Below are 57194 nucleotides of genomic sequence, written 5' to 3' on the forward strand. Positions count from 1 at the left end.
TTTTTTGTCCGGCGTGGTCCTGCTGTTCTCTGGCGCCACGCCCGAAATCGACTCACGCCTGGAAAACATCGGCTTCCTGATTCCCCACCGCCTGATTGATGCTTCGCACTTTGGCGCCAGCCTGATCGGTGTGCTGTGCCTGTTGCTGGCCCAGGGTCTGCGCCGACGCTTGTCGGCTGCCTGGATGCTGACCATGGTGTTGCTGCTGGTGGGCGCCCTGCTCTCGCTGCTCAAGGGTTTCGACTGGGAAGAAGCCAGCCTGATGACCATGACCGCGATCCTGCTGGCCATCTTCCGGCGCTCTTTCTATCGTGCCAGCCGCCTCACCGAACTGCCCTTCTCGCCGCTGTACCTGGTGGCCAGTGTCTGTGTGCTGGGGGCATCGATCTGGTTGCTGCTGTTCGCTTATCAAGACGTGCCTTACAGCCATCAGCTGTGGTGGCAGTTCACCCTGGACGCCAACGCCCCACGCGGCCTGCGTTCGCTGCTGGGCGCCGCCGTGGTGCTGGTGATCGTGTCGCTGACCTGGCTGCTGCGTACCGCGCGGCCGGTGATCCACTTGCCGACACCGGACGAACTGGAGCGCGCCAGCAAGATCCTGATGGCCTCGTCCCAGCCCGACGGCGGCCTGGCGCTCACCGGCGACAAAGCGCTGCTGTTCCATCCCAATGATGAAGCTTTCCTCATGTACGCCCGTCGCGGCCGTAGCCTGGTAGCCTTGTACGACCCGATCGGCCCGACCCAGCAACGGGCGGAGATGATCTGGCAGTTCCGCGACCTGTGCGACATCCACCACGCGCGCCCGGTGTTCTATCAGGTACGAGCGGAAAACCTGCCCTACTATATGGACATCGGCCTCACCGCGATCAAGCTGGGCGAAGAAGCCCGCGTCGACCTGAAACGCTTTGACCTGGAAGCCAAGGGCAAAGAGATGAAGGACCTGCGTTACACCTGGAACCGTGGCTCGCGGGACGGCCTGTCCCTGGAGATCTGCGAACCGGGCACCGCGCCAATGGACGAGCTGAAGGTGATCTCCGACGCTTGGCTGACCGGCAAGAATGTACGAGAAAAGGGCTTTTCCCTGGGCCGCTTCAGCGACGACTACCTCAAGCACTTTCGTATCGCGATCATTCGCTTCGAAGGGCGCCCGGTGGCCTTCGCCAACCTGCTCGAGACCTACAACCACGACCTGGCCAGTCTCGATCTGATGCGCGCTCACCCGGACGCGCCCAAGCTGACCATGGAATTCATGATGGTCGGCCTGATTCAACACTATAAGAGTCACGGCTACGCCCGCTTCAGCCTCGGCATGGTGCCGTTGTCGGGCCTGCAACCACGACGCGGCGCCCCACTGACCCAGCGCCTGGGTTCGATGGTGTTCCGTCGTGGCGAGCAACTGTATAACTTCCAAGGTTTGCGCCGCTTCAAAGACAAGTTCCAGCCTGACTGGGAACCCCGTTACATGGCCGTGCCCGCAGGACTTGATCCGCTGGTGGCACTGGCCGATACCGCCGCCCTGATCGCGGGCGGCTTGACTGGATTGGTGAAACGCTGATGATTCGACGCTCCTGGCGGTATGTATTGGCCTTCGTAGTGCTGCTCGCCCTGGTCCTGGGTGGCGGCTATTGGTACTGGAACCGTCCTGCCCCGCAGCCGACCCTGGAGCAACTGCCCCAGGCCGACGGTTCGGTGATGACCCGCGTCACCCCGTACGGCACGCCGAAAGCACGCGTCGCGGTGGCCGTGATGCCTGATGAAATGCTGACCGACAGCCAACTGATTGCCTTGAGCCAAGGCGGCAAGGCGCAGATTGTCCAGGTGATCCTGCCCAAGGACGACTGCAAGCTGCAGGAACAAGCGCTGCAAGGCGCCCTGAGCCAACTCAAGGGCCCTGCCACCCTGGTCAGCGGCATCGGCCCTGGCGCCGCTCTCGCTTGGCGCTGGCTGGCCACCCAGAACGACGATAAGGCCAACGCCATCTCCGTTGGTTTCGCCCTGGTCCAGGAAGGCTGCAAAGACCCACTGCCAAAGACAGCCGCACACGGCAATTGGCTGGTGGCCTGGAACGACAACCCTGACGATGAAAGCGCCAGTTTCGTACGCGACACGCCGCGCGCCACCACCAGCATCAGCGACTACGACATTCACTACCCGCAAGTGCTGAACAACGAGCTGCGCAAGCAATTGGTAGGTTCGGACAACGGCGGCCTGGCGATTCCGGTGGTGGAAGTCCCGGCCGGCCAAGCGAAAGATACCGTCACCCTGTTCCTCTCCGGCGATGGCGGTTGGCGCGACCTGGACCGCGACGTGGCCGGCGAAATGGCCAAGATCGGCTACCCAGTGGTGGGTATCGATACCCTGCGCTACTACTGGCAGCACAAGACGCCGGAACAAAGCGCCAAGGACCTCACCGAACTGATGCAGCACTACCGTCAGAAATGGGGCACCAAGCGCTTCGTGCTGACCGGTTATTCGTTCGGTGCCGATGTGTTGCCAGCCATCTACAACCGTCTGCCGGAAAACGAGCAGCAGCGTGTCGATGCGATTATCTTGCTGGCCTTCGCGCGCACGGGCAGCTTCGAAATTGAAGTAGAAGGTTGGCTGGGTAACGCCGGCAAAGAAGCCGCCACGGGCCCGGAAATGGCCAAGCTGCCCCCCGAGAAAGTGGTGTGCATCTACGGGGCGGAAGAAGTCGACGAGAGCGGCTGCACGGACAAGACTGCGGTGGGTGAAGCGTTGAAGTTACCCGGTGGGCATCACTTTGATGAGAACTATCCGGCGCTGGCCAAGCGCTTGGTGGATATCATCGTGAAGCACCAAGCCAAGTAGTTTAAGACCGTACGCAGATAAAAATGTGGGAGCGGGCTTGCCCGCGAAAGCGGTGGATCAGTCACAGGAACATTGACTGACACGCCGTATTCGCGGGCAAGCCCGCTCCCACAGTTGTCTGGTGGTGCCGCTGAACGCTAGCGCGGTTCGATGTGGGCAATCATCAGTTGCACGGTTTCATTCCCACGAAACTCGTTCACATCCAGCTTGTACGCCAACTCCACCCACCGCACGGTCGGATTCGGCCAGACCTCTCGGTCCACCCCAAACGCAATGCCATCGAGCTTTACGGACCCGCATTCGCTCTTGAGCACCACCTTCAGGTGCCGCTCCCCCACCACGCGCTGTTCGACCAGTTGAAACACGCCGTGAAACAATGGCTCGGGGAAGTGCTGCCCCCACGGTCCGGCATGCCGCAACGCGCGGGCCAGCTCCAGATGAAACTCTTCCACCGCCAGGGTGCCGTCGGACAACAAGCGTCCGGTCAGGTCTTCTTCACGCAGTTGGCGACGCACTTCAGCATCAAAAGCTTCGGCAAAGAGTGGGAAGTTTTCCTCAGGCAACGTCAGCCCCGCCGCCATGGCGTGGCCGCCGTATTTGGTGATCAGGTTGGGATGCTGACTCGCGACCACCGCCAGGGCATCGCGGATATGAAACCCCTGCACAGAGCGCCCTGAGCCCTTGAGCAAGCCATCACCGGCGTCGGCGAAGGCGATGGTCGGGCGGAAGTAACGTTCTTTCATACGCGACGCGAGAATCCCGATCACGCCTTGATGCCATTCCGGATCGAACAGGCACAAGCCGTAAGGCATGGACTCCACCGGCAAGTCCTTGAGCTGGGCCAGGGCCTCGCGCTGCATACCCTGCTCGATCGACTTGCGGTCCTGGTTCATGCCGTCCAGTTGCGCGGCCATTTCCCGCGCCGCGGCGAAGTCGGTGGTGAGCAGGCATTCGATGCCCAGGCTCATGTCATCCAGGCGCCCGGCGGCGTTCAAGCGCGGGCCAAGGATAAAACCCAGGTCGGTGGAGGTGATACGCGCAGCATCACGCTTGGCCACTTCCAAAATCGCCTTGATCCCCGGCCGCGCGCGACCGGCGCGGATACGCTCCAGGCCTTGATGCACCAGGATGCGGTTGTTGGCGTCCAGGGGCACTACGTCGGCGACGCTGCCCAGGGCAACCAGGTCGAGCAATTCACCGATGTTGGGTTGTGGCGTGTTGTCGTACCAGCCCAAGCTGCGCAGGCGCGCACGCAGCGCCATCAGCACATAGAAAATCACGCCCACGCCGGCCAAGGCTTTGCTCGGGAATTCACAGCCAGGCTGGTTCGGGTTGACGATGGCATCCGCCGCTGGCAACTCATCGCCGGGCAAATGGTGGTCCGTCACCAGCACCTGCAACCCCGCCGCCTTCGCCGCCGCCACGCCTTCGACGCTGGAGATGCCGTTGTCCACCGTGATCAGCAACTGCGGCGCACGCTGCAGCGCCACGGCGACGATTTCCGGGGTGAGGCCGTAGCCGTACTCGAAACGGTTGGGCACCAGGTAGTCGACATGGGCCGCACCGAGCAAACGCAAGCCCAAGGTGCCCACGGTGCTGGCGGTGGCGCCATCGGCGTCAAAGTCGCCGACGATAAGGATGCGCTGGCGCTGCTCCAACGCCGTCACCAGCAGGTCCACCGCCGCGTCGATGCCCTTGAGCTGCTGGTAGGGGATCAACCGCGCCAGGCTTTTGTCCAGCTCGGCTTCGGACTGCACTCCGCGTGCGGCGTAGAGACGGGTCAGCAGTGGCGGCAATTCACCGAGAAACGGCAGGACGGCGGGCAACGGGCGAGGATCGATACGCATGGGGTGACGGAGACTTCTCTTCTGAAACGGAAATAAAACAGGTGACCGGCGGCGATCCAATCAACCGCGTTCGCCGACCAACCACTGCAACTGCACTTCATGCTGGCCACGATCGTCAGTAACGAACAGGGTGCCTTCGCTGATCATTACGTCCCACTTGATGACGCGGGGCATGTCCTTGGCCAGGGTCTCCAAGACCTCCTGGGGCACGGCGGCGATGTGTACGTTTTTCAGGTTATTCGCCACCGGCACCACCTTGCCTTCCCACACGCGCAAGCTACCGTAGGCCAGCAGGCTGGTACGTTCGGTGCGACGCGAGCACCAGGTGAGGCGGTCGGCATCAGGCTGGCCGACTTCGATCCAGTGCAGAACCCGGTCATCCAGGCTTTTTTCCCACAGGGCTGGCTCGTCTACATCTGACAGGCCACGGCCAAACGACAATTGCTCGTTGTACCAGAGGGCGTAGGCCAGCAGACGCACGGTCATGCGCTCTTCGGTTTCCGACGGGTGGCGGGCGATGGTCTGTTTGACACTCTCGTACACCGAGCGATCAAGGTCGGTGAGGTTGAGTTCGAATTTGTAGGTCGTGGACGGCTGGGCCATGAACGGGCTTCTAGAGACAGGGAAAGGCGGTCAGTCTAACCGATGGCGAGGCGATTCAACGAATCCTGCGCTGCCCTGGTCTACTCGCCTATGTTAAAAGGCATCACACCAACACCCTGCGCAGACAAGGATCCTCATGTCGTTCAACGCCAAACCGCTTGCCGGCCTCAAAGTCATCGAACTCGGTACCCTGATCGCCGGCCCGTTTGCCTCACGCATCTGTGCGGAATTCGGCGCCGAGGTGATCAAGGTCGAATCGCCTGACGGCGGCGACCCGCTGCGCAAATGGCGCAAGCTGTATGAAGGCACCTCGCTGTGGTGGTTCGTGCAGGCGCGCAACAAAAAGTCGCTGACCCTCAACCTCAAGCACCCGGACGGCCTGGCGATCCTCAAGCAGTTACTGGCGGACGCCGACATCCTCATCGAAAACTTCCGCCCTGGCGTACTGGAAAAGCTCGGCCTGAGCTGGGAGACCCTGCATGCCCTTAACCCCAAGCTGGTGATGGTACGTCTCTCTGGCTTTGGCCAAACCGGACCGATGAAAGATCAGCCGGGGTTCGGTGCGGTGGGTGAGTCCATGGGCGGGCTGCGCTATATCACCGGTTTTGAAGACCGCCCGCCAGTGCGTACCGGGATTTCCATCGGCGACTCGATTGCCGCGTTGTGGGCGGTGATCGGCGCACTGATGGCGCTGCGTCATCGCGAAGTCAACGGAGGCCAGGGCCAGGTGGTGGATGTGGCGCTGTATGAAGCCATATTCGCCATGATGGAAAGCATGATCCCGGAGTTTGACGTGTTCGGCTTTATTCGCGAACGCACCGGCAACATCATGCCCGGCATCACACCGTCATCGATCCACACCAGCGCCGACGGCAAGCATGTGCAGATCGGCGCCAATGGCGATGCGATCTTCAAGCGCTTCATGCTTGCCATCGGTCGTGAGGATTTGGCCAATGATCCAGAGCTTGCCAGCAATGACGGGCGTGATGGTCGCCGCGATGAGCTGTACGGGGTGATTGATCGATGGGTCAACTCGCTGTCGCTGGATCAGGTGGTCGAGCAGCTGAACCAGGCCGAGGTCCCCGCCAGCCGCATCTACAGCGCCGAGGACATGCTGGGAGACCCGCAATTTCTTGCGCGGGAGATGCTCCTCAAGGCCAAGCTGCCCGGTGGAAAGGATTTCAAGATGCCGGGCATCGTGCCCAAGCTGTCGGACACACCGGGCAGCTGCGAGTGGGTCGGGCCGCAACTGGGTGAGCACAACAAGGTGCTGCTCAATGAGTTGGGCTACGACGAAGCAGCGATCACGCGCCTGCGTGAACAAGGCGCGATCTGATGGCGTGTCCACGCTAATGCTGCGTCGCTGGCTCCTGGGCCTGTGCGGCCCTTGGCTGGTGTGTTTGCCGCTGGCATCCCAGGCGGCCGAAACCTTGACCTGGCTGATCCGCGACCTGCCGCCGCTGACCATCTTCGACGGCCCGCAAAAAGGCCAGGGCGCCATCGACGAATTGCTGCCGATGCTGATGGAACGCCTGCCCGAGTACCGGCACAAGGTGCTGCACGTCAACCGCGCACGCGGCTTGCAGATGCTCCAGACGCCCGCCTTCACCTGCGACCCCACCATGCTGTGGACCGCAGAGCGGGCCAAGTGGGTGGTGTATTCGCGCCCGGCGTTTTCCATCGTCAGCAACGGCGTGGTGGTGCGCCAGGATCGCCGTGAGGTGCTGGCGCCGCTGGTCGCTCAGGAACGGGTCGACCTGACGGCGATCCTGCAGGATGACCACACCCGGCTGGGCGTTGTCGCCGAGCGCAGCTACGGTGCGTTCATCGATGGCGTGCTGGAACACACCGACGCCCACAAACGCGTGATGCACTACGGCAACGATGCGTTGGGCAGCCTGCTGCAAATGCAACGCCTGGGGCGGTTGGAGGCAGTGCTGGGCTATTGGACCGAAATCCGCTATCACGCCCTGCACCAGGGTATCGACCCGCAGGCCTTGGCGTTCTATCCGATTGCCGGTGCCACGCCCTATCAGCGTATCCATATCGGTTGCTCGGACACGCCCCAGGGTCACCAGGCGATCCAGCGCATCAACCAGGTAGTGGGTGAACTACCGCAGGCTCAGCTACTGCACGCCTACGCCGCCTGGCTGGATCCGGCACTGCGTGCGCAGTATTTGCACGACCATCCGCTGTTCTACCAGGACGCGCCTTGACAAATCCCGGGCAAAAAGAAACCCCGGAGCGTGGGGAGACACTTCGGGGTTAAACGTGATCAGTAAAGACCAGTACAACAAGCCACAAACACCGGAGCACAATGCTTGCTCTTGCTGTTACGAAATCTGACCGACCACAGTGTAGGAAGTTTCCACAGCTAAACAATTCTTCATGCGGCAGTGGCGCTGCGGGTCTGGGCTGCGTTGCGCAAGGCTGCAATGACCGAGGGTTCCAGACGCCCTTCAGCAATTTTGATGTCGCGCAGCAGGCAATCCACGACATCCACCAGCATGCGTTTGTCCATCAATTGGGCGCGGTCGACTTCACGCTCGACCACGATGGCGCCGCCAGGATTCTTCACGGATACCAGGCACTCGTCCTGCACACCAGAGGTGGTCAGCGTAACCTGATAGGGGCTCAGTGCTTCTTCGAGCAATAGGCTGATACTTTCCATCTCGATCACCACTCAATAGTTCGGGAACAATCGTTTCAACGGGAGCTGCATCTATCCTAAGTGACTGTTTGTGACGTAGGAAAGTTCGCTTTATCGTCTTTATGGGGCCGTCAGGGGGTGACGGATTCCAGCATGCACTTGCAACATGACAGGGAAAAAACGGCTGCCCATAAACAAAAAACGCCGCGGCCCAAAGGAAGGGCAAGCGGCGTTTTTGTTTGCGCGATTCGCCTTACAAAGGCTTACCACGGTTGCCGTGCTGGCTCACAAACGCCTGCACCGCCTTCAAGTCGTTCGGCAACACTGTGCAACGCTCTTCACGCTCGAACAGGTCAGCCAGGTGCACCGGCAACTCCAGCGCCTTGCCAACGCCGGCCTTCTCCACCGCTTCCGGGAATTTGACCGGGTGTGCAGTACCGAGGATCACCATCGGGATGTCCAGGCTGCGACGGCACTCACGGGCAGCCTTCACGCCGATGGCGGTGTGTGGGTCAAGCAGCTCGCCGGTCTGGGCGTAGACTTCTGCGATGGTTTCGCAGGTCTGGGCGTCATCCACGGCCAGGGAGTCGAACAGCTTGCGGGTTTCGGTCCAGCGCTCTTCGTCAACGCTGAAACCGCCGCCGCGCTTGAAGTTATCCATCAGGCCGGCAATGGCCGCGCCGTTGCGACCGTGCATGTCGAACAGCAGGCGTTCGAAGTTCGACGAGACCATGATGTCCATGGACGGCGACAGGGTCGCGTGCAGGGTTTCCTTGACGTACTGGTTGCCACTCATGAAGCGGTGCAGGATGTCGTTGCGGTTGGTAGCAACGATCAACTGGTTGATCGGCAGGCCCATGTTGCGCGCCAGGTAACCGGCGAAGATGTCGCCGAAGTTGCCGGTCGGCACCGAGAACGATACCGAACGCGCCGGACCGCCCAACTGCAGGGACGCGTGGAAGTAGTAAACGATCTGGGCCATGATCCGCGCCCAGTTGATCGAGTTCACCGCCACCAGGCGCGTCCCCTTCAGGAAGCTCTGGTCAGCGAAGCTGTTCTTGACCATTTCCTGGCAGTCATCGAAGTTGCCTTCGATCGCGATGTTGTGGATGTTTTCACCAAAGATGGTGGTCATCTGGCGACGCTGCACTTCCGACACGCGCTTGTGCGGGTGCAGGATGAAGATGTCGACGTTTTCGCAGTGCTTGCACCCTTCGATGGCCGCCGAGCCGGTGTCACCGGAGGTGGCGCCGATGATCACCACGCGCTCGCCCCGCTTCTCCAGCACGTAGTCGAGCAGGCGCCCCAGCAGTTGCAGGGCAAAATCCTTGAACGCCAGGGTCGGGCCGTGGAACAGCTCCAGGACCCACTCATTGCCATTCAGTTGGCGCAGCGGTGCGATGGCGTTGTGGGAAAACACGCCATAGGTTTCTTCCAGAATCTTTTTAAAGTCCGCATCCGGAATGCTACCGGTGACGAACGGGCGCATCACCCGGAACGCCAGTTCGTGGTACGGCAGGCCGGCCCACGAAGCGATTTCTTCCTGGGTGAAGCGTGGCAGGTTTTCCGGCACGTACAGGCCGCCGTCAGTGGCAAGGCCTGCCAGCAGAACGTCTTCGAAATTCAGGGCCGGTGCCTGGCCGCGGGTGCTGATATAACGCATGACTGGCTCCTCTAGAGCATTCTTGAACAAGGGCCGCCGAACCTGCGGGGCCCTTGCAGCAAAACCATTAGTTCAGGTGTTCGACGCGGATCCGCACCACCGGGCCGACCACGCCTTGCAGGGCTTCCAGGGCGGCGATGGCATCGTTGATGTGTTGCTCGAGCACGCGGTGGGTCAGCAGGATCATCGGCACCTGGCCGTTTTGCTCCTCGACTTCCTTCTGCATGATCGACTCGATGTTGATACCGCGCTCCGACAGGATGCTCGCCACTTGGGCCAACACGCCCGGGTGATCCTGGGCCTGGATGCGCAGGTAGTAAGCGCTTTCGCAGGCTTCGATCGGCAGGATCGGGTGGGCCGACAACGAATCCGGCTGGAAGGCCAGATGCGGCACGCGGTTTTCCGGGTCGCTGGTCATGGCGCGAACCACGTCGACCAGGTCGGCGATCACCGACGAAGCGGTGGGCTCCATGCCGGCGCCGGCGCCGTAGAACAACGTCGAACCTGCCGCATCACCGTTGACCATCACGGCGTTCATCACGCCATTGACGTTGGCGATCAGGCGGTCGGCCGGGATCAGGGTCGGGTGCACACGCAGCTCGATACCCGCCGGGGTACTACGCGCCACGCCCAGGTGCTTGATGCGGTAGCCCAGGGCTTCGGCGTAGTTCACGTCGGCGGTGGTCAGCTTGGTGATGCCTTCGGTGTAGGCCTTGTCGAACTGCAGCGGGATACCAAAGGCGATGGACGCCAGGATGGTCAGCTTGTGCGCCGCGTCGATCCCTTCCACGTCGAAGGTCGGGTCGGCTTCGGCGTAACCCAGGGCCTGGGCTTCGGCCAGCACGTCTTCGAAGGTACGGCCCTTCTCGCGCATTTCGGTGAGGATGAAGTTGCCGGTGCCGTTGATGATGCCGGCCACCCAGTTGATGCGGTTGGCGGACAGGCCTTCACGGATCGCCTTGATCACCGGGATGCCACCGGCCACGGCGGCTTCGAACGCAACAATCACGCCCTTCTCACGCGCCTTGGCGAAGATCTCGTTGCCGTGCACGGCAATCAGCGCCTTGTTGGCGGTGACCACGTGCTTGCCGTTCTCGATGGCCTTGAGCACCAGCTCACGGGCCACGGTGTAACCGCCGACCAGTTCGATGACGATATCGATTTCAGGGTTGGTGGCAACGGCGAAGACATCGTTGGTAATCGCAATACCGGTCGTTTCGAACTGAGGCTTTGGCGAACGCGTGGCAATCTGCGCCACTTCAATCCCGCGACCTGCACGGCGGGAAATTTCCTCAGCGTTACGCTGAAGTACGTTGAAGGTGCCGCCACCGACGGTCCCTAACCCACAGATGCCTACTTTGACCGGTTTCACTGAAGAACTCCCCATGAAACGGCCGACGCTAGGTCGGCCGTGGAAAACAGCCGCACGACTGCGGCTTTCAATTAATGGCCCGCCGACTTATCCGCGAGCCATGATCGTCAAAGGTTCGACGATGCTGGTTTATTTGGCACTCAGCGCCAGTTTGGCAACTTGTGGCGCTGGCTGGTAGCCCGGAATCACTTGGCCGTCCGCCAAAACGATAGCCGGCGTACCGTTCACGCCGATGGACTGGCCCAGGGCGAACTGCTTGGAAACCGGGTTGGCACATTTGGCCGCCTTGATTTCCTTGCCGTCGACCATCTTGTCCATGGCCGCTTTCTTGTCGGCCGAGCACCACACCGCTTGCAACTGCTCGTCACCCGGCGAGCCCAGGCCCTGGCGCGGGAACGCGACGTAGCGGACTTCCACGCCCAGCTTGTTCAGCGCAGGCACTTCGGCGTGCAGCTTGTGGCAGTACGGGCAGGTGGTGTCGGTGAACACGGTGATATGGGTCTTGGTCTCGCCGATGGCCGGGTAAACCACGGTTTCCGCTACCGGAATGCCGTTGATCAGCTTGGACACGCCCAGGCGCTCGGCTTTCTCGGTCAGGTTGACCGGCTTGCCGTCCTTCAGCTGGAACAGGTAGCCCTGGACGATGTACTGGCCGTCGGCACTGGCGTACAGCACGCGGCTGCCCTTGAGCTTGACTTCATACAGGCCGGCCATCGGGCTGGCGCTGATGCTTTCGATCGGGGTATCGAGTTGCAGGTTGGCCAGGCTCTTGCGGATGGTCTGCTCGGCAGCGTCATCGGCGAACGCAAAGGTGGAAACCAACGCAATGGCTGCGGCGGCAATAATCTGGGTCAAGCGCATGGGAACTCCTGAAGGCAGATGCAGGGACGGGAAGGAATACTGTTTGGAAAAACACAGCGCTGGGCCGTCCCCTTTGCTAACCGGCAAAGCCTACCACAGTTGGGCCGCAGGGCAGCCCGTGGCGGGACAAATTGGCGGTTTTCAGCCTCGCGGGTGGTGCTTGGCGTGCATATCCTGCAAGCGTGCACGCGCCACGTGGGTGTAGATCTGGGTTGTGGATAAGTCGCTGTGCCCAAGCAGCATTTGCACCACGCGCAAATCCGCCCCGTGGTTGAGCAAATGCGTGGCGAACGCATGGCGCAACGTGTGGGGCGACAAGGCCTTGCCGATGCCGGCGACCTTGGCCTGGTGCTTGATGCGGTGCCAGAAGGTCTGCCGGGTCATCTGCTCGCCGCGCAGGCTGGGAAACAACACGTCGCTGGGGCGTCCGCCAAGCAGCTCACTGCGGGCATCACGCATGTAGCGCTCGACCCACACAATCGCCTCCTCGCCCATGGGCACCAGCCGCTCCTTGCTGCCCTTGCCCATCACCCGCAGCACGCCCTGACGCAGGTTGACTTGCTCCAGGGTCAAGCTGATCAACTCGGTCACCCGTAGGCCGCAGGCGTACAGCACTTCGAGCATCGCGCGGTCGCGCTGGCCGATGGCTTCGCTCAGGTCCGGGGCCGCCAACAAGGCTTCCACGTCGGCTTCTGACAGAGATTTAGGAAGAGGCCTACCTAGTTGAGGCATGTCGACTTGGAGAGTCGGATCGACTGCTATCAGTTTTTCACGCAACAGATAGCGATAAAAGCCACGCACCCCAGAGAGAAATCTTGCGGTGGAACGGGGCTTGTAGTTTTGCTCAAGGCGCCAGGCCAGGTGGTCGAGAATCAGCTCGCGGCCAGCGTTGACCAACTCAAGGTTTTTTTCCTGCAGCCAACCGTTGAACAGGGCCAGGTCGCTGCGGTAAGCCTGACGCGTGTTGTCCGACAGGCCTTTTTCCAGCCACAGGGCGTCGAGGAAGCGGTCGATCAGGGGGTGGTCAATGGCGGGCATATGGGCTCAAGCTGATGACTGGAGTGTCGGGTAGATCCTATCGCAGGCACGCCAGCTCCCACATGGGTTTTGTGTCTTGCCTGATCGATTGAACAACACTGATTCAATGTGGGAGCTGGCTTGCCTTCGACAGCGGTTCAGGATCAGTCAACAAACCCAGGCAATACCGGGACAGGCCGCTTGTCGGCATCAATCGCGACAAAGCTGAACACGCCCTGGATCGCCTTTTCGCGACCATCAGCACTCATGCTCTCGACGAATACTTCCACCTCGACCTTGAGGCTGGTGTTACCGACTTTGATCACACGGCCAATCAGCTCAACGATGGAGCCTGCCGGGATCGCGTGATTGAAGTCGATACGGTCAGTAGACACCGTTACCAGCGGCAAGCGGCAAAAGCGCGTGGCGGTAATGAACGACACTTCATCCATCCACGCCAAGGCGGTGCCGCCAAACAAGGTGTTGTGGTGGTTGGTGGTCGGCGGAAAAACGGCCTTGGTCACGTGAGTCACGGAAAGGTCGGTACGGCGCTGGATTTCTTCGAAGCGGGTGGTCATGCATAAATACCGGTAAATAGACAAATTTCAGGCACAAAAAAGCAGCCCGTAGGCTGCTTTTTTCTGCATCGGGAAGCTGGACTTAAGCCAGTTTTTCCTTGATGCGAGCTGCTTTACCGGACAGGTCACGCAGGTAGTACAGCTTGGCTTTACGTACGTCACCGCGACGCTTGACGGCCATGCTGTCGATTTGCGGGCTGTAGGTCTGGAAAGTACGCTCTACGCCAACACCGTTGGAGATTTTACGAACAGTGAAAGCACTGTTCACACCACGGTTACGCTTGGCGATTACCACGCCTTCGAACGCTTGCAGACGCGAACGGTCGCCTTCCTTCACTTTCACCTGAACGACAATGGTGTCGCCCGGGGCAAAGGTAGGGATCTCTTTGGTCATCTGCTCTGCTTCGAGTGCAAGGATGATTTTGTTAGTCATGCTGTGCTCCTAAGGTAAGTCAATGGACCTACCATCGATACGTTGTTAACTATCGTCCCGCGCGAGGATGTATTCCTCGAGCAGCTTCTTCTCTTCTCCAGAAAGCGAGCGGCTTTCCAGAAGATCGGCGCGTCGTTCATAGGTCCGACCAAGGGACTGCTGTAAACGCCAACGCCGGATGTGTGCGTGATTGCCACTTAGCAATACGTCGGGAACACGCTGATCCGCATACACCTCCGGTCGGGTGTAGTGCGGGCAATCCAGCAAACCATCCGTGAAGGAGTCTTCCTCCGCGGAGTCCGCATGCCCTAAAGCTCCAGGCAGCAGTCGTGTAACCGCATCTATCAGGACCATCGCCGGCAGCTCGCCGCCAGACAGAACATAGTCCCCAATCGACCACTCTTCATCGACATGAGCTTCAATAAACCGCTCGTCAATGCCTTCATAGCGACCGGCAATCAGGATCAGTGCTTCCTCATTCGCCAGCTCGCGGACCCCAGCCTGTTTCAGCTGACGGCCTTGAGGGGACAGGTAAATTACCTTCGCCTTCTCCCCGGCGGCGGCCTTGGCCTGAACCAATGCGTCTTCCAGGGGCTTGATCTTCATCACCATGCCCGGGCCACCGCCAAATGGGCGATCGTCCACAGTGTGATGTCGATCCGTCGTGTAGTCTCGCGGGTTCCAACAGGTGAGCTGCAACAGCCCCTGTTTCACCGCCCGACTGGTGATGCCGTACTCGCTGATGGCGGAAAACATCTCGGGAAACAAACTGATCACTTCAATGCGCAAATTAGCCACGCTTAGAAGTCCGCGTCCCATTCCACCTTCATCTCGCCCGCGGCCAGGTCGACGGCCAACACGCATTGCGCCGTATAGGGCAACAGACGTTCGCGATCATCCAGGCTGCCAGCGCAAGGCTTGACCACCATTACATCATTGGCGCCGGTTTCCAGAAGATGATCGATTTTCCCGAACAATTGCCCGAGTTGATCAATAACCTTCAGACCTTCCAGCTGGTACCAGTAGTACTCGCCGTCGGTCAATTCAGGGAACAGGTTGCGCGGCACGCAGATCTCATAACCAGCCAGAAGACGAGCTTCCTCACGATCATCAAGACCCTTGAGCTTTGCGACCAGGAACTTATCGCTCCCGCGTCCACTGACCAGCTCAACCTGCTTCACACTACCCTCGCGCTTGAGCGTCCAGGTCTTGTACTGCAACAGGTTTTCAGTCGGATCAGTAAAGGAATACACCTTCACTTCGCCGCGAACGCCATGAACAGAGTAAATCTTGCCGATAACGATCAAATCATCAGCAACAGCTGGCGTCGCGTTCATATTGCTCAGGCTGCGGCCTTAGCCGAGTCCTTCAACAGTTTTGCTACGCGCTCGGATGGCTGTGCACCCACGCTCAGCCAGTAGGCTACGCGCTCTTGGTTCACGGACAGACGAACTTCTTGGCCACGAGCAACAGGGTTGAAGAAACCAACCTGTTCCTTGTGCGAACCGTCGCGCGGGTTGCGGCTGTCGGTTACGGTCAAGTGGTAAAACGGGCGCTTTTTGGAGCCGCCAAGGGCAAGACGGATTGTTAGCATGTGAACATCGTTCCTGTAGTCGGTGCTGCAAATCTAAATGCACAGCGGGCATAGGTGCCCGAAAGGCCGCATATTCTAAGGAATATCCGGACTTTTGCAAATGTCTTTTTCTGGCGCCTATCAGCGTGCCACTCAGATCTGCTATAGAGCCGTCGGTTAAAACGGCGAGTCAGCGCCCGCCAACGGCGGGTTTGCTGGAGATCCCACGTCCCTGTGGGTCGGAGCGCAAGCGTGCTTGCGCGCGAATACTTTACATTTTCGGCATGCCACCGCCGGGCAACATACCGCCCATGCCGCGCATCATCTTGGCCATTCCGCCCTTGGCAGAGAATTTCTTCATCATCTTCTGCATCTGCTTGTGCTGCTTGATCAAGCGACCGATGTCCTGCACCTGGGTGCCGGAACCCATGGCGATCCGACGTTTGCGCGAACCGCTGATCAGCTCAGGGTCACGGCGCTCGGCCGGGGTCATGGAGTTGATGATGGCTTCCATCTGCTTGAACTGCTTCTCTGCCGCGCCCTGGGCATTGCCCATCTGCGCCAGGTTCACACCGCCGATGTTCGGCAGTTTGTCCATCAGGCCGCCGAGGCCGCCCATGTTCTTCATCTGCTGCAGCTGGTCGCGGAAGTCTTCGAGGTCGAAGCCCTTGCCCTTCTTCAGCTTCTTGGCCAGTTTGTCGGCCTTGTCCTTGTCGAGCGTGGCTTCGGCCTGCTCGATCAGGCTGAGCACGTCACCCATACCGAGGATGCGCGAAGCAATACGCTCAGGATGGAACGGTTCGAGCGCGTCGCTCTTCTCGCCCATACCGATGAACTTGATCGGTTTGCCGGTGATGGCACGCACCGACAGCGCGGCACCGCCACGGGCGTCACCGTCGACCTTGGTGAGGATCACGCCGGTCAGCGGCAACGCGTCGCCGAAGGCCTTGGCGGTGTTGGCCGCATCCTGGCCGGTCATGGCGTCGACCACGAACAGCGTCTCGACCGGGTTGATCGCGGCATGCAACGCCTTGATCTCGCCCATCATCTCTTCGTCGATGTGCAGGCGACCGGCGGTATCGACGATGACCACGTCGATGAACTTGAGCTTGGCTTCTTTAATAGCCGCGTTGGCGATGTCGACCGGCTTCTGGCTCAGGTCGGACGGGAAGAAGGTCACCCCTACTTCGCCAGCGAGCATTTCCAGCTGTTTAATAGCAGCCGGACGGTATACGTCGGCCGACACCACCATCACGGACTTCTTCTTGCGCTCTTTAAGGAAGCGCGCCAGCTTGCCGGCGGTGGTGGTCTTACCCGCACCTTGCAGACCGGCCATCAGCACAACGGCAGGTGGCACGGCACTGAGGTTCAGGTCTTCGTTGGCCGCGCCCATCAGGCTTTCGAGTTCGGCCTGGACGATCTTCACAAACGCCTGGCCCGGGGTCAGGCTGCGGGACACTTCGGTGCCCACCGCGCGCTCTTTGACCGAGTTGACGAAGTCCTTCACCACCGGCAAGGCCACGTCGGCTTCCAGCAACGCCATGCGCACTTCACGCAGGGTGTCTTTAATATTGTCCTCGGTCAGCTTGGCCTTGCCGGTTACATGGCGCAGCGTCTGCGAGAGACGGTCAGTCAGATTTTCAAACATGCGCGATCCTTTCAGGCCCTATTCATAGACCGAGGTAATGGCGGCCCAGGCTGTGGTAAATCGCTATTAAAAACAGCGCTCGGCGAGCCTGCGGCGTGGGCAGGTCGCGGATTATAGCGAAGACTGCCGCCATGCACACCCGCTGTCTGGCCTGAGAGTCTTTCGTGTTACGCGGGGGTATGCCAAACTCAGCGCCTTTCGGGCTTGCCTAACAGGATTTATGCTCCCTTTGTCACCCAGTTTGCTACCCAGCCTCGCCGCCGCCATCTTGTATGCCGCTGCGACTCTCTATCAGGGCACTCGTCTGGCCCAAGGCGCCAAGGCGGACAAACGCCTGCTCGTAGGCCTGGGCGTTCTCGCCCTGCTGGCCCATGCTGCCAGCCTGTTTACCCATTTGATGACACCCGTCGGCCTGGGCCTGGATTTTTTCAGCGCCGCCAGCTTGATCGCGGCCGCTGTCATCGCGCTGACCTTGCTGGCCTGCTACCGGATTCCCGTCGAGAATCTGCTGGTGCTGTTATTCCCGCTGGGAATGCTGACCGTGTTGATGGCGCAATTCGCCCCTACCGGCACGGTGCAGGTCATTGATGAAGAGCCGGGCATCCTCGCGCACATCCTGCTGTCGATCCTGGCGTACGGCATGTTCACCATCGCGGTGTTCCAGGCCCTGCTCCTGCTGCTGCAGGACCACCAGCTCAAGCACAAGCATCCCTCGGGGCTGATCAAGAACTTCCCGCCGCTGCAAACCATGGAAAGCCTGCTGTTCGGCTTCCTGTGGGCCGGTTGGACCCTGCTGTCACTGTCGCTGATCTCCGGCTGGCTGTTCGTCGAAAACCTGTTCGCCCAGCACTTGGTGCATAAGACCCTGCTGGCGTGTCTGGCCTGGGTGGTGTTCAGTGTGTTGCTGTGGGGCCGCAACCGGCTCGGCTGGCGCGGGCACAAGGCAATTCGCTGGACCCTGGCGGGCTTCTGCCTGCTGATGCTGGCCTATTTCGGCAGCAAGCTGGTCCGCGAATATATCCTGCACATCTGACGGGCAGCGATCATGGACAACTTGCCCCTGGAGCCGATGCTCGCGGTAATCGCCCTGCTGGTCTTATGGGCCGCACTGTTCACCGCCATCGAAGCCGCGCAACAACACCTGCTGGCCCTGCGCCCCGGTACACGCCAGCGTGACAAGGCAGCCGCCCGCCTAAGCTTCCCGCGCAACAGCCTGATCCTGTGCAACAGCCTGTGTCGCGCCGCCGTGGTGATCCTCTGCACGCTACTGGCGATCTACGCCTGGGCGCAGAACGGGCCCTGGCTCGGCTGGATGATTTCCTGCGCAATCCTGTTGATTCTGGCCGATTACCTGCCCCGTGCCCTCGCCGTCCGCCATCCGCAAGCCGTGCTGGGCTTTGGCAACACGCTGCTGGGCGTGCCGCTGAAAATCCTCTACCCGCTGGCCTGGCTGCTCAATGGCATCAGCCTGTTGCTGCTGCGCCCATTCGCACGTAAATCCGGCGTGGTGAAAAAGAGCGACGAACCGCTGCCCGACCATGACGATGAGCCAGAACCCGAGTCCGACGAAAGCCGCACCCCAGGCATGCCCGGCATCCACGCCCTGGACAACATCACCGTCAACGACATCCTGGTGCCACGCAGTGAAGTGGACGGCATCAACCTGGATGACTCGATCGAAGAGATCATCGAGCAATTGCGCACCTCCCAACGTACGCGCCTGCCGGTGTTCCACAGCGACATCAACCAGGTCCAGGCGGTGCTCAACACCCGGCAGATCCAGCACCTGCTGCCCGACGCCAGCCTGACCAAGGAAGCGTTGCTCGCCGCCTGCCACGAACCCTACTTCGTCCCGGAAAGCACACCCCTGCAACTGCAGCTGCTGAACTTTCACAAGCAACAACGCCGCCTGGGCATGGTGGTGGATGAATACGGCGAAGTGCTGGGTATCGTGACCCTGGAAGACATCCTCGAAGAAATCGTCGGTGAATTCGAAAGCGAGCAGAGTGCTGACAACCCGCATATCGAGCCCCAGCCGGACGGCCGCTACATCATCGATGGCGCCGCCTCGATCCGCGAGCTGAACAAAAGCCTGAACTGGCACCTGCCCAGCGACGGCCCCAAGACCCTCAACGGCCTGGTCACCGAAGCACTGGAGACCATCCCGGATTGCGCGGTCTGCCTGAAAATCGGTCGCTACCGCCTGGAAATCCTCGAGACCGAGGACAACCGCGTGAGCAAGGTGCTGATCTGGCACACCAGCCGGATGCCGGTCGCTGCCTGAATCAACTCGGTCCATGTGGGAGCTGGCTTGCCTGCGATGCAAACACCTCGGTCATGAAAGCGAGGTGATCTTATCGCAGGCAAGCCAGCTCCCACATACACCCCACTCCAAACCGTAGATCCTCGCCAGCCCCCCCCTTGTTGTATGTTCAACCCCCTTCCTATAATCGGGGCGGCTTACCAGAGCCGCGCCTGACCGCGTGCTACCCGCACCCCGCGTGTCCAAGCACCGCTTTATCGTGTCTGACCGGCGTTCGCTCCCATCCCGAGCCTTCCCGCGCACAACCCTGATCCATGGGTGATCGACCAATAATAATCCGCGTCCAAACGCGCAATGACCATCAGGGACACTACCATGAGCACCACCTACAACGAGGCCGCGCCCGCCGCCGCCCCGACCAACTCGACCGCACGAGTCGCCACGGCGAGCATCGTCGGCACCGCCATCGAGTTCTACGACTTCTATATCTACGCCACGGCAGCTGCGCTGGTGATCGGGCCAGTGTTCTTCCCGCAGACCTCCGGTACCGCGCAGATGCTGGCGTCGTTCCTGACCTTCGGTATCGCCTTCATCGCCCGCCCGCTGGGCTCGGCACTGTTCGGCCACTTTGGCGACCGCATCGGGCGTAAATCGACCCTGGTGGCCTCGCTGCTGCTGATGGGCGTCTGTACGACGCTGATTGGCTTGCTGCCCGGCTATGACAGCATCGGGGCCTGGGCGCCGATCCTGCTGTGTGTGCTGCGCTTCGGCCAGGGCCTGGGCTTGGGCGGTGAATGGGGCGGCGCGGCGCTGCTGGCGACCGAGAACGCGCCCAAGGGCAAACGCGCCTGGTTCGGCATGTTTCCGCAACTGGGTCCATCGATCGGCTTCCTGGCAGCCAACGGCTTGTTCCTGATCCTGGCCATGAGCCTGAGCGACGAACAGTTCCGCAGTTGGGGCTGGCGCATCCCGTTCATCCTCAGCGCTGCGCTGGTGATGGTTGGCCTGTACGCGCGGCTGAAGCTGCATGAGACGCCGGTGTTCGCCAACGCCGTCGCCAAGGAAGCCCCGGTCAAGGTGCCGCTGGTGGAATTGTTCAGCCAGCATTGGCTGCCGGTGTTGCTGGGCGCTGCGTCGATGGTGGTGTGTTATGCACTGTTCTACATCACCACTGCGTTTTCCCTGAGTTATGGCGTCTCCACCTTGGGCTACAGCCGTGAGACCTTCCTCGGCCTGTTGTGCTTTGCAGTCTTGTTCATGGGCCTGGCGACGCCGTTGGCAGCCTTGGCCAGTGACCGTTTCGGACGCAAGCCGGTGCTCATCGTCGGCGCGCTCCTGGCAATCCTGTCGGGCTTCACCATGGAGCCGCTGCTGACTCACGGTTCGACTTGGGCGGTGGCTTTGTTCCTGGCCTTGGAGCTGTTCCTGATGGGCGTGACCTTCGCGCCGATGGGCGCCATGCTGCCGGAACTGTTCCCGACCCGTGTGCGTTATACCGGTGCTTCGGCGGCGTATAACCTGGGTGGGATCGTGGGCGCGTCGGCCGCACCGTTCTTCGCGACCAAGCTGGTGGCGATGGGTGGGCTGAGTTATGTCGGTGGGTATGTATCGGCGGCAGCGTTGCTCAGCTTGATTGCTGTGCTGTGCCTGAAAGAGACGCGGGATAACGATTTGAACAAGGTTGCCTGATAGACCGCTTTCGCGAGCAAGCCCACTCCCACATTGTGATCAGTGCCAGAGTTGGCAATGCGATCGAATGTGGGAGCGGGCTTGCTCGCGAAGGGCGCGACGCGGTTACAGCTCTACAACAACCGCCTTCGAAGCACGGGTCGCCTTCGCTCGAGCCGCTTCAATCGACTCATCCCGCGCCAACGCTACACCCATCCGACGCTGCCCATTCACTTCCGGTTTGCCAAACAGACGCAACGCCGTGTCCGGCTCGCTCAGCGCAGCGCCCAGGTTGGCGAACGCCGTCTGGGTCGACTGCCCTTCCACCAGGATCACCGCCGAGGCCGACGGCCCGAACTGACGGATCAACGGGATCGGCAAGCCCAGGATGGCGCGCGCGTGCAGCGCAAACTGCGACAGGTCCTGAGAAATCAAGGTCACCAAACCGGTGTCATGCGGACGCGGCGAAACTTCGCTGAACCACACCTGATCACCCTTGATGAACAACTCCACACCAAACAGGCCACGACCACCCAGGGCCTCGGTCACGGCTTTGGCAACGCGCTCGGATTCTGCCAGGGCAATCGGGCTCATGGCTTGCGGCTGCCAGGATTCCTGATAGTCGCCCTTCTCCTGACGGTGACCCACCGGCGCACAGAACGTGGTGCCGCCGATGTGGCGCACGGTCAGCAGGGTGATTTCGTAGTCGAAGTCGATAAAGCCTTCGATGATCACGCGGCCTTTACCGGCACGGCCACCTTCCTGGGCGTAATCCCAGGCTTTCTGCACGTCGTCGGGGCTGCGCAGCAGGCTCTGGCCCTTGCCCGACGAACTCATCACCGGCTTGACCACGCACGGGAAGCCCAGGTCCTGGACGGCCTTGCTGTAATCTTCGAAGGTATCGGCGAAGTGGTACGGCGAGGTCGGCAGGTCCAGCTCTTCGGCGGCAAGACGGCGGATGCCTTCGCGGTTCATGGTCAGCGAGGTCGCGCGCGCGGTCGGAATCACAGTGAAGCCCTCGGCTTCCAGTTCCACCAGGGTGGCAGTGGCGATGGCTTCGATTTCCGGAACGATGAAATGCGGCTTCTCGGCCTCGATCACCGCACGCAGGGCGGCGCCGTCGAGCATGTTGATCACGTGGCTACGGTGCGCAACCTGCATGGCCGGCGCATTGGCGTAGCGATCCACAGCAATCACTTCAACGCCCAGGCGTTGCAGTTCGATTACCACTTCCTTGCCCAGCTCACCGCAGCCACACAACAAAACGCGGGTCGCGGTTGGCGACAATGGAGTTCCGATTCGGGTCATCTCAGGTCCTCAGGGGAGCGGATCATTGGGAGAAAGGCCGGCATTTTACATGAACTGCAGGAATTGGCCTCAGTTGACGACGGCCCGCTTGCGGATACGCCAGGCCATGATCAGCCACACGACCGTGACCCCGGCGAACTTCGACACCAGCGCGGTGCCCGCCACTGCCGGCGTGAGCGCGCCGATCAGGCCGAAGAAGATAAAGGTGTCGAGGGGAATGCTCAGCGCCGAACTTATCCACAGGCGATCGTGCAGCGGGCGTTTGGTGATGCTGAACACGAGCCAGTCGATGCACTCGGATACCGCAAACGCCGTGGCGCTGGCCAGGGCGATGGCCGGGTCGGACGTGACATACGACAGCACCAACGCCGCCAGCATGGCGATGATCGCTCCGTGACCGAAGCGGGTTTGCACCATGTCGCGCAGGATGAAGACCAGGCCACCCCAGGCCGACCAGATGACGTCCAGGTGCGGGGCGGTGGAAAAGGCAAAGTTGATCAGCACGACGCTGCTGATGTAGGCGATCAGGAAGAGCATGGGGCGAGGGACCTGTGAACAAGGGCCACAGGTTACTTCACATTCAGAAATATGTCGTCTGGGAGGGCCTCATCGCAGGCAAGCCGGCTCCCACATTTTGAATGCATTCATGTGGGAGCTGGCTTGCCTGCAATAGCGGTCTATCCGCCGCCAGTTTTCCCGGAAGCCATAAACACCAACCCACTCGCCACCGCCCGCTCATGGCACAACCCCAACACGACCCGGCGCTCGGCGTTATCCATGCGGCTCCAGCGCGTAATTTCATCCACGGTACGCTGGCAGCCGGTGCAAATATCGTCATCGTCCAACGCGCAGATACTCACGCACGGCGAGGCGACGGGGCGTTCAATCGGGTTCATTCTTCCTGCTCTACCAAATCCCGCGCATAACGCTGAGAGTTATGCACATAGTGCGCAGCGCTGGCTTCGAGCATGCGTTTCTGCGCGTCGGTCAATTCACGCACCACTTTGCCCGGCGAGCCCATCACCAGTGAACCATCGGGGATTTCCTTGCCTTCGCCGATCAGTGAATTGGCGCCGATGATGCAGTGCTTGCCGATCTTGGCGCCGTTGAGGATCACCGCGTTGATACCGATCAGGCTGTAATCATCCACCGTGCAACCATGCAGCATCGCGTTATGACCGATGGTCACACCGGTGCCCAGGGTCAGCGGGTAGCCCATGTCGGTGTGCATCACACTGCCATCCTGCACGTTGCTGTTCTTACCGATCAGGATCAGTTCGTTGTCGCCACGCAACACCGCGTTGAACCAGACGTTGGCGCCCTCCTCCAGCTTGACCTTGCCCACCAGCGTGGCATTCGGTGCCACCCAGCTCTGAGGGTGAGTCTCGACGCGGGCGTCGCCCAGGCGGTATTTCATGGTGTTTCCTCACGGCATTGCCATTCAAGCGATGGCTTAGATGTTGATGAAACTCTTGGGGGGCTGGTGCAGGCTGATCTGGGCGTCGTCATAGAGCAGATTGATCAACTCGACGATCATGATCGCCGTCAGCCCCCAGATCTTGTATTCGCCGAACCGATAACTGGGCACGTACCAACTACGTCCCTGGTAATCGATCCTGTGGGTATGTTCGCGCGGGTCCTGTCGGAAGAAGTCCAACGGCACGCTGAAAACGGCGGCGATCTCGGCATCGTTGGCCAGGTATTCGACGTAGTCGGGGATGACGCCGACATACGGCGTAACCCGAATACCGTGCAGGGAGATCAACGGGCTCAACGGGCCAATGACCTCCACAAGGCCGGGTGGAAGGCCTATCTCTTCTTCGGCTTCACGTAGCGCGGTGAAAATCAGGTCCGGGTCTTCGGGGTCGCGGCGCCCGCCGGGAAAGGCCACTTCACCGCCGTGGGTCGACAGGCCGCTGGCACGCAGGGTCAGGATCAGCTCAGGTTCGTCACTGCGGGTAATCGGCACCAGCACCGCGGCCTCGGGGAAACGCCCATCGGTTTCCAGCGTGTGGGGGGTGTGATTGGTTACCCGGCGAAGTAGCTCGTCCAGCATGAGTCATCTCGGTCTGTTGGCTACCTTGCATCATGCACCAAAGCACGCGGGCGCCCAACCCCAAAACCCGCGTGGTGTCGCTAAACGACAACTTGTTGCAGCGCCCTGCCCGTCACGCCAAGATAGACGCACTTTCCAGGAACCCCAGCATGAATTTCTGCAGCCAGTGCGGTAAACCGGTTACCCAACGCATCCCCGAAGGCGACGGCCGCTTGCGCTTTGTGTGCGATCACTGCTCGACCATTCACTACCAGAACCCCAATATCGTCGCTGGCACCGTGCCAGTGTGGGGCGATAAAGTGCTGCTGTGCCGCCGCGCCATCGAACCGCGCCTGGGCTACTGGACCCTGCCCGCCGGTTTCATGGAAAACGGCGAGACGGTGGAACAGGCCGCCATGCGCGAAACCCTGGAAGAAGCCTGCGCCCGCGTGCACAACATGAATATTTACACCCTGATCGACGTGCCACATATCAACCAGGTGCATATCTTCTACCGCGCCGACCTGCTCGACCTAGAGTTTGCCGCCGGCCCCGAGAGCCTGGAAGTGCAGTTGTTCGACGAAGCCGACATCCCTTGGTCCGAGCTGGCTTTCCGCACGGTCGGGCGTACCCTAGAATGCTTTTTCGCTGACCGCAGGCTTCAGTCGTACCCGGTGCGCAGCGAGGCCGTGCCGCCGCTGGGCAAGCCCGCCCAATAACACTCCGGCAGATGGCCTTTAAGGGGATACCGTTTTAATGCGTTGGTTGCTTGCTCTTATCTGCCTGTCGTTCGCTACCCTGTCACCAGCCTCCACGGTGCAAACCCTGGGCGGCAAGCCTGTCGAAAAAGTCCTGGTGCTCAAGTCCGCCCACCAATTGCAGCTGATCAACGACGGCAAGCCGTTCAAGACCTACCGCATTTCCCTGGGCAAGAACCCCAAGGGCCATAAGCTGATCGAGGGTGATCGCCGCACGCCGGAAGGCCTCTACTGGATCGACTGGCGCAAGACCAGCGACCGCTTCAACCTCGCCATGCACATTTCCTACCCGAACATCAGCGACGCCGCCCGTGCCCGCCGCGAAGGCGTGAGCCCCGGCAGCATGATCATGATCCACGGCACGCCGGATACCGAGGATTACCCGGAACAATGGTTCCACACCCTGGACTGGACCGACGGCTGCATCGGCATGCGCAACGTGGACATGCGCGAAGTGTGGAACCTGGTCAAAGACGGCACCCTCATCGAGATTCGTCCGTAATCTCGTACCGTTCGTAAAATAATTCGAAAATATTTCCCGCCCTGCCCCGCACCCGCGGGTGAATACCAGTTCACTCCCGCGGGCTTTGCAGTTCTGCGCGCGATATAGACCTCTCTAATACCACTTGATACCAAGCCCAATTGCAGCGCCCTGAAACCGGCGTTTGCACCGTTTTGGCTGCATTGACATGGTATTTAAGTGGTATTAATTTCCGGCCAATACCGGGCGACAACACTCCAATAACCGCATCGGAAACCTGACAGATGAATCCCATCCTGGGCCTGCGCCCCGACGACAAACAATCCACGCCGCTGTACCTGCAATTGGCGCGCAAGCTCGAAGCGGCGATCCATGCCGGCCAGTGGACGTCCGAACAGGCACTGCCATCGGAACGGGCTCTCAGTGAGCAACTGAGCATTTCCCGGGTCACCGCCCGCAAAGCCCTCGAAGTGCTGTTCGACCAAGGCCTGATTCGCCGCAGCCAGGGTTCCGGCACCTTTATCACGCCGCGCCTGGAACAACCGCTGTCACGCTTGTCGGGCTTCAGTGAGATGTTGCGCCTCAAAGGCTTTGTGCCCAGCTCGCAATGGCTGGAACGCGACATCACCCCGCCGACCCACGAAGAACTGATCCGCCTGTGCCTGTCGACCAGCGACAAAGTGGCGCGACTCAAGCGCCTGCGCAAAGCCGATGACACCGTGATGGCGATCGAAATGACCGTCGTCCCAGCCTCGGTGCTGCCGCAGCCGCAAGCCCTGGGCAGTTCGTTGTACGAATACTTTGAAAGCATCGGCAAACCTATCGTCCGCGCCTTGCAGCATGTGCAGGCGATCAACGCCTCGGACGAGTTCGCGCACCTGGTGGGCATCGCCCCCGGCACCGCCATGCTGCTGATGACCCGGGTTGGCTACACCGCCGACAACACGCCGATCGAAATCACCGACACCTACTGCCGCAACGACTACTACGACTTCGTCGCAGAACTGCGCCGCCACGACTATTCCGCTGAACTGCGAATTTAGAGAACTGCCCATGTCCGAAGACAACATCCTCACGCCCGACGGCTGGATTCGCGGCCGCCTGGTGCACGAGCACGGTAAGGTGATTGCGATTGAAGGCACACCGTGCGACCCGGCTGAAAACGACTTGCCCTACCTGCTGCCGGGCTTTATCGACCTGCACGTGCATGGCGGTGGCGGCGCAGACATCATGGAAGGCGGCGCGGCTTTCGAAACCATCACCCGCACCCACGTGCGCTTTGGCACCACGTCGTTGCTGGCCACCACCATGACCGCACCGGTGGAGGAAATCTCCCGCGTGCTCGGTCAGCTCGGCACGTTCTGCGAGCGGCGCCCTGCAGGCAGCGCCCGTGTACTCGGCGTACACCTGGAAGGGCCCTACATCAATCCCGGAAAACTCGGCGCCCAACCTAACTTCGCCCACACCGCACTGATGGCCGAAGTCGAAGCCTACCTGCGCCTGGCACCGATCCGCGTGATCACCATCGCGCCGGAGATCGCCGGCCATGACGGTCTGATCCGCGCCCTCAGCGAACGCGGCGTGCGCATGCAGATCGGCCACACCCTGGGCAGCTACGAAGAAGGCGTCGCCGCCCTCGCCGCCGGCGCCACCAGCTTTACCCATTTGTATAACGCGATGAGCCCGTTGCATCACCGCGAACCGGGCATCGTCGGCGCCGCCCTGGCTCATGCCAAATTTGCCGAACTGATCCCGGATCTGCTCCACGTTCACCCCGGTGCCATGCGTGTGGCCCTGCGCTCGATCCCGTGCCTGTACTGCGTCACCGACTCCACCGCCGCCGCCGGCATGCCCGACGGCGAATACAAGCTGGGCAGCCATACCGTGACCAAATGCCTGGGCGGCGTACGCCTGGCCGACGGCACCCTGGCCGGCAGCACCCTGACCATGGACCAGGCGCTGCGCAATCTGGTGAAAATCGGCCTGCCCATCAGCGAAGCCTCACAACGCCTGTCGCAATTTCCTGCGGACTACCTGGGCCTGGAAGAACGCGGCCGCCTGCAACCCGGCAGCTTCGCCGACTGCGTGCGCCTGGACCGCTCCCTGACACTCACCGACGTAATGGTCGAAGGAGAAACCATTGACTTCAAAAATGCTTGAAGAGGCCCTGGCCTCCTGCGACGCCGTCGCCGCTCAACTGCAACGCCTGGACCCGCTGCTGGAAGAAGTCGCCGGCCGCCTGCGCCGCCAGCCGCCGCAAGTGGCGATGACCATCGCCCGTGGCAGCTCGGACCACGCCGCGAGTTACTTCGCCTACCTGGCCATGCAGCATGTAGGCATTCCGGTGGCGTCTTTGCCGATGTCGGTGGTGACCTTGTTGCAAGCGCCGATGAAAGTCAGCGGCCAAGTCGCGTTTGGCTTCTCCCAGTCGGGCCAGAGCCCGGACCTGGTCAACAGCCTGCGCCTGCTGCGCAAGCGCGGTGCCCTGAGCATTTCGCTGGTCAACGCCGAAGACTCGCCGCTGGAAGCCGCCTGCGAATTCCATGTGCCGCTGTGCGCCGGGCCGGAACAGAGCGTGGCCGCCACCAAAAGCTTTATCGCCACCCTCAGCGCCAGCACGCAGTTGATCGGCCACTGGAATCAGGAAACCGAGTTGCTGCAAGCGTGCCGCGCCCTGCCCGATGACCTGCGTGCCGCTGCCAAGCAGGATTGGACGGTTGCCATCGAGGCCCTGCGCGACTGCCAGCAACTGATGGTCATCGGCCGTGGCGCCGGTTTTGCCATTGCCCAGGAAGCCGCACTCAAGCTCAAGGAAACCTCGGCGATCCAGGCCGAAGCCTTCAGCAGCGCCGAAGTGCGTCACGGCCCGATGGCCCTGATTGGCGACAACTACCCCCTGCTGGTCTTCGCCCCGCGCGGCGCCGAGCAAGCCGGCTTGCTGAGCCTGGCCGCCGACATGCGTCAACGCGGCGCCCGCGTGCTGCTCGCCGCACCGGATGATATCGCCGAGCGCGACCTGACCCTGAGCCGCGCCGAACACCCGACCCTGGACCCGATCCTGGCGATTCAGAGTTTCTACATCATGGCTGCAGGCCTGGCGGTCGCTCGGGGCATGGACCCTGACCAGCCGCGCCACCTGAGCAAAGTTACCCGCACTCACTGAGTGGCGTTTTCCTGATGAGTACCGTGCCCATGTCCTACAACAATAATGAATTGACCCTCAGCGCACCGTTAAGCGGGCCAGTGCTGACCCTGGGCAACGTTCCCGACGAAGTGTTCGCCAGCGGCGCGATGGGCGATGGTATTGCTATCGACCCCTTGAACGATTGCCTGTACGCGCCCTGTGACGGCGTGATCATCCATGTCGCGCGTACCGGGCACGCCCTGACGATTCGCGCCGAGAACGGTGCCGAGGTGCTGATGCATGTGGGCATCGACACGGTGGAACTGAATGGCGAAGGCTTTGCCTTGCTGGTCAAGGACGGCGCACGGGTGAGCAAGGGCCAGGCGTTGGTGCAGTTTGACCTGGACCGCATTGCGCGTCAGTGCAAGAGCCTGGTCAGCCTGATCATCCTGACCAATGGCGAGCGCTTTGAATTGCGTGCGGTGGCCAGGCAAAAGGTCAAGGTCGGCGAGCCGTTGTTGCAGATCGTGGCGCGTTCGGCGGCAGCGGTTCAAACCGCTGTGGATAACTCGGAAGCTGACGTCAGCGCCAGCGTACGCATCACGCATCGTGGCGGTTTGCACGCGCGTCCGGCAGCGTTGATTCGCAAGACCGCCCAGGACTTCAGCAGCCAGGCACAGCTGCATTTCGGTGATAAATCGGCGTCCTGTGACAGCCTGATCGGCTTGATGGGCCTGGGTATTGGCGAAGGGGACGAAGTACGCGTGACCTGTCGCGGCAAAGACGCCGAAGCCGCATTGCAGGCATTGGTCGCGGCGTTGTCAGCCGTCATCAAGGAAGAACACCACGTCCCTGTCGTTGCCCCCCCACGCCGAGCGCATACCGAAGCCGGCGTGCTGCAAGGTGTGTGTGCTGCGCCGGGCCTGGTCTGCGGGCCGTTGTTCCGCCTGACCGGCATCGAATTGCCGGCAGACGTCGGCAACCACTCTGCCGACGAACAACTGCAACACCTGGACACCGCCCTGGAGCAAGTACGCAGCGAAATTCGCAGCACTCTGGCGCATGCCCGCCAGCGCAAGAACGTCGAGGAAGAGGACATCTTCGCCGCCCACCTCGCTCTGTTGGAAGACCCCAATCTGCTGGAAGCCGCGACCCGTTCAATTGAACAAGGCAGCGCAGCCACCCATGCCTGGCGCGATGCAATCCAGGCGCAATGCGCGGTGTTGCTGGCCCTGGGCAAACCACTGTTTGCCGAACGTGCCAACGATCTGCGGGATTTGCAGCAACGCGTATTGCGCGCGCTGCTCGGTGAAGCCTGGCATTTCGAATTGCCCGCCGGATCGATTGTCAGCGCCCATGAACTGACCCCGTCTGACCTGCTGCAATTGAGTGCGCAACACGCCGTCGGCATTTGCATGGCCGAAGGCGGCGCCACATCCCACGTGGCGATTCTGGCCCGCGGTAAAGGCTTGCCCTGTGTGGTGGCGTTGGGCGCCGAAGTTCTCGACGTGCCCCAAGGCCAACGCGTGGTACTCGACGCCGTCAACGGCCGTCTGGAATTGGAGCCCACCGAAGCGCGTCACGCCGAAGTGCACCAGATTCGCGACGCGCAGAAACTGCGGCGCCAGCAGCAACAGGCCCAAGCCCAGGAGCCGGCGCGCACAACGGATGGCGTGAGTATCGAGGTCGCCGCGAATGTCGCCTCCAGCGCCGAAGCCCAGGTGGCGTTTGAAAACGGTGCCGATGGGGTCGGCCTGCTGCGCACCGAGTTTCTCTTCGTCGACCGCCGCACCGCACCGGATGAGCAGGAACAACGTCACGCCTACCAAGCCGTGCTGGATGCCATGGGCGACAAGTCAGTGATCATCCGCACCATCGACGTGGGCGGCGACAAGCAACTCGACTACCTGCCGCTGCCGGTCGAGGCCAACCCGGTGCTGGGCCTACGCGGTATCCGCATGGCCCAGGTGCGCCCGGAGCTGCTAGACCAGCAACTGCGCGCGCTGCTGCAAGTGTCTCCACTGGAGCGTTGCCGCATTCTATTGCCGATGGTCAGCGAAGTGGATGAGCTGCTGCAGATCCGCCAGCGCCTGGATGAGCTGTGCGTGGAGTTGGAGCTGACCCAGCGCCCCGAACTGGGGGTGATGATCGAAGTGCCCGCCGCTGCGCTGATGGCCGAACACTTGGCCAAGCATGCGGACTTCCTGTCCATCGGCACCAATGACCTGTCCCAGTACACCCTGGCCATGGACCGCGACCACGCCGGCCTCGCCGCTCGGGTCGATGCCCTGCACCCGGCGCTGCTGCGGCTGATCGCCCAGACCTGTGCAGGCGCGACGAAACACGGGCGTTGGGTCGGCGTATGTGGCGCCCTCGCCTCCGACCCGTTGGCTACGCCGGTACTGGTGGGACTGGGGGTCAGCGAGCTGTCGGTGAGCCCGCCGCAGATCGCAGAAATCAAGGACCGCGTCCGCCACCTGGACGCGGCGCAATGCCGGCAACTGAGCCAAGGCCTGCTCGACCTGAGCAGTGCCAAGGCCGTTCGCCAAGCCTGTCAACACCACTGGCCGCTGAGCTGACAACAACAAGAAAAAAGGAGTCTCGCCATGTACCAACATTTCATCGAAGGCCTGCAACGCCTGGGCCGTGCACTGATGCTGCCGATCGCGATCCTGCCGATCGCCGGCCTCCTGCTGCGACTGGGCGACACCGATCTTTTGAACATCGCGGTGATGCACGACGCGGGGCAGGCGATCTTCGCCAACCTGGCGCTGATCTTCGCCATCGGCATCGCCGTGGATTTTGCCCGCGACAACAACGGCACGGCCGGTTTGGCCGGTGCGATTGGTTACCTGGTGATGGTCTCCACGCTCAAGGTCATGGACACGTCCATCAACATGGGGATGCTCGCCGGTATCGCCAGCGGCCTGATGGCGGGTGGGCTGTACAACCGCTTCAAGGACATCAAGCTGCCGGAGTATCTGGCGTTCTTTGGCGGGCGACGGTTTGTGCCGATTGTCACCGGCTTTTCGGCAGTTGGGCTGGGCGTGATCTTTGGTTTGATCTGGCCGCCGATCCAGCACGGCATCAATAGCTTTGGCGTGTTGCTGATGGAAAGCGGCAGCCTGGGCGCCTTTGTGTTTGGCGTGTTCAACCGCCTGCTGATCGTTACCGGGCTGCACCATATCCTCAACAATATGGCCTGGTTTGTATTCGGCAGCTTCACAGACCCAGTGACCGGCGCGGTAGTGACCGGCGACCTGACCCGCTACTTCGCCGGCGACCCCAAAGGCGGCCAATTCATGACCGGTATGTTCCCGGTGATGCTGTTCGGCCTGCCCGCCGCGTGCCTGGCGATGTACCGCAACGCCTTGCCCGAGCGCCGTAAAGTGATGGGCGGGATTTTCCTGTCGATGGCGTTGACCTCGTTCTTGACCGGGGTGACCGAGCCGATTGAATTTGCGTTCATGTTCCTCGCACCGTTCCTGTACCTGATCCACGCGGTGCTGACGGGCCTGTCGATGGCGGTCACCAACATGCTGAATATCCACCTCGGGTTTACCTTCTCCGGTGGGTTTATCGACATGGTGCTGGGTTGGGGCAAGTCCACCAATGGCTGGCTGGTGTTCCCGGTCGGCCTGGCCTATGCGCTGATCTACTACAGCGTGTTCAACTACTGCATCCGTCGTTTCAACTTGAAGACACCGGGCCGGGAAGATACCCAGGTGGTGCAGGCTGAAGCGATGAGTGATAACCAGCGGGCCACGGCTTACATTCAGGCGCTGGGTGGTGCGGAGAATCTGCTGAGCGTCGGCGCCTGCACCACGCGCCTACGGTTGGACATGGTGGATCGCAATAAGGCGGTGGACGCGGAGCTGAAAGCGCTGGGTGCCATGGCGGTCGTTCGACCAGGTAACGGCGGCAGCTTGCAGGTGGTGGTCGGGCCGATGGCGGACAGTATTGCTGATGAGATTCGCTTGGCGATGCCAGGGTTTGTTGCAGCAGCGCCTGTAGTGGTTGCGCCTGTGGAAAAGCCAGTTGCAGTGAATGTTCAGGAGGCCGAGAAATGGCTGAATGCGCTGGGTGGCCGAGGGAATGTGCGCCAGCTGGAAGCGGTGGCGATGACCCGGTTGCGGGTGGAGTTGGGGGATGATTCGGGGTTGTCTGAAGCTGATCTCACCGCACTGGGTTGCCAAGGTGTGAGCCAGCTGGAAAGCGGTGTTTGGCACCTGTTGATTGGTGACAAGGCCACAGGATTGGGTGAGGCACTTGAGCGGTTGGTCGGTGCTCAGCAGATCGGGGCGAGCGCTTAAAGCTTCATCGTTTGAAAAGGCCTCTTCGCGAGCAACGAAAACCCGGCTAACGCCGGGTTCTTTAATCTCGGTTACTCAATCCGAGCAAACCGCTCAATAACAGGCTGTTCTCTATACTCCGCCTGCCACAGGTCATAACTGCTCTGCATTGAAAGCCACATCTGGGCCTTGCTGATGCCTGCGCGCTCAAGCCGTACAGCGAGATCAGGGCTAACAGGCGCATGCCCATGAAGAATTCTTGAAAAGGTTTCCCTCGCGAAACCCAGGCGTCGAGCCACCTCAGTGATCGTCATCCCCAGCCCGGGAATAACATCCTCAAGCAGTATTTCCCCTGGGTGAGGAGGATTGTGCATCCCCATAAACAGACCCCTTCTCAGTGGTAATCCAGATAGTCGACCAGCTCGACTTGATCGTCATACATGCGAAAAATGATGCGCCAGTTACCACTGATGCTCACTGACCAGCAGTCGACAAGATCCCCCTTCAAGCGATGGAAGCGCCCACCTGGCAGTTCCAGATCGCCCCAATGAGTCGCGCTATCTAAAATCAGCAAGACACGGCGCAAGCGATGCACGTGGTTGGCGTTGATCCCTTTCGTTGAGCCCGTTTCATAAAGATGCGAAGGCCTTTATGTTTCCAACTAACGATCATGGCGCGATTGTGATGTGATACATCACGCCATGCAATAGCCGCATATCAGTTCTGGTCGTCAGACTCATAACATTCCACCACTGAGACAATGCAAAGCAGGGAGGCTAGGGAGATGGGTGCCGAGGGACAACCTGAACGGTTTGTAGGAAAGTGTCTGAGCGGACGCCTTCGCGAGCACGTCGAATAGGCCCTCACAGCCAACAAAAAACCCGCTGGCCAAACTGGCCCAGCGGGTTTCTTGTTTATGCAGCGTGCGAATTAAAAATCCGCCAACTGCCACACCTCATACGCCGGTGTCTCATACGGATGGCTAAGCTTGAGTGCAGCCACGACAGCCACGATCAACTCATCCGCCACCACCAGCTCAACCTTCCACTCTTCAACGCCTTCAACCTGGCCCACCTGCCCGATAAACGGCTGACTGCCGTCCAACGCGCGAAATTGGCCCTGACCCAGCACTTGCCAGGCGCAGCTGTCATAGTTGCCGATGCGCCCACCGCCAGCGGCGAAGACGGCGGTTTTCACCGTCTCCACATGACTGTCGGGCACGAAGAAGCTGAGCTTGTACACGGCCTTAGTTCACCCACACGCGGGCGTTGCGGAACATGCGCATCCAGGCGCCGTCTTCGTTCCACTCTTCCGGACGCCACGAGTTCTGCACGGCGCGGAATACACGCTCCGGGTGCGGCATCATGATGGTCACGCGACCGTCGCGGCTGGTAAGGCCGGTGATCCCGCGTGGCGAGCCGTTCGGGTTGGCCGGGTAGGTCTCGGTGACCTTGCCGTGGTTGTCGACGAAGCGCAGGGCCACGGTGCCGGACAAGTCAGCTTCGAGCAGTGCTTCTTCGCTGGCGAACTCGGCATGGCCTTCACCGTGGGCGATCGCGATTGGCATGCGCGAACCGGCCATGCCTTGCAGGAAGATCGAGTTGGACTCCTGCACCTGCACCATGGCGACACGGGCTTCGAACTGCTCGGACCGGTTGCGCACAAAGTGCGGCCAGAACTCGCTGCCCGGGATCAGTTCGCTGAGGTTGGACATCATCTGGCAACCGTTGCACACACCCAGGGTGAAGCTGTCGTTGCGCTCGAAGAAGCCCTGGAACGCGTCGCGGGCACGGCTGTTGAACAGGGCCGACTTGGCCCAGCCTTCGCCGGCACCCAGCACGTCGCCGTAGGAGAAACCACCGCAGGCCACCAGGCCTTTGAACGCATTGAGGTCAACGCGACCGGCGAGGATGTCGCTCATGTGCACGTCGATCGCATTGAAGCCGGCACGGTCGAACGCGGCCGCCATTTCCACCTGGCCGTTGACGCCCTGCTCACGCAGTACGGCAACCTGTGGACGAATGCCTTTCTTGATGTAAGGCGCGGCGATGTCCTGATTGACGTCGAAGCTGAGCTTGGTGCTCAGGCCCGGGTTGTCTTCTTCCAGGATCACGTCGAATTCCTGCTCGGCGCAGTCGGCGTTATCACGCAGGCGTTGGATCTGGTAGCTGGTCTCGGCCCACTGGCGTTGCAGCAAGCGGCGCTGGCCGGCAAACACGGTGTCGCCATTGAACGAGATGTTGATCTCGCCGTTGTTGATCGGCTGGCCGATCACCGCCACGCAGTCGTCCAGGCCAGCGGCGCTGAATTGGGCGAGTACGTCCGGGGTAGCGTCCTGGCGAACCTGGATCACGGCGCCCAACTCTTCGTTGAACAGGATACCGTTGATTTCGGAGGCATCCTCGGCAACGCTGTCGAGCACGATGTTCAGGCCGCAGTGACCGGCGAAGGCCATCTCGACAACGCTGGTCAGCAAGCCGCCATCGGAACGGTCGTGGTAAGCCAACAGGTGACCGTCGGCATTCAGGCCCTGGATCACGGCGAAGAAGGCTTTCAGGTCTTCGGCGTCATCGACGTCCGGTGCCTGCTTGCCGAGCTTGCCATGGGTCTGTGCCAGGATCGACGCGCCCATGCGGTTCTGGCCACGGCCCAGGTCGATCAGGATCAGATCGGTGGTGCCCTTGTCCATGCGCAATTGCGGGGTCAGGGTCTGACGGATGTCGGTGACCGGTGCGAAACCGGTGACGATCAGCGACAGCGGCGAAGTGACCGTCTTGTCGACGCCGTCTTCGTTCCAACGGGTGGCCATGGACATGGAGTCCTTGCCCACCGGAATGGTGATACCCAGCTCAGGGCACAGCTCCATGCCGACAGCCTTGACGGTGTCGTAGAGGCGCGCGTCTTCACCTGGGTGACCGGCAGCGGACATCCAGTTGGCCGACAGTTTGATGTCGGACAATTTACCGATGCGCGAAGCCGCGATGTTGGTGAGGGTTTCACCAATGGCCATGCGGCCCGACGCCGGAGCGTCGAGCAGGGCCAGCGGCGTACGCTCGCCCATGGCCATGGCTTCACCGGTGTAAACGTCGAAGCTGGTGGCGGTGACGGCAACGTCAGCCACCGGAACCTGCCAAGGGCCAACCATTTGGTCACGGGCCACCAGGCCGGTGATGGTGCGATCGCCAATGGTGATCAGGAAGCTTTTGCTCGCCACAGCCGGGTGGTGCAGCACGCGTTCGATGCTGTCGGCCAGTTCCAGTTGGCTTGGGTCGAAATCATCGCCCAGCTCGGCTTCACGAACCGCGGAACGGTGCATGCGCGGGGCTTTGCCCAGCAGCACTTCGAGCGGCATGTCCACTGGGCTGTTGCCGAAGTGGCTATCCGTCACAGTCAGCTGCGGCTCGGCAGTGGCTTCGCCGACCACGGCGAACGGGCAGCGCTCGCGCTCGCAGATGGCCTGGAAGCGCGCGAAGTCTTCTGCACCAACCGCCAGAACGTAACGCTCCTGGGATTCGTTGCTCCAGATTTCGTGCGGGGCCATGCCCGGCTCGTCGTTTGGAATGTTGCGCAGTTCGAAACGGCCACCCCGGTCGCCATCGTTGACCAGTTCCGGGAAAGCGTTGGACAAACCACCGGCACCGACGTCGTGGATGAAGCTGATCGGGTTCTTGTCACCCAACTGCCAGCAACGGTCGATGACTTCCTGGCAGCGGCGTTCCATTTCTGGGTTTTCGCGCTGTACGGAAGCGAAGTCCAGGTCCGCCGAGCTGGTACCCGTGGCCATGGAGGAAGCCGCGCCGCCGCCCAGGCCGATCAGCATCGCCGGGCCGCCGAGGACGATCAGCTTGGAGCCGACCAGGATCTCGCCTTTCTTGACGTGTTCTTCACGGATGTTGCCCATGCCGCCAGCCAACATGATTGGCTTGTGGTAACCGCGCACTTCATCGCCACGTGGGGTGGTGATCGATTGTTCGAAGGTACGGAAATAACCCGTCAGGGCAGGACGGCCGAATTCGTTGTTGAACGCAGCACCGCCCAGCGGGCCTTCGATCATGATGTCCAGCGCGGTGACGATGCGGTCGGGCTTGCCGTACGGCACTTCCCATGGCTGTTCGAAGCCTGGGATCTGCAGGTTGGACACGGTGAAACCGGTCAGGCCAGCTTTCGGCTTGGCGCCACGGCCGGTGGCACCTTCGTCGCGGATCTCGCCGCCGGAACCGGTGGCTGCACCCGGGAACGGAGCAATTGCGGTCGGGTGGTTGTGGGTTTCAACCTTCATGAGGATGTGCACCGGCTCCTGCACCGCGCCGTATTGGCGGGTCTCAGGGTCCGGGAAGAAACGGCCGGCGACGGAGCCGACGATCACCGAAGCGTTGTCCTTATAAGCCGACAGAACGCCTTCGCTGTGCATCACGTAGGTGTTCTTGATCATGCCGAACAGGCTTTTTTCCTGGCTTTCGCCGTCGATGTCCCAACTGGCGTTGAAGATCTTGTGACGGCAGTGCTCGGAGTTGGCCTGGGCGAACATCATCAGTTCGATGTCGTGTGGGTTGCGCTTCAAGCCGTTGAAGGCGTTGACCAGGTAGTCGATCTCGTCTTCGGCCAGGGCCAGGCCCAGCTCGGTGTTGGCCTTCTCGAGGGCGGCGCGGCCACCGCCAAGCACGTCAATCGCGGTCAGCGGCTTGGGCTCGGCGTGGCTGAACAGACCGCCAGCCTGTTCCAGCTGGCTGACGATGATCTGGGTCATGCGGTCGTGCAGGCTGCTGGCGATCAGCTCGGCTTCGGCATCGCTGAATTGGCCGGCGACGTAGAAAGCGATACCCCGCTCCAGGCGCTGGATTTTCTCCAGGCCGCAGTTGCGGGCGATGTCGCTGGCCTTGCTCGACCAGGGCGAGATGGTGCCGAACCGCGGCAGAACCAGGAACAAGCGGCCGTTAGGCTCTTGAACCGGAACGCTTGGGCCGTACTTCAGAAGGCGTGCCAGCACTTGCTGTTCGTCGGCGGTCAATACGCCGGTAACGTCGGCGAAGTGAGCAAATTCAGCGTACAGGCCTGTAACAGCTGGAACCTTTTGGCTCAGTTGCTCAAGGAGTTTGCTGTGGCGAAAGGCAGAAAGGGCAGGAGCGCCGCGCAGGATCAACATCTTCGGGACAGCCTCGGGAAGGGGGTGTGCTTTGAGGCCGTGCATTCTAGCGTAAACCGCCGCCAACGGCACCCGAAACGCTACCGGTGACTGCTGCCGGACGTCAGTTGGCTGGATTACACCCCTTTCGAGGGGCCAGGCCGGGCATTCGGCGCAGTTATTTTAACCGTCACAATCCCTCGCCAAGCCCCGTTTCTGCGGGCTGCAGCACAGTTTTGCCGGCGCTAGCAGACAAGACCCGCGCTGTCGAGATATGGCGCCGTGGGCCGTTTGCGTATACTGCGCAGATGTTCTCCCCAACTGCTTTGCGCCCGCGATGCGCCAAATGGCTCATCGCCACCGGACTCTTCCTGATGCTCAGCGCCTGTGTTGATAAACCCAGCACGCTCGAGCGAATCAAGGAGGATGGCGTATTGCGGGTGGTCACCCGGAACAGTCCGGCGACCTATTTCCAGGACCGCAACGGTGAAACCGGTTTCGAATACGAACTGGTCAAGCGCTTCGCCGATGACCTGGGCGTGAAACTGGAGATTGAGACCGCCGACAACCTCGACGACCTGTTCGGCCAACTGGGCAAACCCAATGGCCCGGTTCTCGCGGCGGCCGGCCTGGTCAGCAGCGAACAGCGCCAGACCCAGGTACGTTTCTCCCACCCCTACCTGGAAGTCACCCCGCAGATCATCTACCGCAACGGCCAGTCGCGGCCGACCAACGCGGCAGACCTGGTGGGCAAGAAGATCATGGTGCTCAAGGGCAGCACCCACGCCGAACAACTGGCAGAGCTTAAAAAACAGAACCCTGCGATTGAATACGAAGAATCCGACGCCGTTGAAGTCGTCGACCTGTTGCGCATGGTGGACGAAGGGCAAATCGACCTGACCCTGGTGGACTCCAACGAAGTGGCGATGAACCAGGTGTACTTCCCCAACGTGCGCGTGGCGTTCGACCTGGGCAACGCCAGCAACCAGAGCTGGGCCGTGGCCGCGGGGGAAGACAACAGCCTGCTCAACGAAATCAACAGCTACCTGGATAAAGTCGAAAAGAACGGCACGTTGCAGCGTCTGAAAGACCGCTACTACGGGCACGTCGATGTTCTCGGCTATGTGGGTGCCTACACCTTCGCCCAGCATCTGCAGCAGCGCTTGCCCAAATACGAGAAACACTTCCGTGCCTATGCCAAGGCAGAAAAGGTCGATTGGCGCCTGCTGGCCGCCATCGGTTATCAGGAATCGCTGTGGCAGCCGGCCGTCACCTCCAAGACCGGCGTACGCGGTTTGATGATGCTGACCCAGAACACCGCCCAGGCGATGGGCGTGTCCAACCGCCTGGACCCCAAGCAAAGCATCATGGGCGGCGCCAAGTACCTGGCCAAGATCAAGGACGAGCTGGACGACAGCATTGCCGAACCGGATCGCACCTGGTTCGCCCTTGCCGCCTACAACGTCGGCACCGGTCACCTGGAAGATGCCCGCACGCTGGCCAAGCGCGAAGGCTTGAACCCGAACAAGTGGCTGGACGTGAAGAAGATGCTGCCGCGCCTGTCGCAGAAGCAGTGGTACAGCAAGACCCGCTATGGGTATGCGCGCGGCGGTGAGCCGGTGCATTTTGTGGCGAACATCCGGCGGTATTACGACATTCTTACCTGGGTGACGCAGCCACAGTTAGAAGGTAACCAGGTGGTTGAGGGCAACCTGCACGTGCCGGGTGTGGATAAGACCAAGCCACCGGAAGATAACCCGCAGTTGTAAGACGCACTCCCAAACACCCTAAGACTAATGTGGGAGCGGGCTTGCTCGCGAAAGCGGTGAGTCAGTCGCTACACAGGCTGACTGATACACCGTATTCGCGAGCAAGCCCGCTCCCACATTTGGATGTCCACTAGGCTTAGAGGCCGGTGATCAGATGCACCACCCCATCTGCCAACACCATCCCCCCCGGAACACCCGCAGCCTTTAACGCCGCAGCATCCATCTTCGCCACATCCTGCAACTGCACCCTCACCCGCGTCAGCGCCACACGCTGCTGCGACTTGAGGTTGTCCGCCCCACCCAACGCGTTCAGCACCTCGGCCGACAACAGACTTTGCTTCGGCGCAGTGACGGTCTCGGCAATCAAATCCGGCGTCAGGGCTTTCCAGAATGCCCTCTGTAATTTCTCGAACATGCTCAGTGCTCCACGACAGGTGAGGATTCAACAGTAGCCGCGTGATATTGGCGCAGGGCCTCACGCACTTCGGCGGCTTCTTCCAAGCCCAACACCTGGCGGGCGATGATCTGGCAGTCAGCCAGATCCAGCTCGCGCACAGTGGCCTTGATGGTAGGGATCAACGGCACGCTGACTGACAACTCGTCGACGCCCAGCCCGATCAACACTGGCACGGCCAGCGCTTCGGAGGCCAATGCGCCGCATACGCCTACCCACTTGCCGTGGGCATGGGCGGCCTTGACCGTGGTGGCGATCAGGCGCAACACCGCCGGGTGGAAGCTGTCGGCCTGGCTGGCCAGGCGCGGGTGGTCGCGGTCCATGGCCAGGGTGTATTGGGTCAGGTCGTTGGTGCCGATGGAGAAGAAATCCACATGGGGCGCGAACACGTCCGCCATCAGTGCCGCCGAGGGCACCTCAATCATCATGCCCAGCTTCGGCAACTCAGTGAGCCCCAGCGCCAGCGCTTCCTCTTCAAGAATCTTGCGCGCCAGGTGCAGCTCCGACAGCAGGCTGACCATCGGCAACATGATGTGCAGCCGCGCAAAACCGGCACTGGCGAGGATCGCGCGGAATTGTTCGCGCAGCAGTTCCGGACGCTCCAGGCATAAACGGATACCGCGCAGGCCGAGAAAGGGGTTGGTCTCGGCGTCCATCGGCACATAGGCCAAAGGTTTGTCGCCACCGACGTCGAGGGTGCGCACCACCAGGTTGCGCTCGGTGCCTAGGGCACGGGCGATCGCGGTGTAGGTGCCGGCTTGTTCCTCGGGGCTTGGCGCGCGGTTGCGGTCCAGGTAGAGAAACTCCGAACGCAACAGGCCAACACCTTCGCCGCCGAGGGTCAGGGCGTGCTCGACTTCCTGCAACGAGGCCACGTTGGCGGTCACTTCGACGTGATGCCCGTCGCGGGTGGTGGCCGGTAGAGATGCCTGCGCCACGTCGCGCTGATGGCGCAGCACCTGGTGTTTGCGGGCGGCCTCCAACTGTTCGATCTCGGCCAGGTTCGGGTCGAGGTGCAGCTCACCTTTGTCGGCGTCGAGCAGCACCTGCTTGCCATTGGCCAACGCCAACACCTGGGCCGGAACACCGCAAATAGCCGGCAGGCCCAGGGCGCGGGCGAGGATCGCGACGTGGCTGGTCGCGCCACCCGCGACAGTGACAAAACCCAGCACCTTGCGTGTATCCAGGCTGGCCGTCTGCGAAGGCGTCAGTTGCTCGGCGATCAGGATCGCGCGCTCCGGCAAATCCCAGGCACTGTCCTGAATACCCAGGATCAGTTTCAGCACGCGCTGGCCGACGTCCGCCAGGTCTGCCGCACGCTCGGCGATCAGTGCATTGCCCAACCCCTGGAAGAGCGTGACGGTGGCGAGCGTTGCACTGTTCCAGGCAAAGGCGGCACTCTTGCCTTCCCCCAGCAGGCGGTGGGCGTGTTCCAGTAAGGTCGGGTCTTCGAGCAGCTCCTGATGTGCGCGAAAAATCTCTGCCTGGGCGCTGCCGGCAGCCTTGTCCTGCAACACCTGCAACGCTTCATTGGCGGCGAGCAGGCCACGCGTCAAAGCAGCACGTTCCGTTGCTCCGCCGGTGCCTTGCTCCGTGATGACCAGCTCCGGATCAGTCACTTGAACGACTTGCCCAAACGCCGAGCCCGGCGATGCACACACGCCCCGCAGCAAGGTCGCCGACGACTGCGTCGCGACCGGCTCGGCAACGTTCACCACCGCCTCGCCACACCCTTCAGCCAACAAGACCACCAACGCCTTGATCGCCGCCTCGGCGTCCTCCCCCGCCGCGCTCACTTGCAAGGTATCGCCCTGCACGGTTTGCAACGCCATGATCGCCACCAGCGATTTAGCGTTGGCGCTCTGGGTTTGCTTGTGCAGGTAAATGCTTGCGTTGAACCCCTTCGCCGCCTGGGCGAACACCGCTGCCGGGCGCGCGTGCAGACCGTTGGCGTTGGGTAAGGTCAGCGGCTTGGAGAACAGCGCATCGCCCCCCTCCTCGTCCACTGCTTCGACGACTCCACTTGGGGATAACTGCAACAGCGGCTGGCCCGTTTCCACCAGGCCGTCTGCCAACAGGCTGAATGGCTCGCCGCTGACCACCAGCATCAACGTCAGCAAACTGCGTGCATTGAGCGCCACGTAGTCGGCATCGAATTCGATCAGCGGCTGCCCGGCCTCCACCCGCTGGCCCTCCTGCACCAGCCGGGTGAAGCCCTGGCCCGCGAGGTTCACGGTGTCCAGGCCGATATGCATCAACACCTGGACGCCGTTGTCGTCAGTGACACTGACCGCATGCCCACTGTCCTGGATATTGCTGATCACCCCGGCCAGCGGCGCGCAAAGCGTCTGTGACGTAGGGTCGATGCACAGGCCATCGCCGATCAGGCGGCTGGAAAAAACCGGATCAGGCACTTTGTCCAGCGCCAGCAGTACACCCGATAAGGGCGCCAGCAATTCCAGGGGTTGAGTTGTGGTCATGACTTCACCTGCTGTTTTGTTCTGTAAAAATCATTGGGTGGATGTGAGTCCTGGGATGACGAAGATCAAATGTGGGAGCGGGCTTGCTCGCGAAAGCGGTGGGTCATCCAATACATGTGTCGCCTGATACACCGCATTCGCGAGCAAGCCCGCTCCCACATTTAGTCCGCGTACATTTACAGATTTACTTCCACCAGTATTCGACTTGCACGCCAACATTCGACCCATGCCGCGCCGTGCCATAGGAACCGGTGTCGGACAACGCCGAGCCCGCCGCCCATTCATTCGCCGCGCGCTTGGCCGCTTTGTTCCAGGTGGCATAGGTGTAGTACAAACGCACTTCCGGCCTGGCCCAGAACTCCGGGCCTTTGGGCGACCAGGTCGGGGCGAAGGTAAATTTGCTCAGTTTGCGCGTGCCACCGGTGGCGTCGACTTGGTCATGCCCAAGTTCGGTGACCAGTTTGAACTGCTCGCTGATCGCGTAAGCCGGGCGCACACCGAGGGACATCCAGGTCTGATCCTGGCTGCCGGGACGAATATCCTTCTGGTACACCGCCTCGATCTGCCCACCAAAACGCGGGGTTACCTGCCAGTCGAAAAACTCCACGGCGCGGTAACTTTTGCTGCTCTTATCCAGGAAGGTATTGCCGGTATAGCCCAGGCCGGTGCCGGGACCTTCGCCGTACTGCAGGGCGAACTTGTTCTTGCCACCGAGGAAAGGCTTTTGCACGTGCTGCGCGGTGAGCGCCCAACCACTGTTGGTGTCACGCCCGCCGGCTTTTTCGATGTAGCTTAGACCCAACTCCAGCTCGCCGCCGGGGTTGGTCTTGAAGCCCGCGACGTTGAAGTCGTGACGGGTAGCGTATTCCTTCTGGTACAGGTTGTCCTTGCGCGAAATAGCGTAGCTGTATTTGAGATCACCGATCAGCACGTCCTCGATACCCCCGCCCGTGGCGCTCTGGTTCCAGTAGTAGAAGTCGGAGATATGGATGTCGTTACGTTTGTAGTAACGCCGGCCGGCCCACAGCGAACCGCCATTGAGGCTGGGCAGGTTGGACCACTGCGCATACATCTGCGGCATGCGCGCCGAGCCGTTGTTTTCGCCCTGGAACTTCAGCGCGCGGTCGTACTTGTTGTAGAGCGATGCCATGGCATCGACGCTGAGCACTGAGCCGTCATCGAGGGTGAGCAGGTCCTGGCGCAATTCCAGCTCGGCGTACTGTTCGCATTCGTTACCCAGACGGTACTTGGTTTGCGCCCCTGGCAGCTGGAAGCATTGCTGTGGGCCGCTGCCCGTCGAAGTACCCGCGCCGCTGCGCAGGTAACCGGCAAATTCCAGGGCTTGAGCGCCAAACGGCAGGCCCAGACAAGACGCAACAAGGCCCAGCTTTATTGTTGTTTTCATGAAGCACTCCGATATTTTTATTATGGTTTTTGAAGCGCCCCGTGCTCCCACACGGGGTTGCAGCGGGTCTCAATCCGTGAGGTGCAGCACAAACGATTCGTAAGGACGCAGCGTGACCGTGGCGGTACGTTGCGGGCAGTCGGGGTAGTTGCTGATCAGCACGCGCTGTTCGCGGGCCGGGTTGATCACGTTGTCCGGCAGTTGGATCTCGCAGGGCGTGCCGTAGAAGTTGTTCAGCACCAGCAGGCGCTCGCCATGGCCTTCACGCAGGTACGCCCAGACCCGCAAGTGGTCTTGCAGCAGTGGGCGGTAAACACCTTCCTGGATCAGCGGTTCGTGACGACGCAAGGCAATCAGCGCGCGGTAGTGATGCAGCACCGAGTCCGGGTCATCCAGTTGGCTTTCGACGTTGATCTGCGCCGCATTGGCCGGAATGCCAATCCAGGGTTCACCGGTGCTGAAACCGGCGTTTTCCCCGGCATTCCACTGCATCGGCGTACGCCCGTTATCCCGCGACTTCTGCATGATCGCCGCCATGCTTGACGCCTCGGGCTCACCGGCATCGCGCTTGAGGCGGAAGATGTTCAGCGACTCCACGTCACGGTATTGCTCGATCCTGTCAAAGCCCGGATTGGTCATGCCCAGCTCTTCGCCCTGGTACACATACGGCGTGCCCTGGAGGAAGTGCAGCGCAGTCGCCAGCATCTTCGCCGAGACCACACGATGCTCGCCGTCATTGCCGAAACGCGAGACCACCCGTGGCTGGTCGTGGTTACACCAGAACAACGCGTTCCATCCACCGCCGGCCTGCATGCCCAGTTGCCAGTCGGTGAAGATCTGCTTGAGTTGCAGGAAGTCGAAATCCGCCTTCACCCACTTTTGCAGGTTCGGGTAGTCGACTTTCAGGTGATGAAAGTTGAAGGTCATCGACAGCTCTTTCGACTCCGGCCGCGAGTAGCGGATGCAGTGCTCCAGGCTGGTGGACGACATTTCGCCGACGTTGATCAGGTCATGCCCTTCGAAGACTTCGCGGTGCATTTCCTGCAGGTATTCGTGCACGTTCGGGCCGTCGGTGTAGAACCGGCGGCCGTCAGTGTTGTCCTCGGGAAAATCGGCGGGCTTGGAGATCAGGTTGATCACGTCCAGGCGGAAACCACCCACACCCTTGTCGCGCCAGAAGCGCATCAGCTTGAACACCTCGGCGCGCACCTTGGGGTTGTCCCAATTGAGGTCGGCCTGGGTGTGATCGAACAGGTGCAGGAAGTACTGGCCGGTCTGCGCCTCGTATTCCCAGGCCGAGCCGCCGAACTTGGATTCCCAGTTGTTCGGCTGGTCGCGCCAGATGTAGAAGTCGCGGTAGGGGTTGTCGAGGCTGCTGCGCGCCTGCTGGAACCACTCGTGCTCGATGGACGTGTGGTTGACCACGATGTCGAGCATCAGCTTGATGCCACGCTTGGCCGCTTCGCTGATCAGCAGATCGCAGTCAGCCATGGTCCCGTAGCTGGGGTCGATGGCGTAGTAGTCGCTGATGTCGTAGCCGTTATCCCGTTGCGGCGAGCGCAGGAATGGCGTGATCCAGAGGCAGTCGACACCGAGCCATTTGAGGTAGTCGAGTTTGTCCACGATGCCCAGCAGGTCACCGGTGGCGTTACCCGCGTGGCTGTGGAAGCTTTTGGGGTAGATCTGGTAGATCACCGAGTGTTGCCAGTCTTGCATGGTGGGTTCCTTCAGTAGAGTTGTGTGCTGGCCTTCAGGGCCCCTTCGCGAGCGAGTCGAGTCGTCGCACCGCCGCGCCCACAGGTTGGAATGCATTTCAAATGTGGGAGCTGGCTTGCCTGCGATAGCCATCGATCAAGCGACGCGATACCCCGGCCGAACAATTTTCATGCTCAACGCACAGGTCAAAACAAACGGCACCACCATCGCGATGACCATGCCGATCACAAACACCGCAATGGATTGCGGCACGATCGAGATAAACCCAGGCAAGCCCCCCACCCCAATGGCCGACGCCTGCACCTTGTTCAACGCGAGGAAAATGCTGCCCAACGCCGAGCCCACGAGGGCCGCATAAAAGGGAAACTTGAAGCGCAGGTTCACCCCGAACATCGCCGGTTCAGTGATGCCGAAGTACGCGGAAATCGCTGAGGTGGACGCCATGCTTTTGTCCCGCGCATTGCGGGTGGTGTAGAACACCGCGAGCGCGGCGCTGCCCTGGGCCAGGTTGGACATGACGATCATCGGCCAGATGAAGGTGCCGCCCTGGGTGGAGATCAGTTGCAGGTCCACGGCGAGGAACATGTGGTGCATGCCGGTGATCACCAGCGGGGCGTACAGCAGGCCGAAAATCGCCCCGCCCACCATCGGCGCCAGGTCAAACAGGGTGACCACGCCTTCGGTGATCAGGATGCCGAGGTGACGGGTCACCGGACCGATAATGGCCAGGGCGAGCACGCCAGTGACGACGATGGTGGTAATCGGCACGACCAGCAGTTGAATCGCATTGGGCACTCGCGCCCGCAGCCCTTTCTCAATCACGCTCATCACATAGGCGGCCATCAGGATCGGCAGGATCTGCCCCTGATAACCCACTTTCTCAATCTTGAACCAACCGAAAATATCGAAGTACGGCAGGCTCTGGCCGTCCAGCCCGGCGACCGCCTTGCCGTAGTTCCAGGCGTTGAGCAAATCCGGATGCACCAGCATCAGGCCAAGCACGATGCCGAGGATTTCACTGCCGCCAAAACGTTTGGCCGCCGACCAGCCCACCAGCGCCGGGAGGAACACGAACGAGGTGTTGGCCATCAGGTTGATCAGGCTCCACAGGCCATCCAGGTTCGGATAGGCCTCCAGCAGCGTCTTGCCCTCGATGAACATGCCCTGGGCGCCCATCAGGTTGTTCACACCCATCAACAGGCCGGCAATGATCAGCGCAGGCAGGATCGGCATGAACACGTCGGAGAACACCCGCACCAGACGCTGCATCGCGTTGGTCTTGTCGGCGCCCTTCTTCTTCACGTCGGCGATGGTGGCGGCGGCGAGGCCGGTCTGTTCGCGCAGGGCGGCGTAGACCTTCTCCACTTCGCCGGGGCCGATCACCACCTGGAACAACCCACCGGTGAAGAACGACCCCTTGACCAGGTCGACCTGGTTCAGTGCGCTGCTGTTGACCAGGCTCGGGTCCTTGAGTGCCAGGCGCAGGCGGGTAACACAATGGGCAGCTTGCTCAAGATTGTCGCTGCCCCCGAGGTTCTCGAGAATCTCGCGGGCGATGGTCGAATAGTCGTGGCTCATGCTTGGTTTCCACTTTGATTTTTTTATTGGGGGACAGTCATTGGCAGCACGCCGAGGCCAAAAGTACTCGTCTGTACGAGTTACACTTTGTTTATTTTTTGTAGGACAGCGCATCGCTGCAAGCCGCATAAAGCCAAGGGTCTAATGGACAAACACCCTCTCTGCCACTAAGGTTCCTGCCTTGACCGCAACCCCGGCAAAGAGCCATCCCCATGAGCAAATACAACCAGATCTATACGGATCTGCTTGCCAGCATCACCACCGAACGCCTGCAGCGCGGCACACGCCTTCCCTCCGAAACCGAACTGATGGACAGCTACCAGGCCAGCCGAGGCACCGTGCGTCGGGCCATCGAGCAGTTGCAGGAGCGAGGGTTTGCGCAAAAGATCCACGGCAAGGGTACTTTCGTGTTGTCGCCCAACCCGATCGAGTTCCAACTGGGCGGTATCGTCAGCTTCCACGAAACCCACGCCGACCTGGGCGATGACGTGCACACAGAAGTGGTCGAATTCACTCAATTCCCGCTGGAAGGTTCACTGCTGCAACACATCGAAGCAGAACCCGGCACCCTGATCACCCGTATCAAACGGGTACGGCGCATCGGCGGCAAACGGGTGATCCTCGACATCAACCACTTCGTGGCCGACGTGATCCCCGGCCTGGACCGCTCGATTGCCGAACAGTCGATCTACGCCTTTATCGAACAGACATTGCAGCTGCAAATTGCCTACGCCCAACGCACCATCGAAGCCCTGCCACGCGGCAAGGACGACCAGACCCACCTGGACCTCGAAGGGCAGAGCCATGTGATCGTGGTGAGTAACCAGACGTTTTTGCAGGACGGGCGGCAGTTCGAGTACACCGAGTCGCGGCATACGTTGGATAAGTTTTATTTTTCGGACATTGCGCGTCGGTAAGCCGGAAACATCCATGAAAATTCCAAACAAATGGCGTGAACAATACCCTGATGCGCTCATTGAGCAGCAAGTCATCGGCGAATCGCGCGCAGATGTCTTTCGCCTGCGCCAGGACGACGGCACGGACCTGTTCCTGAAGTCCGAACCCCTTGAGGAACACGGTGAGCTGGCAGACGAAATCGAGCGGCTTCGGTGGCTGCGGCAAGTTGATCTGCCTGCGCCTGGGGTCCTGGATGAAGTGAAAGAAGACCATCGCCATTGGCTGCTGATGACCACCGTGCCCGGACAGAACCTGGCCAGCGCCAACGAGCTTTCTGCCGCGCAGGTCATCCACATACTGGCGACAGCGCTGCGTACGTTGCATCAGCTTCCTGTCGCACTTTGCCCCTTCGATCACTCACTTGATCAACGTATCACCCGCGCCCGGGAACACGTCAGCGCGGGGCTGGTGGACGCGTCGGACTTTGACGACGAGCGACTGGGGCGAAGTGCCGAGGACGTGTTTGCCGAACTGTTGTCGACCCAGCCAAAGACCCATGATCGGGTCGTCACCCACGGCGACGCCTGCCTGCCGAACTTCATGACAGCCGATGGTCGCTTCAGCGGTTTCATCGACTGCGGTCGCCTGGGGATCAGTGACCGTTATCAAGACCTGGCCCTGGCAGCGCGAAGTATTGAACGCAACCTGGGCCAGGCATGGGTGAAGCCCTTTTTTCAGGTGTATGGTGTGGAGCCCGATGAGCAGCGTCTGAAGTTCTATTGTTTGCTGGACGAGTTTTTTTGACTTGGCCTGCAGCCTGAAACACAAAACCCCGGCACCTGGCCGGGGTTTTGTTATTCAACGCTCGCCTGAGTACTGCATCACTCTCGCGGCGTGGTCATCGACGGTAGCGCGTCGATAACACCCCATCACGCTCAGCCTTTGCCTCTCAAGGATCTCTGCGCAGTCAGTTTGCGCCGGCATCTTTTTTCGGAACGCCAATGGTCTTGCGCTCACCCGTTGCTGAGACTTCGTACACGTTCATGACCCACGTGTCGGCGATCACGGTTTCAACCACGTAATTTTTCTTCGCTTGCGGGGTGAATTGCTGCGCAACAGGCTGCTCTTTGTCGAACGGCGTAGGCATGGGAATACCGTTAAAGGTAAACGGTTTGTCCTTGACCTCCCCTTTCACGAACAACGTTTTGTCCGCCTCGACCAGCTTACTGACGCTGTCAGTACCACCGCCGATTTTCTTCAGATAAGCCGGTATGCGCTTGAAGTAAGCAGAGTCGTAAACCCGCTCCCCCACGCTCACAAATCCAGTATTGGCATACCCGTACGTGTAACTGACAGGACGATCACCCTCACCGCCTATGGTACGGAAAGTCACGCTGGCTTGATGGTCATTCATGGCCAGTGGAACGACCGGCTCTGAAGTAAGATCACCCGCCTGACGGCTGCTGCAGCCAGTCATGATAAGAGCGAAAGTGATCGCGAGCGGAAACGCCAAAGAAGTTTTCATTCGATCCCTGAATAGTCTAAAAGAAGGCCTTTGTAGAGCCATCTGCAGAGTGAAAGTTCCACATACGCCCGAGCTGACCGAGCCTACGGAATCCAGCCTGACGACGATGCAAAACGCCCTCAAGCTCGGTTTCGCTGGGTGACGTGGGCTTCGTCAGCGGCACTGAAAAAATCTCAGTCCCGATGAGCGGCGCAGCGGCTGCCAATGAGACAGCACATCTATATAAAAATGTGCCTTGAAGGAACCGGGCTGGCGCAGCTGGCGGAGATAATGTTTAACGCCTGTACCGACAAAAACAAAAGCCCGCTTTACGCGGGCCTTTGTGTAGTGCGATGAGGGATCACTCCCACTCAATCGTCGCCGGCGGCTTGCTCGACACGTCATAGGTCACGCGCGAAATGCCTTCGATTTCATTGATGATACGGCCGCTGACAGTTTCCAGCAGTTCGTACGGCAGGTGTGCCCAGCGGGCGGTCATGAAGTCGATGGTTTCCACGGCACGCAGGGCCACGACCCAGGCGTAACGACGGCCATCGCCGACGACACCAACGGACTTGACCGGCTGGAACACCACGAAAGCCTGGCTGACTTTGTGGTACCAGTCGGCTTTGCGCAGTTCTTCGATGAAGATGTGGTCGGCGCGACGCAGCAGGTCGGCGTATTCCTTCTTCACTTCACCGAGGATCCGCACGCCCAGGCCTGGGCCTGGGAATGGGTGGCGGTAGACCATGTCGTACGGCAGGCCCAGCTCCAGGCCCAGACGGCGGACTTCGTCCTTGAACAGTTCGCGCAGCGGCTCTACCAGCTTGAGGTTCATTTCCTCAGGCAGGCCACCCACGTTGTGGTGGGACTTGATCACATGGGCCTTGCCGCTCTTGGCGCCGGCCGACTCGATCACGTCGGGGTAGATGGTGCCTTGGGCGAGGTATTTGATGTTGTCCAGTTTGCTGGACTGGGCATCGAACACGTCAATGAAGGTACGGCCGATGATCTTGCGCTTCTTCTCCGGGTCGGACTCGCCGGCCAGGTTGTTGAGGAACTGGTCCTCGGCGTTGGCGCGGATCACCTTGACGCCCATGTTCTCGGCAAACATAGCCATCACTTGCTCGCCTTCGTGCAGGCGCAGCAGGCCGTTGTCGACGAACACGCAGGTCAGTTGATCGCCAATGGCTTTGTGCAGCAGGGCGGCTACCACGGAGGAGTCAACGCCGCCGGACAGGCCGAGCAATACGTTGTCGGTACCGACTTGGGCGCGCACCTGGGCGATGGCGTCTTCAGCGATTTTCGACGGGGTCCACAGGGCTTCACACTCGCAGATGTCGAGGATGAAGCGCGACAGGATGCGGCCGCCTTGCTTGGTGTGGGTCACTTCCGGGTGGAACTGCACGCCGTAGTAACGACGTTCGTCGCTGAACATGCCGGCGATCGGGCAGCTCGGGGTGCTGGCCAGGATGTGGAAGTCTTCCGGCATCTTGGTGACTTTGTCACCGTGGCTCATCCACACGTCGAGGCCGAACAGGCCGTCGGCGTCGATGTGGTCTTCGATGCCGTCCAACAGGCGGCTCTTGCCGACCACGTCCACACGGGCATAACCGAATTCACGCAGCTCGGAGCCTTCCACCTTGCCGCCCAGTTGCTCGGCCATGGTCTGCATGCCGTAGCAGATGCCGAACACCGGTACGCCCAGGTCGAAGACCGCTTGCGGGCAGCGCGGGCTGTTGGCTTCGTGCACGGATTCTGGACCACCGGCGAGGATGACGCCTTTCGGTGCGAATTCGCGGATCGCTTCGTCGTCCATGTCGAACGGATGCAGTTCGCAGTACACGCCGATTTCACGCACGCGGCGGGCGATCAGCTGGGTGTACTGGGAACCGAAATCGAGGATCAGGATGCGGTGGGCGTGAATGTCGAGGGCCATGAAGTCAGTCTCGTCTAATGAATCAGAAACAACTCGGGGCTGAAGAACAGCCCCGGTTACTTAACATTTTGCTGGAAGCTTCAACCTACGCGGTAGTTTGGCGCTTCCTTGGTGATCTGCACGTCGTGGACATGGGATTCAGCCATGCCGGCGCCGGTGATCCGTACGAACTCTGGCTTGGTGCGCATTTCTTCGATGTCGGCGCTGCCGGTGTAGCCCATCGAGGAACGCAGGCCGCCCATCAGTTGATGGATGATCGCGCTCAGGGTGCCTTTGTACGGCACACGGCCTTCGATGCCTTCCGGTACGAGCTTCTCGGCGCCTGCCGAGGAGTCCTGGAAGTAACGGTCGGAAGAACCTTGCGCCTGGGACATGGCGCCCAGCGAACCCATGCCACGGTAAGCCTTGTAGGAACGGCCCTGGAACAGTTCGATCTCGCCTGGCGCTTCTTCAGTACCGGCGAACATCGAGCCCATCATCACGCAGGAAGCGCCGGCCACGATGGCCTTGGACAGGTCACCGGAGAAACGGATGCCGCCGTCGGCGATCAACGGAACGCCAGTGCCTTCAAGGGCGGCGGCGACGTTGGCGATGGCGCTGATTTGCGGCACGCCCACACCCGCAACGATACGCGTGGTGCAGATCGAACCTGGGCCGATACCGACCTTGACGGCGTCCGCGCCCGCTTCGGCCAGAGCCTTGGCAGCAGCGCCGGTGGCGATGTTGCCGCCGATCACTTGCACTTCAGGGAAGTTCTGTTTGACCCAACGCACGCGGTCGATCACGCCTTTGGAGTGACCGTGGGCAGTGTCGACCACCACCACGTCAACACCGGCAGCGACCAGGGCCGAAACACGGTCACCGGTGTCTTTACCAGTGCCGACCGCCGCGCCGACGCGCAGACGACCTTGGTCATCCTTGCTGGCCAGTGGGTAAGCCTTGGCTTTTTCGATGTCGTTGACGGTCATCATGCCTTTGAGGGCGAACTTGTCGTCGACGATCAGCACGCGCTCGATGCGGTGCTTGTGCAGCAGTTCGCGCACATCGTTCTTGTCGGCGCCTTCCTTGACAGTGACCAGACGCTCTTTCGGCGTCATCACTTCACGGACAGTGACTTCAAGACGGTTCTCGAAACGCACGTCACGGGAAGTGACGATGCCGACCAGGTCGCCATCGTGCAGCACCGGAACGCCGGAGATGTTGTGCAGACGGGTCAGGTCGAACAGGTCACGCACGGTGGCGTCGGCTTCGATGGTGATTGGATCTTTCACCACACCGGCTTCGTAACGCTTGACCTTGCGCACTTCGGCAGCTTGCTGCTCGATGGTCATGTTCTTGTGGATGATGCCGATGCCGCCTTCCTGAGCCATGGCGATGGCCAGACGGGCTTCAGTGACGGTGTCCATGGCAGCGGAAACAAGAGGAATATTCAGCTCGATGCCACGGGTTAGGCGGGTCTTGAGACTGACTTCGTTAGGAAGCACCTCGGAATAACCGGGCACTAGGAGAATGTCGTCGAATGTCAGAGCTTCTTGGCTGATACGCAGCATCGCGGGGGCTCCCGAGCGGGAAAATGGAAGCGCGCCATTATATACATGCACCCTGTCGGGCTCAATGTAAAACTCTGACAAACTTGGTAATACTGATAGATGGAGAAAATCTGCTGCCTTTCTGTCGGCGCGAGCTCGCACCTACAGACAGATTAAAGCTCGACTTTGACCCAACTCATCTTCTGGTCCAACCAATCGGCAAATTCGTCGATAAAGCTCTGCTTGAACCCCGCTTCTGCCCAGTTATTGAAGATGAATCCCAAGTTGGAAAACCCGCATTCCTGCAGGAAAAGAAACCCGTTGATGTCGTCTTCATGCCCACACAGCGGGCACGTGAAGTTGTCGGTGTGGCCGGGCATCCAGTCTTCCAGGCTTTCGAACAGCGCTTCGCCGACTTCCTTGCGGCATTCCGGGCAACCGGCTTCTTCGAGAAAGCCCTTGGCCGGCGTGTAGATGCAACGCTTGTAGATGATCTCCAGGCCGTTGATCGGCTCGTTGAACGGCAACGCCTCGGGGTACAACACCACAGCGCGGGCGCCGTCGGCCAAGGCATAGGCCATGCGGTTGCCGGTGCGGCCACAGGTGGTCAGCTCTTCCTTGATGATGTTCTTGCGCACCAGCCAGCGCACGATCGCCCGGGCGCGGGGTTCGTGGACGGGCAAGGTGGAGATTTTCGGAACAAGGATGCTTTGGGAATTCATGGGAGTCCTGCGGTGTGGCGTCTGACGCCATCGCGGGCAAGCCCGGCTCCCACGGTTGATCGCATTCCAGTGTGGGAGCCGGGCTTGCCCGCGATGGGGCCCTGAAGGCTGGCAGCTTAATCCCTGCTCCACACAGGTCAAGTACTCAAATACCGTCCAATCAATGCTATGCCACTGGCAAGCACCAGCCAGGTCACCAACCGCACAAACGCCTCGCGCGACATGCGCATCGTCAGCCTGCGCCCACACCACAGCCCCAGGGCCATCGCCGGCAACAGGCACAGCGCCAACATCAGCAGCGGCAGATCCGCATACACCCCGGCAACCAGGAACAGGCTCAGGCGCACCACCGTGCTGCAGCTGATCAGCGCGCTTTGCGTGGCACGCGCCGCGTCCTTGGGCAGGCGGCTGTTCAGGTAGATCGCATATAAAAAGCCACCACTGCCAAACAGCGCCCCAAACAACCCGCCAACCGTACCCATGGGAATCGACCAAGCGCTCGCGAGCTGCGTCGGTCGCGCTTTCACCGCCAAGCTGTAAATCGCGTAGGCACTGATAAACAGCCCCATCAATAGCAGCAATAGATCCGAGTGCAGATTGAGCAAAAACACCACGCCGAGTGTGCAACCGATAGCCATGCACGGCAGCAAGCGCAGCAATTCCGGTTTGTTCACGTCCCGCCGCGATTGCAGCAAGTTGCCAAACGCCGCGACAAAATCCAGCAGCACCAGCAGTGGGATGATCTTCGACAGCGGCATAAACAGTATCAGGATCGGCCCCGCGACCAGCGCTGTGCCGAAACCGGCGATGCCAAACACGATGTAGGCCACCACCACACCCACGCCGATCACCAACCAATCCGCACCACCAAACGACCACTGACTCATCAGCTCAACCGGGCTCATGGGTAATTCCTTATTAGAGATGGCCTTCACTTTAGCCAGCGGCCAGGGATGCGACTAATATCTTCAAAGCCCTCCACCCATCTCGAAAAGGCATGACGCGTGATATCCACCCGCCAACTGCGTTACTTCGTCGAAATTGCCGACAGCGGCAGCTTCAGCGCCGCCGCCGAGCGCCTGTTTGTGGCGCAGTCAGCCTTGAGCCGGCAGATCAAAGAGCTCGAAACACAGTTGCAAACGCCACTGTTCGAGCGCACTGCACGCCAACCACGACTCACTGCGGCAGGTGAAGCGTTCTACCCGCGAGCACGCAATCTGCTGAGCGAACTGCTCAAGGCCAGCGAGATGGCGACGCAGGTAGGTAATGGCGAACGGGGGACGCTGCGCCTGAGCCATTCGAGCACGGTGCCGATGAGCGGTCCATTGCTGCAGGGTATCAGCACCTGGCTGGAACGCTGCCCAGGGGTGTCGATGGATATCGTCAAACTGTCCTCCGAAGCGCAGCTGGAACAGATCGCTGACGGTCGCCTGGACGTTGGGCTATTGCGCCTGCCCGTGTTGCGCCAGCGCGAAGGCGTACGCGTCGTGCCTTTATATAGCGAGCAGCTGTTGCTGGCGGTGCCGCCGAATCACGCACTCGCGCGCAGCCATTCGCCTATCGCACTGGAGCAGTTGAAGGACGAAGCGTTCATCTCGATTCCCCATCCCCAGCGCGGCGGCTTGAGTTATCTGTCAGCCGAATTGTGCATGCGTGCAGGATTCTTCCCCAAGGCCGCACGGGTGATGTCACGCAAGACCACCCAATTGCAGTTGATCCAGGCCGGCTTCGGTATTGCCTTGTTACCAAAATCCATGCAGGACATCGCCCCCACCAACCTGCACTTTTTGCCCCTGGCCGACCCGAACTGCCTCAGCACCGTGGCCCTGGCCTGCGTACAGACGCCAAGCGCGCTGGTGGAGCAATTCTGCCAAACCTTGCACGAATGCCTATAAACTGCCGCCCATGATTAAAGATCCTTTTGCCCGCCTGGGCCTGGACCGCGAAGTCCTGACTGTCAGCCAGCTCAACGGCCGTGCGCGGGTGTTGCTGGAAGACGTGTTCACCAATATCTGGGTCGAAGGCGAGATCTCCAACCTTGCCCGCCCGGCCTCTGGTCATGTGTATTTCACCCTCAAGGACAGCGGCGCGCAGGTGCGTTGCGCGCTGTTTCGCAACAACGCCGCGCGGGTGCGTCAGGCGTTGAAAGATGGCCTGGCAGTGAAGGTGCGCGGCAAGGTTTCGCTGTTCGAGGGCCGGGGTGATTACCAGCTGATCCTGGATACCGTGGAGCCCGCCGGTGATGGAGCATTGCGCCTGGCGTTCGATGCGCTGAAGGAAAAACTCAGCGCCGAAGGCTTGTTCAGCGCCGAACGCAAAGTGCCGTTGCCGGCGCACCCTCGGCGCATTGGCATCATCAGTTCGCCGACTGGCGCGGTAATCCGCGACATCATCAGTGTGTTCCGGCGTCGCGCACCCAACATTGAACTGACGCTGATCCCGACCGCCGTGCAAGGCCGCGAAGCGATCCCGCAAATTGTGCGCGCATTGAAACTGGCAGATGCGCGTGGCTTCGATGCGCTGATCCTGGCCCGGGGCGGTGGTTCGCTGGAAGACCTCTGGTGTTTCAACGAAGAAGCTGTGGCCCGTGCGGTGGACGCTTGCGTCACGCCAATCGTCAGCGCTGTCGGGCATGAGACCGATGTGTCCATCAGCGATTTCGTGGCCGACGTGCGCGCCCCGACGCCCTCCGCTGCAGCGGAATTGCTCGCGCCGGACGCCAGCCATCTGGTGCGCCAAGTCGAGAACCTGCATCGCCGCCTGGTGATGCTGATGCGCAACCGCCTGAGCCACGACCGCCTGCGCCTGGAGGGCATGGCGCGACGTTTGCGTCACCCTGGCGAGCGCCTGCGCCAGCAAGCCCAGCGCCTGGATGATCTGGACATGCGCCTGCGCCGAGCTTTCGAGCGCAGCCTCAATACCCGCCGTGAGCGCCTGATCCGCCTGGAAACCCGCCTCGCCGGCCAACACCCTGGCAGGCAACTTGCGCTGCTGCGCCAACGCCTGGACAGCCTCGCCGAACGCCTGCCCCGCGCCATGCGCGAAGGCCTCAAGGCGCGGCGCCTGCAGCTGCAAA

The 57194-nt window shown here is 61.0% G+C and carries 50 protein-coding genes and 1 pseudogene (2 of these 51 cut by a window edge); 19 read left to right on the forward strand and 32 right to left on the reverse strand.

What is annotated here, in order from left to right; translation table 11 throughout:
• On the forward strand, positions 1-1555 hold the 3' portion of the coding sequence (gene mprF, locus BMZ57_RS23145) for a bifunctional lysylphosphatidylglycerol flippase/synthetase MprF (RefSeq protein WP_021492257.1). The gene continues 1088 nt to the left of window position 1, outside the view; 1555 of the gene's 2643 nt are visible here — the last part of the coding sequence; the start codon falls outside the window, past its left edge; the stop codon is at positions 1553-1555.
• On the forward strand, positions 1555-2829 hold the full coding sequence (locus BMZ57_RS23150; protein ID WP_010207995.1) for a virulence factor family protein: 1275 nt from the start codon (positions 1555-1557) through the stop codon (positions 2827-2829). Before mprF ends, BMZ57_RS23150 begins: the two co-directional genes overlap by 1 nt.
• Positions 2830-2966: 137 nt before the next feature.
• Here the strand turns inward: BMZ57_RS23150 and recJ are convergent, their stop codons facing one another.
• On the reverse strand, positions 2967-4676 hold the full coding sequence (gene recJ / locus BMZ57_RS23155; RefSeq protein WP_010207994.1) for a single-stranded-DNA-specific exonuclease RecJ: 1710 nt from the start codon (positions 4674-4676) through the stop codon (positions 2967-2969).
• A gap of 60 nt (positions 4677-4736) precedes the next feature.
• Positions 4737-5279, reverse strand: coding sequence for a YaeQ family protein (locus tag BMZ57_RS23160; RefSeq protein ID WP_010207993.1), 543 nt, complete (start codon positions 5277-5279; stop codon positions 4737-4739).
• 136 nt (positions 5280-5415) lie between these two features.
• On the opposite strand from BMZ57_RS23160, the gene BMZ57_RS23165 reads away from it, so the two are divergent.
• Both BMZ57_RS23165 and BMZ57_RS23170 read left to right on the forward strand, forming a co-directional pair.
• Positions 5416-6615, forward strand: a complete 1200-nt coding sequence (locus tag BMZ57_RS23165; protein WP_069672760.1) for a CaiB/BaiF CoA transferase family protein — start codon at positions 5416-5418, stop codon at positions 6613-6615.
• Positions 6616-6631: 16 nt separating this feature from the next.
• The gene (locus BMZ57_RS23170; RefSeq protein WP_069672761.1) at positions 6632-7495 is read left to right on the forward strand and encodes a TIGR02285 family protein; all 864 of its coding nucleotides are present in this window, start codon (positions 6632-6634) and stop codon (positions 7493-7495) included.
• Positions 7496-7665: 170 nt separating this feature from the next.
• Here the strand turns inward: BMZ57_RS23170 and BMZ57_RS23175 are convergent, their stop codons facing one another.
• The 11 genes from BMZ57_RS23175 to ffh all read right to left on the reverse strand — a co-directional run bounded on the left by BMZ57_RS23175 (position 7666) and on the right by ffh (position 17074).
• The gene (locus BMZ57_RS23175; protein WP_010207990.1) at positions 7666-7950 is read right to left on the reverse strand and encodes a DUF3509 domain-containing protein; all 285 of its coding nucleotides are present in this window, start codon (positions 7948-7950) and stop codon (positions 7666-7668) included.
• A gap of 232 nt (positions 7951-8182) precedes the next feature.
• On the reverse strand, positions 8183-9592 hold the full coding sequence (gene thrC / locus BMZ57_RS23180) for a threonine synthase (RefSeq protein WP_042571215.1): 1410 nt from the start codon (positions 9590-9592) through the stop codon (positions 8183-8185).
• Positions 9593-9659: 67 nt separating this feature from the next.
• On the reverse strand, positions 9660-10964 hold the full coding sequence (locus tag BMZ57_RS23185; RefSeq protein ID WP_010207988.1) for a homoserine dehydrogenase: 1305 nt from the start codon (positions 10962-10964) through the stop codon (positions 9660-9662).
• Positions 10965-11093: 129 nt separating this feature from the next.
• Complete coding sequence (locus BMZ57_RS23190) at positions 11094-11825, reverse strand: thioredoxin fold domain-containing protein (protein ID WP_010207987.1); 732 nt, start codon at positions 11823-11825, stop codon at positions 11094-11096.
• Between the two features lie 141 nt (positions 11826-11966).
• Entirely contained in the window at positions 11967-12863 is an 897-nt protein-coding gene (gene xerD / locus BMZ57_RS23195; protein WP_010207986.1) for a site-specific tyrosine recombinase XerD, read from the reverse strand.
• A gap of 143 nt (positions 12864-13006) precedes the next feature.
• Positions 13007-13420, reverse strand: coding sequence for an acyl-CoA thioesterase (locus BMZ57_RS23200; RefSeq protein WP_010207985.1), 414 nt, complete (start codon positions 13418-13420; stop codon positions 13007-13009).
• An 82-nt stretch (positions 13421-13502) separates the two neighbouring features.
• Positions 13503-13853, reverse strand: a complete 351-nt coding sequence (gene rplS, locus BMZ57_RS23205; protein WP_003175895.1) for a 50S ribosomal protein L19 — start codon at positions 13851-13853, stop codon at positions 13503-13505.
• Positions 13854-13898: 45 nt separating this feature from the next.
• Positions 13899-14672, reverse strand: a complete 774-nt coding sequence (trmD, locus tag BMZ57_RS23210; protein ID WP_016977714.1) for a tRNA (guanosine(37)-N1)-methyltransferase TrmD — start codon at positions 14670-14672, stop codon at positions 13899-13901.
• Complete coding sequence (gene rimM, locus BMZ57_RS23215) at positions 14654-15190, reverse strand: ribosome maturation factor RimM (RefSeq protein WP_010207983.1); 537 nt, start codon at positions 15188-15190, stop codon at positions 14654-14656. The genes trmD and rimM overlap by 19 nt, the downstream gene beginning before the upstream one ends.
• A gap of 5 nt (positions 15191-15195) precedes the next feature.
• Positions 15196-15447, reverse strand: a complete 252-nt coding sequence (gene rpsP, locus BMZ57_RS23220) for a 30S ribosomal protein S16 (RefSeq protein ID WP_003175899.1) — start codon at positions 15445-15447, stop codon at positions 15196-15198.
• A 250-nt stretch (positions 15448-15697) separates the two neighbouring features.
• Positions 15698-17074 (reverse strand): signal recognition particle protein, encoded by a 1377-nt coding sequence (gene ffh / locus BMZ57_RS23225; protein WP_010207982.1) that lies wholly within the window; start codon positions 17072-17074, stop codon positions 15698-15700.
• Positions 17075-17294: 220 nt separating this feature from the next.
• Here ffh and BMZ57_RS23230 point away from each other — a divergent pair, with 220 nt between their 5' ends.
• From BMZ57_RS23230 to BMZ57_RS23240, 3 genes are all read left to right on the forward strand, one after another.
• Positions 17295-18107, forward strand: coding sequence for a cytochrome C assembly family protein (locus tag BMZ57_RS23230; RefSeq protein WP_016977712.1), 813 nt, complete (start codon positions 17295-17297; stop codon positions 18105-18107).
• Between the two features lie 12 nt (positions 18108-18119).
• A complete protein-coding gene (locus BMZ57_RS23235; protein ID WP_069672762.1) occupies positions 18120-19358 on the forward strand; it encodes a transporter associated domain-containing protein in 1239 nt (412 codons plus the stop codon).
• Between the two features lie 354 nt (positions 19359-19712).
• Positions 19713-21026: an MFS transporter gene (locus BMZ57_RS23240; protein ID WP_010207979.1), complete on the forward strand. Its 1314-nt coding sequence runs from the start codon at positions 19713-19715 to the stop codon at positions 21024-21026.
• Between the two features lie 105 nt (positions 21027-21131).
• On the opposite strand, the gene purT is transcribed toward BMZ57_RS23240, so the two are convergent.
• The 5 genes from purT to BMZ57_RS23265 form a co-directional block, all read right to left on the reverse strand.
• Positions 21132-22313, reverse strand: a complete 1182-nt coding sequence (purT, locus tag BMZ57_RS23245) for a formate-dependent phosphoribosylglycinamide formyltransferase (protein ID WP_010207976.1) — start codon at positions 22311-22313, stop codon at positions 21132-21134.
• 69 nt (positions 22314-22382) lie between these two features.
• Positions 22383-22850, reverse strand: a complete 468-nt coding sequence (locus tag BMZ57_RS23250) for a VUT family protein (RefSeq protein ID WP_010207975.1) — start codon at positions 22848-22850, stop codon at positions 22383-22385.
• Positions 22851-22990: 140 nt separating this feature from the next.
• The gene (locus BMZ57_RS23255; protein ID WP_042571212.1) at positions 22991-23209 is read right to left on the reverse strand and encodes a DUF1289 domain-containing protein; all 219 of its coding nucleotides are present in this window, start codon (positions 23207-23209) and stop codon (positions 22991-22993) included.
• The gene (locus tag BMZ57_RS23260) at positions 23206-23730 is read right to left on the reverse strand and encodes a gamma carbonic anhydrase family protein (protein ID WP_010207972.1); all 525 of its coding nucleotides are present in this window, start codon (positions 23728-23730) and stop codon (positions 23206-23208) included. The genes BMZ57_RS23255 and BMZ57_RS23260 overlap by 4 nt, the downstream gene beginning before the upstream one ends.
• Before the next feature lie 36 nt (positions 23731-23766).
• A complete protein-coding gene (locus tag BMZ57_RS23265) occupies positions 23767-24369 on the reverse strand; it encodes a CoA pyrophosphatase (protein ID WP_010207970.1) in 603 nt (200 codons plus the stop codon).
• A gap of 149 nt (positions 24370-24518) precedes the next feature.
• On the opposite strand from BMZ57_RS23265, the gene BMZ57_RS23270 reads away from it, so the two are divergent.
• The 7 genes from BMZ57_RS23270 (at position 24519) to nagE (ending at position 33024) form a co-directional block, all read left to right on the forward strand.
• Positions 24519-25067, forward strand: coding sequence for an NUDIX hydrolase (locus tag BMZ57_RS23270; protein WP_010207968.1), 549 nt, complete (start codon positions 24519-24521; stop codon positions 25065-25067).
• Between the two features lie 37 nt (positions 25068-25104).
• Positions 25105-25608: a L,D-transpeptidase family protein gene (locus BMZ57_RS23275; protein WP_047542936.1), complete on the forward strand. Its 504-nt coding sequence runs from the start codon at positions 25105-25107 to the stop codon at positions 25606-25608.
• 263 nt (positions 25609-25871) lie between these two features.
• A complete protein-coding gene (locus tag BMZ57_RS23280) occupies positions 25872-26630 on the forward strand; it encodes a GntR family transcriptional regulator (RefSeq protein WP_069672763.1) in 759 nt (252 codons plus the stop codon).
• A 10-nt stretch (positions 26631-26640) separates the two neighbouring features.
• Positions 26641-27747 carry an N-acetylglucosamine-6-phosphate deacetylase gene (nagA, locus tag BMZ57_RS23285; protein WP_010207962.1) on the forward strand — a complete coding sequence of 369 codons (1107 nt, stop codon included), beginning with the start codon at positions 26641-26643 and terminating at the stop codon, positions 27745-27747.
• Positions 27740-28750: an SIS domain-containing protein gene (locus BMZ57_RS23290; protein ID WP_042571210.1), complete on the forward strand. Its 1011-nt coding sequence runs from the start codon at positions 27740-27742 to the stop codon at positions 28748-28750. Before nagA ends, BMZ57_RS23290 begins: the two co-directional genes overlap by 8 nt.
• Positions 28751-28779: 29 nt before the next feature.
• On the forward strand, positions 28780-31290 hold the full coding sequence (gene ptsP, locus BMZ57_RS23295) for a phosphoenolpyruvate--protein phosphotransferase (protein ID WP_069672764.1): 2511 nt from the start codon (positions 28780-28782) through the stop codon (positions 31288-31290).
• Positions 31291-31317: 27 nt separating this feature from the next.
• Positions 31318-33024 carry an N-acetylglucosamine-specific PTS transporter subunit IIBC gene (gene nagE, locus BMZ57_RS23300; RefSeq protein WP_069672765.1) on the forward strand — a complete coding sequence of 569 codons (1707 nt, stop codon included), beginning with the start codon at positions 31318-31320 and terminating at the stop codon, positions 33022-33024.
• A 71-nt stretch (positions 33025-33095) separates the two neighbouring features.
• Here the strand turns inward: nagE and BMZ57_RS23305 are convergent, their stop codons facing one another.
• From BMZ57_RS23305 to purL, 4 genes and pseudogenes are all read right to left on the reverse strand, one after another.
• The gene (locus BMZ57_RS23305) at positions 33096-33383 is read right to left on the reverse strand and encodes a HigA family addiction module antitoxin (RefSeq protein WP_069672766.1); all 288 of its coding nucleotides are present in this window, start codon (positions 33381-33383) and stop codon (positions 33096-33098) included.
• 14 nt (positions 33384-33397) lie between these two features.
• A pseudogene (locus BMZ57_RS23310) lies at positions 33398-33675 on the reverse strand (type II toxin-antitoxin system RelE/ParE family toxin).
• Between the two features lie 258 nt (positions 33676-33933).
• Complete coding sequence (locus BMZ57_RS23315; protein WP_010207954.1) at positions 33934-34245, reverse strand: YqfO family protein; 312 nt, start codon at positions 34243-34245, stop codon at positions 33934-33936.
• Between the two features lie 4 nt (positions 34246-34249).
• The gene (gene purL, locus BMZ57_RS23320) at positions 34250-38146 is read right to left on the reverse strand and encodes a phosphoribosylformylglycinamidine synthase (RefSeq protein WP_010207951.1); all 3897 of its coding nucleotides are present in this window, start codon (positions 38144-38146) and stop codon (positions 34250-34252) included.
• 287 nt (positions 38147-38433) lie between these two features.
• Here purL and mltF point away from each other — a divergent pair, with 287 nt between their 5' ends.
• Complete coding sequence (gene mltF, locus BMZ57_RS23325) at positions 38434-39894, forward strand: membrane-bound lytic murein transglycosylase MltF (protein ID WP_010207950.1); 1461 nt, start codon at positions 38434-38436, stop codon at positions 39892-39894.
• Between the two features lie 136 nt (positions 39895-40030).
• Here the strand turns inward: mltF and BMZ57_RS23330 are convergent, their stop codons facing one another.
• The 5 genes from BMZ57_RS23330 to treP all read right to left on the reverse strand — a co-directional run bounded on the left by BMZ57_RS23330 (position 40031) and on the right by treP (position 47527).
• The gene (locus BMZ57_RS23330; protein WP_010207949.1) at positions 40031-40309 is read right to left on the reverse strand and encodes a PTS sugar transporter subunit IIB; all 279 of its coding nucleotides are present in this window, start codon (positions 40307-40309) and stop codon (positions 40031-40033) included.
• A 2-nt stretch (positions 40310-40311) separates the two neighbouring features.
• Complete coding sequence (gene ptsP, locus BMZ57_RS23335; protein WP_069672767.1) at positions 40312-42828, reverse strand: phosphoenolpyruvate--protein phosphotransferase; 2517 nt, start codon at positions 42826-42828, stop codon at positions 40312-40314.
• A 184-nt stretch (positions 42829-43012) separates the two neighbouring features.
• Positions 43013-44233, reverse strand: a complete 1221-nt coding sequence (locus tag BMZ57_RS23340) for a maltoporin (protein ID WP_021492268.1) — start codon at positions 44231-44233, stop codon at positions 43013-43015.
• A 69-nt stretch (positions 44234-44302) separates the two neighbouring features.
• The gene (treC, locus tag BMZ57_RS23345; protein ID WP_010207945.1) at positions 44303-45949 is read right to left on the reverse strand and encodes an alpha,alpha-phosphotrehalase; all 1647 of its coding nucleotides are present in this window, start codon (positions 45947-45949) and stop codon (positions 44303-44305) included.
• A 135-nt stretch (positions 45950-46084) separates the two neighbouring features.
• Positions 46085-47527 carry a PTS system trehalose-specific EIIBC component gene (treP, locus tag BMZ57_RS23350; protein ID WP_069672768.1) on the reverse strand — a complete coding sequence of 481 codons (1443 nt, stop codon included), beginning with the start codon at positions 47525-47527 and terminating at the stop codon, positions 46085-46087.
• A gap of 212 nt (positions 47528-47739) precedes the next feature.
• On the opposite strand from treP, the gene treR reads away from it, so the two are divergent.
• On the forward strand, positions 47740-48444 hold the full coding sequence (gene treR, locus BMZ57_RS23355; RefSeq protein WP_010207942.1) for a trehalose operon repressor: 705 nt from the start codon (positions 47740-47742) through the stop codon (positions 48442-48444).
• A gap of 13 nt (positions 48445-48457) precedes the next feature.
• A complete protein-coding gene (locus BMZ57_RS23360; protein WP_010207941.1) occupies positions 48458-49228 on the forward strand; it encodes an APH(3')-II family aminoglycoside O-phosphotransferase in 771 nt (256 codons plus the stop codon).
• A 163-nt stretch (positions 49229-49391) separates the two neighbouring features.
• Here the strand turns inward: BMZ57_RS23360 and BMZ57_RS23365 are convergent, their stop codons facing one another.
• The 5 genes from BMZ57_RS23365 to BMZ57_RS23385 all read right to left on the reverse strand — a co-directional run bounded on the left by BMZ57_RS23365 (position 49392) and on the right by BMZ57_RS23385 (position 55023).
• Positions 49392-49949: a hypothetical protein gene (locus tag BMZ57_RS23365; protein WP_010207940.1), complete on the reverse strand. Its 558-nt coding sequence runs from the start codon at positions 49947-49949 to the stop codon at positions 49392-49394.
• 340 nt (positions 49950-50289) lie between these two features.
• A complete protein-coding gene (gene guaA, locus BMZ57_RS23370; protein ID WP_010207938.1) occupies positions 50290-51867 on the reverse strand; it encodes a glutamine-hydrolyzing GMP synthase in 1578 nt (525 codons plus the stop codon).
• 80 nt (positions 51868-51947) lie between these two features.
• Positions 51948-53417, reverse strand: a complete 1470-nt coding sequence (gene guaB / locus BMZ57_RS23375; RefSeq protein WP_010207937.1) for an IMP dehydrogenase — start codon at positions 53415-53417, stop codon at positions 51948-51950.
• Between the two features lie 152 nt (positions 53418-53569).
• Positions 53570-54118 carry a hypothetical protein gene (locus BMZ57_RS23380; protein ID WP_044287834.1) on the reverse strand — a complete coding sequence of 183 codons (549 nt, stop codon included), beginning with the start codon at positions 54116-54118 and terminating at the stop codon, positions 53570-53572.
• Positions 54119-54255: 137 nt separating this feature from the next.
• Complete coding sequence (locus tag BMZ57_RS23385) at positions 54256-55023, reverse strand: sulfite exporter TauE/SafE family protein (RefSeq protein WP_010207934.1); 768 nt, start codon at positions 55021-55023, stop codon at positions 54256-54258.
• Positions 55024-55122: 99 nt separating this feature from the next.
• On the opposite strand from BMZ57_RS23385, the gene BMZ57_RS23390 reads away from it, so the two are divergent.
• Both BMZ57_RS23390 and xseA read left to right on the forward strand, forming a co-directional pair.
• On the forward strand, positions 55123-56013 hold the full coding sequence (locus BMZ57_RS23390; protein WP_010207932.1) for a LysR family transcriptional regulator: 891 nt from the start codon (positions 55123-55125) through the stop codon (positions 56011-56013).
• Positions 56014-56023: 10 nt separating this feature from the next.
• On the forward strand, positions 56024-57194 hold the 5' portion of the coding sequence (gene xseA, locus BMZ57_RS23395; RefSeq protein ID WP_033898617.1) for an exodeoxyribonuclease VII large subunit. Its footprint extends 209 nt past the window's final position; 1171 of the gene's 1380 nt are visible here — the first part of the coding sequence; the start codon lies at positions 56024-56026; the stop codon falls past the right edge of the window.

Source organism: Pseudomonas simiae, assembly GCF_900111895.1.
GTDB lineage: Bacteria > Pseudomonadota > Gammaproteobacteria > Pseudomonadales > Pseudomonadaceae > Aquipseudomonas > Aquipseudomonas simiae.

Excerpts from the sequence above, each read along its gene's own strand:
- BMZ57_RS23150 (WP_010207995.1), top strand. The coding sequence starts at position 1,555 with ATGATTCGACGCTCCTGGCGGTATGTATTGGCCTTCGTAGTGCTGCTC.
- recJ (WP_010207994.1), bottom strand. The coding sequence starts at position 4,676 with ATGCGTATCGATCCTCGCCCGTTGCCCGCCGTCCTGCCGTTTCTCGGT.
- BMZ57_RS23160 (WP_010207993.1), bottom strand. The coding sequence starts at position 5,279 with ATGGCCCAGCCGTCCACGACCTACAAATTCGAACTCAACCTCACCGAC.
- BMZ57_RS23165 (WP_069672760.1), top strand. The coding sequence starts at position 5,416 with ATGTCGTTCAACGCCAAACCGCTTGCCGGCCTCAAAGTCATCGAACTC.
- BMZ57_RS23170 (WP_069672761.1), top strand. The coding sequence starts at position 6,632 with ATGCTGCGTCGCTGGCTCCTGGGCCTGTGCGGCCCTTGGCTGGTGTGT.
- BMZ57_RS23175 (WP_010207990.1), bottom strand. The coding sequence starts at position 7,950 with ATGGAAAGTATCAGCCTATTGCTCGAAGAAGCACTGAGCCCCTATCAG.
- thrC (WP_042571215.1), bottom strand. The coding sequence starts at position 9,592 with ATGCGTTATATCAGCACCCGCGGCCAGGCACCGGCCCTGAATTTCGAA.
- BMZ57_RS23190 (WP_010207987.1), bottom strand. The coding sequence starts at position 11,825 with ATGCGCTTGACCCAGATTATTGCCGCCGCAGCCATTGCGTTGGTTTCC.
- xerD (WP_010207986.1), bottom strand. The coding sequence starts at position 12,863 with ATGCCCGCCATTGACCACCCCCTGATCGACCGCTTCCTCGACGCCCTG.
- BMZ57_RS23200 (WP_010207985.1), bottom strand. The coding sequence starts at position 13,420 with ATGACCACCCGCTTCGAAGAAATCCAGCGCCGTACCGACCTTTCCGTG.
- rplS (WP_003175895.1), bottom strand. The coding sequence starts at position 13,853 with ATGACTAACAAAATCATCCTTGCACTCGAAGCAGAGCAGATGACCAAA.
- trmD (WP_016977714.1), bottom strand. The coding sequence starts at position 14,672 with ATGGGACGCGGACTTCTAAGCGTGGCTAATTTGCGCATTGAAGTGATC.
- rimM (WP_010207983.1), bottom strand. The coding sequence starts at position 15,190 with ATGAACGCGACGCCAGCTGTTGCTGATGATTTGATCGTTATCGGCAAG.
- rpsP (WP_003175899.1), bottom strand. The coding sequence starts at position 15,447 with ATGCTAACAATCCGTCTTGCCCTTGGCGGCTCCAAAAAGCGCCCGTTT.
- ffh (WP_010207982.1), bottom strand. The coding sequence starts at position 17,074 with ATGTTTGAAAATCTGACTGACCGTCTCTCGCAGACGCTGCGCCATGTA.
- BMZ57_RS23230 (WP_016977712.1), top strand. The coding sequence starts at position 17,295 with ATGCTCCCTTTGTCACCCAGTTTGCTACCCAGCCTCGCCGCCGCCATC.
- BMZ57_RS23235 (WP_069672762.1), top strand. The coding sequence starts at position 18,120 with ATGGACAACTTGCCCCTGGAGCCGATGCTCGCGGTAATCGCCCTGCTG.
- BMZ57_RS23240 (WP_010207979.1), top strand. The coding sequence starts at position 19,713 with ATGAGCACCACCTACAACGAGGCCGCGCCCGCCGCCGCCCCGACCAAC.
- purT (WP_010207976.1), bottom strand. The coding sequence starts at position 22,313 with ATGACCCGAATCGGAACTCCATTGTCGCCAACCGCGACCCGCGTTTTG.
- BMZ57_RS23250 (WP_010207975.1), bottom strand. The coding sequence starts at position 22,850 with ATGCTCTTCCTGATCGCCTACATCAGCAGCGTCGTGCTGATCAACTTT.
- BMZ57_RS23255 (WP_042571212.1), bottom strand. The coding sequence starts at position 23,209 with ATGAACCCGATTGAACGCCCCGTCGCCTCGCCGTGCGTGAGTATCTGC.
- BMZ57_RS23260 (WP_010207972.1), bottom strand. The coding sequence starts at position 23,730 with ATGAAATACCGCCTGGGCGACGCCCGCGTCGAGACTCACCCTCAGAGC.
- BMZ57_RS23265 (WP_010207970.1), bottom strand. The coding sequence starts at position 24,369 with ATGCTGGACGAGCTACTTCGCCGGGTAACCAATCACACCCCCCACACG.
- BMZ57_RS23270 (WP_010207968.1), top strand. The coding sequence starts at position 24,519 with ATGAATTTCTGCAGCCAGTGCGGTAAACCGGTTACCCAACGCATCCCC.
- BMZ57_RS23275 (WP_047542936.1), top strand. The coding sequence starts at position 25,105 with ATGCGTTGGTTGCTTGCTCTTATCTGCCTGTCGTTCGCTACCCTGTCA.
- BMZ57_RS23280 (WP_069672763.1), top strand. The coding sequence starts at position 25,872 with ATGAATCCCATCCTGGGCCTGCGCCCCGACGACAAACAATCCACGCCG.
- nagA (WP_010207962.1), top strand. The coding sequence starts at position 26,641 with ATGTCCGAAGACAACATCCTCACGCCCGACGGCTGGATTCGCGGCCGC.
- BMZ57_RS23290 (WP_042571210.1), top strand. The coding sequence starts at position 27,740 with ATGCTTGAAGAGGCCCTGGCCTCCTGCGACGCCGTCGCCGCTCAACTG.
- ptsP (WP_069672764.1), top strand. The coding sequence starts at position 28,780 with ATGTCCTACAACAATAATGAATTGACCCTCAGCGCACCGTTAAGCGGG.
- nagE (WP_069672765.1), top strand. The coding sequence starts at position 31,318 with ATGTACCAACATTTCATCGAAGGCCTGCAACGCCTGGGCCGTGCACTG.
- BMZ57_RS23305 (WP_069672766.1), bottom strand. The coding sequence starts at position 33,383 with ATGGGGATGCACAATCCTCCTCACCCAGGGGAAATACTGCTTGAGGAT.
- purL (WP_010207951.1), bottom strand. The coding sequence starts at position 38,146 with ATGTTGATCCTGCGCGGCGCTCCTGCCCTTTCTGCCTTTCGCCACAGC.
- mltF (WP_010207950.1), top strand. The coding sequence starts at position 38,434 with ATGTTCTCCCCAACTGCTTTGCGCCCGCGATGCGCCAAATGGCTCATC.
- BMZ57_RS23330 (WP_010207949.1), bottom strand. The coding sequence starts at position 40,309 with ATGTTCGAGAAATTACAGAGGGCATTCTGGAAAGCCCTGACGCCGGAT.
- ptsP (WP_069672767.1), bottom strand. The coding sequence starts at position 42,828 with ATGACCACAACTCAACCCCTGGAATTGCTGGCGCCCTTATCGGGTGTA.
- BMZ57_RS23340 (WP_021492268.1), bottom strand. The coding sequence starts at position 44,233 with ATGAAAACAACAATAAAGCTGGGCCTTGTTGCGTCTTGTCTGGGCCTG.
- treC (WP_010207945.1), bottom strand. The coding sequence starts at position 45,949 with ATGCAAGACTGGCAACACTCGGTGATCTACCAGATCTACCCCAAAAGC.
- treP (WP_069672768.1), bottom strand. The coding sequence starts at position 47,527 with ATGAGCCACGACTATTCGACCATCGCCCGCGAGATTCTCGAGAACCTC.
- treR (WP_010207942.1), top strand. The coding sequence starts at position 47,740 with ATGAGCAAATACAACCAGATCTATACGGATCTGCTTGCCAGCATCACC.
- BMZ57_RS23360 (WP_010207941.1), top strand. The coding sequence starts at position 48,458 with ATGAAAATTCCAAACAAATGGCGTGAACAATACCCTGATGCGCTCATT.
- BMZ57_RS23365 (WP_010207940.1), bottom strand. The coding sequence starts at position 49,949 with ATGAAAACTTCTTTGGCGTTTCCGCTCGCGATCACTTTCGCTCTTATC.
- guaA (WP_010207938.1), bottom strand. The coding sequence starts at position 51,867 with ATGGCCCTCGACATTCACGCCCACCGCATCCTGATCCTCGATTTCGGT.
- guaB (WP_010207937.1), bottom strand. The coding sequence starts at position 53,417 with ATGCTGCGTATCAGCCAAGAAGCTCTGACATTCGACGACATTCTCCTA.
- BMZ57_RS23380 (WP_044287834.1), bottom strand. The coding sequence starts at position 54,118 with ATGAATTCCCAAAGCATCCTTGTTCCGAAAATCTCCACCTTGCCCGTC.
- BMZ57_RS23385 (WP_010207934.1), bottom strand. The coding sequence starts at position 55,023 with ATGAGCCCGGTTGAGCTGATGAGTCAGTGGTCGTTTGGTGGTGCGGAT.